This is a genomic window from Lentimicrobiaceae bacterium (genome assembly GCA_020636745.1).
Taxonomy (GTDB): Bacteria; Bacteroidota; Bacteroidia; order Bacteroidales; family Lentimicrobiaceae; genus Lentimicrobium.
Genome location: JACJXH010000002.1, coordinates 115,343 through 173,013 on the forward strand (window position 1 = coordinate 115,343; position 57,671 = coordinate 173,013).

The 57,671-nt window shown below is 41.3% G+C and carries 48 protein-coding genes and 1 tRNA gene (2 of these 49 running past the window's edge); 23 read left to right on the plus strand and 26 right to left on the minus strand.

Annotated features, from left to right (window positions below; genetic code table 11):
- The 4 genes from H6541_03405 to H6541_03420 all read right to left on the minus strand — a co-directional run.
- Window positions 1-247: the start of a YIP1 family protein gene (locus tag H6541_03405; GenBank protein ID MCB9014817.1), read on the minus strand. 539 nt of this gene lie to the left of the window's left edge; only the first 247 of its 786 coding nucleotides appear in the window; it begins with the start codon at window positions 245-247; the stop codon falls past the left edge of the window.
- Window positions 248-452: 205 nt separating this feature from the next.
- Window positions 453-1,217, minus strand: coding sequence for a UDP-2,3-diacylglucosamine diphosphatase (locus H6541_03410; GenBank protein MCB9014818.1), 765 nt, complete (start codon window positions 1,215-1,217; stop codon window positions 453-455).
- Between the two features lie 82 nt (window positions 1,218-1,299).
- A complete protein-coding gene (gene mnmA / locus H6541_03415; protein MCB9014819.1) occupies window positions 1,300-2,370 on the minus strand; it encodes a tRNA 2-thiouridine(34) synthase MnmA in 1,071 nt (356 codons plus the stop codon).
- A 1,062-nt stretch (window positions 2,371-3,432) separates the two neighbouring features.
- Window positions 3,433-4,389: an NAD-dependent epimerase/dehydratase family protein gene (locus tag H6541_03420; protein ID MCB9014820.1), complete on the minus strand. Its 957-nt coding sequence runs from the start codon at window positions 4,387-4,389 to the stop codon at window positions 3,433-3,435.
- Between the two features lie 335 nt (window positions 4,390-4,724).
- On the opposite strand from H6541_03420, the gene kbl reads away from it, so the two are divergent.
- On the plus strand, window positions 4,725-5,954 hold the full coding sequence (kbl, locus tag H6541_03425; protein MCB9014821.1) for a glycine C-acetyltransferase: 1,230 nt from the start codon (window positions 4,725-4,727) through the stop codon (window positions 5,952-5,954).
- A gap of 107 nt (window positions 5,955-6,061) precedes the next feature.
- Here kbl and recQ read toward each other — a convergent pair whose 3' ends face one another.
- Window positions 6,062-8,236, minus strand: a complete 2,175-nt coding sequence (gene recQ / locus H6541_03430; GenBank protein MCB9014822.1) for a DNA helicase RecQ — start codon at window positions 8,234-8,236, stop codon at window positions 6,062-6,064.
- Between the two features lie 186 nt (window positions 8,237-8,422).
- Here recQ and H6541_03435 point away from each other — a divergent pair, with 186 nt between their 5' ends.
- Window positions 8,423-9,826, plus strand: a complete 1,404-nt coding sequence (locus H6541_03435) for an MBL fold metallo-hydrolase (GenBank protein ID MCB9014823.1) — start codon at window positions 8,423-8,425, stop codon at window positions 9,824-9,826.
- Window positions 9,827-9,901: 75 nt separating this feature from the next.
- Here the strand turns inward: H6541_03435 and H6541_03440 are convergent, their stop codons facing one another.
- The 7 genes from H6541_03440 to H6541_03470 form a co-directional block, all read right to left on the minus strand.
- Window positions 9,902-10,375 carry a biopolymer transporter ExbD gene (locus tag H6541_03440; GenBank protein ID MCB9014824.1) on the minus strand — a complete coding sequence of 158 codons (474 nt, stop codon included), beginning with the start codon at window positions 10,373-10,375 and terminating at the stop codon, window positions 9,902-9,904.
- A 1-nt stretch (window position 10,376) separates the two neighbouring features.
- Complete coding sequence (locus H6541_03445) at window positions 10,377-10,949, minus strand: biopolymer transporter ExbD (protein MCB9014825.1); 573 nt, start codon at window positions 10,947-10,949, stop codon at window positions 10,377-10,379.
- A 30-nt stretch (window positions 10,950-10,979) separates the two neighbouring features.
- Window positions 10,980-11,306, minus strand: a complete 327-nt coding sequence (locus H6541_03450) for a hypothetical protein (protein ID MCB9014826.1) — start codon at window positions 11,304-11,306, stop codon at window positions 10,980-10,982.
- A gap of 5 nt (window positions 11,307-11,311) precedes the next feature.
- Window positions 11,312-12,136, minus strand: a complete 825-nt coding sequence (locus H6541_03455; GenBank protein ID MCB9014827.1) for a MotA/TolQ/ExbB proton channel family protein — start codon at window positions 12,134-12,136, stop codon at window positions 11,312-11,314.
- Between the two features lie 87 nt (window positions 12,137-12,223).
- Window positions 12,224-12,311 (minus strand) — tRNA-Ser (locus tag H6541_03460).
- Between the two features lie 226 nt (window positions 12,312-12,537).
- On the minus strand, window positions 12,538-13,563 hold the full coding sequence (locus tag H6541_03465; protein ID MCB9014828.1) for a type I asparaginase: 1,026 nt from the start codon (window positions 13,561-13,563) through the stop codon (window positions 12,538-12,540).
- 30 nt (window positions 13,564-13,593) lie between these two features.
- Window positions 13,594-14,373: a TatD family hydrolase gene (locus H6541_03470; GenBank protein MCB9014829.1), complete on the minus strand. Its 780-nt coding sequence runs from the start codon at window positions 14,371-14,373 to the stop codon at window positions 13,594-13,596.
- A gap of 250 nt (window positions 14,374-14,623) precedes the next feature.
- On the opposite strand from H6541_03470, the gene H6541_03475 reads away from it, so the two are divergent.
- A complete protein-coding gene (locus H6541_03475) occupies window positions 14,624-15,622 on the plus strand; it encodes a glycosyltransferase family 9 protein (GenBank protein MCB9014830.1) in 999 nt (332 codons plus the stop codon).
- 98 nt (window positions 15,623-15,720) lie between these two features.
- Here the strand turns inward: H6541_03475 and H6541_03480 are convergent, their stop codons facing one another.
- Window positions 15,721-16,359: an MBL fold metallo-hydrolase gene (locus H6541_03480; protein ID MCB9014831.1), complete on the minus strand. Its 639-nt coding sequence runs from the start codon at window positions 16,357-16,359 to the stop codon at window positions 15,721-15,723.
- A 292-nt stretch (window positions 16,360-16,651) separates the two neighbouring features.
- Here H6541_03480 and H6541_03485 point away from each other — a divergent pair, with 292 nt between their 5' ends.
- Both H6541_03485 and H6541_03490 read left to right on the plus strand, forming a co-directional pair.
- Window positions 16,652-19,957 carry a hypothetical protein gene (locus H6541_03485; GenBank protein MCB9014832.1) on the plus strand — a complete coding sequence of 1,102 codons (3,306 nt, stop codon included), beginning with the start codon at window positions 16,652-16,654 and terminating at the stop codon, window positions 19,955-19,957.
- A 642-nt stretch (window positions 19,958-20,599) separates the two neighbouring features.
- Window positions 20,600-23,188, plus strand: coding sequence for an adenosylcobalamin-dependent ribonucleoside-diphosphate reductase (locus tag H6541_03490; protein ID MCB9014833.1), 2,589 nt, complete (start codon window positions 20,600-20,602; stop codon window positions 23,186-23,188).
- 36 nt (window positions 23,189-23,224) lie between these two features.
- On the opposite strand, the gene H6541_03495 is transcribed toward H6541_03490, so the two are convergent.
- The 3 genes from H6541_03495 to H6541_03505 form a co-directional block, all read right to left on the minus strand.
- The gene (locus H6541_03495) at window positions 23,225-23,623 is read right to left on the minus strand and encodes a hypothetical protein (GenBank protein MCB9014834.1); all 399 of its coding nucleotides are present in this window, start codon (window positions 23,621-23,623) and stop codon (window positions 23,225-23,227) included.
- Window positions 23,624-23,749: 126 nt separating this feature from the next.
- Window positions 23,750-23,995: a 4a-hydroxytetrahydrobiopterin dehydratase gene (locus tag H6541_03500; protein MCB9014835.1), complete on the minus strand. Its 246-nt coding sequence runs from the start codon at window positions 23,993-23,995 to the stop codon at window positions 23,750-23,752.
- Between the two features lie 56 nt (window positions 23,996-24,051).
- Window positions 24,052-24,831 carry a radical SAM protein gene (locus H6541_03505; protein MCB9014836.1) on the minus strand — a complete coding sequence of 260 codons (780 nt, stop codon included), beginning with the start codon at window positions 24,829-24,831 and terminating at the stop codon, window positions 24,052-24,054.
- Window positions 24,832-24,990: 159 nt separating this feature from the next.
- Between H6541_03505 and H6541_03510 the strand changes: the two genes are divergently transcribed.
- Window positions 24,991-25,965: a polyprenyl synthetase family protein gene (locus H6541_03510; protein MCB9014837.1), complete on the plus strand. Its 975-nt coding sequence runs from the start codon at window positions 24,991-24,993 to the stop codon at window positions 25,963-25,965.
- Window positions 25,966-25,973: 8 nt separating this feature from the next.
- Here H6541_03510 and H6541_03515 read toward each other — a convergent pair whose 3' ends face one another.
- Together H6541_03515 and H6541_03520 are read right to left on the minus strand one after the other, a co-directional pair.
- Window positions 25,974-26,972 carry a sensor histidine kinase gene (locus H6541_03515; protein MCB9014838.1) on the minus strand — a complete coding sequence of 333 codons (999 nt, stop codon included), beginning with the start codon at window positions 26,970-26,972 and terminating at the stop codon, window positions 25,974-25,976.
- A 77-nt stretch (window positions 26,973-27,049) separates the two neighbouring features.
- Entirely contained in the window at window positions 27,050-27,739 is a 690-nt protein-coding gene (locus H6541_03520; GenBank protein MCB9014839.1) for a response regulator transcription factor, read from the minus strand.
- Window positions 27,740-27,943: 204 nt separating this feature from the next.
- Between H6541_03520 and H6541_03525 the strand changes: the two genes are divergently transcribed.
- Both H6541_03525 and H6541_03530 read left to right on the plus strand, forming a co-directional pair.
- The gene (locus H6541_03525) at window positions 27,944-28,561 is read left to right on the plus strand and encodes a CAP domain-containing protein (GenBank protein MCB9014840.1); all 618 of its coding nucleotides are present in this window, start codon (window positions 27,944-27,946) and stop codon (window positions 28,559-28,561) included.
- Window positions 28,562-28,617: 56 nt separating this feature from the next.
- Window positions 28,618-29,226 carry a PorT family protein gene (locus H6541_03530; GenBank protein MCB9014841.1) on the plus strand — a complete coding sequence of 203 codons (609 nt, stop codon included), beginning with the start codon at window positions 28,618-28,620 and terminating at the stop codon, window positions 29,224-29,226.
- A 56-nt stretch (window positions 29,227-29,282) separates the two neighbouring features.
- Here H6541_03530 and H6541_03535 read toward each other — a convergent pair whose 3' ends face one another.
- The 6 genes from H6541_03535 to rbfA all read right to left on the minus strand — a co-directional run bounded on the left by H6541_03535 (window position 29,283) and on the right by rbfA (window position 41,073).
- Window positions 29,283-30,191, minus strand: coding sequence for an NYN domain-containing protein (locus H6541_03535; GenBank protein ID MCB9014842.1), 909 nt, complete (start codon window positions 30,189-30,191; stop codon window positions 29,283-29,285).
- Window positions 30,192-30,462: 271 nt separating this feature from the next.
- The gene (locus tag H6541_03540) at window positions 30,463-34,293 is read right to left on the minus strand and encodes a T9SS type A sorting domain-containing protein (protein ID MCB9014843.1); all 3,831 of its coding nucleotides are present in this window, start codon (window positions 34,291-34,293) and stop codon (window positions 30,463-30,465) included.
- Between the two features lie 19 nt (window positions 34,294-34,312).
- The gene (locus H6541_03545) at window positions 34,313-38,233 is read right to left on the minus strand and encodes a T9SS type A sorting domain-containing protein (protein ID MCB9014844.1); all 3,921 of its coding nucleotides are present in this window, start codon (window positions 38,231-38,233) and stop codon (window positions 34,313-34,315) included.
- A 419-nt stretch (window positions 38,234-38,652) separates the two neighbouring features.
- Window positions 38,653-39,894 (minus strand): ABC transporter permease, encoded by a 1,242-nt coding sequence (locus H6541_03550; GenBank protein ID MCB9014845.1) that lies wholly within the window; start codon window positions 39,892-39,894, stop codon window positions 38,653-38,655.
- A gap of 10 nt (window positions 39,895-39,904) precedes the next feature.
- Window positions 39,905-40,711 carry a class I SAM-dependent methyltransferase gene (locus H6541_03555; protein ID MCB9014846.1) on the minus strand — a complete coding sequence of 269 codons (807 nt, stop codon included), beginning with the start codon at window positions 40,709-40,711 and terminating at the stop codon, window positions 39,905-39,907.
- Window positions 40,712-40,734: 23 nt separating this feature from the next.
- Window positions 40,735-41,073, minus strand: coding sequence for a 30S ribosome-binding factor RbfA (rbfA, locus tag H6541_03560; protein ID MCB9014847.1), 339 nt, complete (start codon window positions 41,071-41,073; stop codon window positions 40,735-40,737).
- A 247-nt stretch (window positions 41,074-41,320) separates the two neighbouring features.
- Here rbfA and H6541_03565 point away from each other — a divergent pair, with 247 nt between their 5' ends.
- From H6541_03565 to ygiD, 6 genes are all read left to right on the plus strand, one after another.
- On the plus strand, window positions 41,321-43,147 hold the full coding sequence (locus H6541_03565) for an ABC transporter ATP-binding protein (GenBank protein MCB9014848.1): 1,827 nt from the start codon (window positions 41,321-41,323) through the stop codon (window positions 43,145-43,147).
- Between the two features lie 80 nt (window positions 43,148-43,227).
- Window positions 43,228-44,424 (plus strand): amidohydrolase, encoded by a 1,197-nt coding sequence (locus tag H6541_03570; GenBank protein ID MCB9014849.1) that lies wholly within the window; start codon window positions 43,228-43,230, stop codon window positions 44,422-44,424.
- A gap of 125 nt (window positions 44,425-44,549) precedes the next feature.
- Window positions 44,550-45,371: a helix-turn-helix domain-containing protein gene (locus H6541_03575; protein ID MCB9014850.1), complete on the plus strand. Its 822-nt coding sequence runs from the start codon at window positions 44,550-44,552 to the stop codon at window positions 45,369-45,371.
- A gap of 92 nt (window positions 45,372-45,463) precedes the next feature.
- Window positions 45,464-46,000 (plus strand): YceI family protein, encoded by a 537-nt coding sequence (locus H6541_03580; GenBank protein MCB9014851.1) that lies wholly within the window; start codon window positions 45,464-45,466, stop codon window positions 45,998-46,000.
- A gap of 177 nt (window positions 46,001-46,177) precedes the next feature.
- Window positions 46,178-46,897 (plus strand): pirin family protein, encoded by a 720-nt coding sequence (locus tag H6541_03585; GenBank protein MCB9014852.1) that lies wholly within the window; start codon window positions 46,178-46,180, stop codon window positions 46,895-46,897.
- 79 nt (window positions 46,898-46,976) lie between these two features.
- Entirely contained in the window at window positions 46,977-47,795 is an 819-nt protein-coding gene (gene ygiD / locus H6541_03590; protein MCB9014853.1) for a 4,5-DOPA dioxygenase extradiol, read from the plus strand.
- Window positions 47,796-47,801: 6 nt separating this feature from the next.
- Here the strand turns inward: ygiD and H6541_03595 are convergent, their stop codons facing one another.
- Complete coding sequence (locus tag H6541_03595; protein MCB9014854.1) at window positions 47,802-48,761, minus strand: tRNA-dihydrouridine synthase family protein; 960 nt, start codon at window positions 48,759-48,761, stop codon at window positions 47,802-47,804.
- 359 nt (window positions 48,762-49,120) lie between these two features.
- Between H6541_03595 and H6541_03600 the strand changes: the two genes are divergently transcribed.
- The 5 genes from H6541_03600 to H6541_03620 all read left to right on the plus strand — a co-directional run bounded on the left by H6541_03600 (window position 49,121) and on the right by H6541_03620 (window position 54,621).
- On the plus strand, window positions 49,121-49,579 hold the full coding sequence (locus H6541_03600; GenBank protein MCB9014855.1) for a cold shock domain-containing protein: 459 nt from the start codon (window positions 49,121-49,123) through the stop codon (window positions 49,577-49,579).
- Between the two features lie 478 nt (window positions 49,580-50,057).
- Entirely contained in the window at window positions 50,058-50,624 is a 567-nt protein-coding gene (locus H6541_03605; protein MCB9014856.1) for an outer membrane beta-barrel protein, read from the plus strand.
- Between the two features lie 134 nt (window positions 50,625-50,758).
- Complete coding sequence (mtnA, locus tag H6541_03610) at window positions 50,759-51,781, plus strand: S-methyl-5-thioribose-1-phosphate isomerase (protein MCB9014857.1); 1,023 nt, start codon at window positions 50,759-50,761, stop codon at window positions 51,779-51,781.
- A 152-nt stretch (window positions 51,782-51,933) separates the two neighbouring features.
- A complete protein-coding gene (locus H6541_03615) occupies window positions 51,934-52,491 on the plus strand; it encodes a DNA-3-methyladenine glycosylase I (protein MCB9014858.1) in 558 nt (185 codons plus the stop codon).
- Window positions 52,492-52,770: 279 nt separating this feature from the next.
- Entirely contained in the window at window positions 52,771-54,621 is a 1,851-nt protein-coding gene (locus tag H6541_03620; GenBank protein MCB9014859.1) for a YgiQ family radical SAM protein, read from the plus strand.
- A gap of 73 nt (window positions 54,622-54,694) precedes the next feature.
- Here H6541_03620 and H6541_03625 read toward each other — a convergent pair whose 3' ends face one another.
- A complete protein-coding gene (locus H6541_03625) occupies window positions 54,695-55,129 on the minus strand; it encodes a universal stress protein (protein MCB9014860.1) in 435 nt (144 codons plus the stop codon).
- 464 nt (window positions 55,130-55,593) lie between these two features.
- On the opposite strand from H6541_03625, the gene H6541_03630 reads away from it, so the two are divergent.
- The 4 genes in view from H6541_03630 to H6541_03645 are tightly spaced (at most 40 nt apart) and all read left to right on the plus strand, a layout consistent with a single transcriptional unit that may run on beyond the window.
- Window positions 55,594-56,241, plus strand: coding sequence for a CoA transferase subunit A (locus tag H6541_03630; GenBank protein ID MCB9014861.1), 648 nt, complete (start codon window positions 55,594-55,596; stop codon window positions 56,239-56,241).
- Between the two features lie 20 nt (window positions 56,242-56,261).
- On the plus strand, window positions 56,262-56,654 hold the full coding sequence (locus H6541_03635) for a 3-aminobutyryl-CoA ammonia lyase (protein ID MCB9014862.1): 393 nt from the start codon (window positions 56,262-56,264) through the stop codon (window positions 56,652-56,654).
- A 10-nt stretch (window positions 56,655-56,664) separates the two neighbouring features.
- Window positions 56,665-57,489, plus strand: a complete 825-nt coding sequence (locus H6541_03640) for a 3-keto-5-aminohexanoate cleavage protein (protein ID MCB9014863.1) — start codon at window positions 56,665-56,667, stop codon at window positions 57,487-57,489.
- A gap of 40 nt (window positions 57,490-57,529) precedes the next feature.
- On the plus strand, window positions 57,530-57,671 hold the beginning of the coding sequence (locus H6541_03645) for an L-erythro-3,5-diaminohexanoate dehydrogenase (protein ID MCB9014864.1). 899 nt of this gene lie beyond the right edge of the window; 142 of the gene's 1,041 nt are visible here — the first part of the coding sequence; its start codon is at window positions 57,530-57,532; the stop codon falls past the right edge of the window.

A 57,671-nucleotide genomic window follows, 5' to 3' on the forward strand; every position in this document is an offset into this window, starting at 1 on the left:
CAATGGCAGCCCATTCCTGTTTAGGTTTGGTCAAAATGTTGATTACCCTCTGAATCAGGTTGGTTTTACCGGTAATGGCTTCCGAAAAAGCATTGCCGGCTTCTCTGGCCTGCTCATACACTGGTTCCTGATAAACAGGTTGTGACTGAGCAGGAGGAGGTGTGGATGCTGCAATAGGGGTTCCACAGGCTGCGCAGAATTTGGCTTCAGGTTTAAGTTCTGCACCACAATTTGGACAAAATTTCATAAGTTATTTGTTAAGGTTATAAAAATCCCAATGTATAATGACTGAATAATACGAGCAGGAAGTGCGTGGAAGTATAGCTGGTAAAGGCAGAAAATAGAGTTATGAAAACAAAAATACCGAATCATGTTGGTGTTGGCAATAGCACCGTCCTATTTATACTTAATCTTAATAGCAGGCAAAAAACAGGCGTTTAAATATCGGCTTTTTATACCGAAACACTGTTTTCTGTAAGCCATTCTGCATACCTTACAATGCTCCAGTTGCCCGCAAAGTCTTCTGTTAAAGCCGTATAGCTTTCAACCCAGTCGCCTGAATTCAGATAATGAATTTCATTCAGGAATTTATTATCGGGTTGATGTATATGTCCACAAATGACTCCATGGCATTTTTTTGTTTCTGCCAGCCTGCATAATGTAGTTTCAAAATCACTGATAAAGGAGACTGCCTGCTTCACTTTATGTTTAATCTGTTGCGAAATGGAAAAATAAGGAAGCCCTTTACGTTGCCGTCGATGGTTTATCCGCCTGTTTAGCCAAAGCAAAAGGGTATAGCCCATATCTCCAAGGTGCGCTATAAACCTGAACTGTGAGGTGATATGGTCGAAAATATCGCCATGGCAAATATAAAATCTCTTGCCGGCTGATTCGTAAATATAGTCACGTGTGATTAAAAAACGGCCAAACTCAAAAGGCAGAAATTCATCAAGAAAATCATCGTGGTTACCCATGATGTATATAATCCTGGTATTTTTTGTGTCAAGTATTTTAATGATGAGTTTCAGGAAACGGCTGTGTTTTTTGCGCCATTTACCCGACTTTTTCAATTGCCAGCCATCAATAATATCCCCATTCAAAATCAGTGTTTCGCAGCTGTTATTCTTTAAGAATCTGACAAGCTGTTTTACACCTGAGTTTTTGGTTCCCAGATGAACGTCGGAGATTACAATGCATTTATGATGTTTTACCTGCAATAGTTCATAAAATTTATTGCAAGTTTACACTGGCACTGTTAAGTGCAAATTATACGAGGGTTAAGAAATTGTAAATCTTCAATTATTGCCAGTCAATTTCACCGCTGCCATAACAGATTTCACTCTGTTCGTCATATACAACTCCAAATTGTCCGGCAGCAATTCCTGAAACAGGAATTTCAGATTCAATCACTATCTGGTTGTTTTTCATCTGAAGTATTCCTTTGGTAAAATCGGGGGTATGCCTGATTTTAAATGTAACAGGCCGGGGTGTGTCCAGATTTTCCCAAGGATTTCCTGAGATAAAGTGAAAGCCGCTCAGGCGGATGGTATTGCTGTATTGGGTGAGTGGATCGTAGCCGTTTGACACATAAATTACGTTTTCCTGTGCGTCTTTTTTTACCACAAACCATGGTCCAAGGCTAAGGCCAAGTCCTTTTCGCTGGCCAATGGTATGGAACCAGTAACCTTTGTGTTTTCCCAAAATTTTGCCCGTTTCCAGTTCAACGATATTTCCTTCTTTTTCGCCAATGTACCGGCGAAGAAAGTCGTTGTAATTGACCTTTCCCAGAAAGCAGATGCCCTGACTGTCTTTGCGGCCGGCACTGGGCATTCTTACCTCATTGGCTATCTGCCTGACTTCCGGTTTTGTGAGATTGCCCACAGGAAACATCAGCTTTTGCAATTGAGCATAGGTTATCTGAGCCAAAAAATCGGTCTGATCCTTAAATTTGTCTTTGGCAGTTGTCAGATATTTGGTTTCGTTTATGAAGCTGGTGGATGCGTAATGACCGGTAGCCAGAAAATCGAAATCCTTGCCGTATTTTTCATTGAAACTACCAAATTTAATCAGCCGGTTGCACATAACATCAGGGTTTGGCGTCAGCCCTTTTTTCACCGAATCAAGTGTATAAGCCACTACGTTGTCCCAATATTCCTCCTGCAGGGTAACTACTTCCATTCTGAGTCCGTACTTTTTCGAGAGCCAGGTGGTAATTTCAATATCTTCTTCCGAAGGGCAGTCAAGGAACCCTTCTTTGTCTTTCATCCCGATAAGGATATAAAAGATTACAGGCTCATACCCTTGCTCTTTCAGCAGGTGGAGCATTACGGAGCTGTCAACTCCGCCGGAAACGAGGGCAGCGATGTTCATATAAGTAAAAAGTCTAAAGCCTGCCTGTATGCATAAGCGTCCAGGTTGACTATTAAAAAACCGGCTTCCAAAATTAGGGTTGCCTTTTCATGAATTAAAAAAAAACTTGCTGCAAAATTACATTTTTATATGCTGATTCATGTAAAAAGAACATTCGTGTGCTCGGCTTTTTAAAAATAATGGTGGGCTTAAATCATATCATGACCTATGATGACCGACAATTACCCAACTTGCAATTAAGAATATTTCCATATAGCTTTAACTGATTTTGTATGAACCAATAATTACTGGTTATTATTCATTCATAAAATATAATGTCTTTAAAATCAAACAAATACCATCCACTTCCTCAAAATTTCAGAATAAGAAATGGAAATTATAAGGGATAGAACTACCTGTATTTTTATCTTCTTGAGTTTAATGATAATTAGAGAAGTTAAAGCTCATTTGCAAATATTAATAAACGATGTTACGCTTGTAATAATTTTTCTCCAGTTTATCAGTCAGTCAAGTGCAGCAGATATAGGATACCTGCTGTGTTCATAAGGTGGTGTATGTTGAAAATCAACAAAGTCAGCAATGTGTGCCAGCAGGATAAAATGGTTATTCAAAAATGATGTATCATCCGGTTCATTCCTAATAATTCTGAATGAACCTTTTTCTTGTTTAGAAAAAGCACACTTAATTTAAATATTTTGTTTCTTATACTTTTTGTTGGTTGAGGCTATACCCGGGATACAAAAATAATATGGAAGGAGTGCCAGGGAGAAGTGAAAGACATCTGTAATTATTCCTCTACCTCTATTCAGGATGGTTATTTGTACCGCTTGCAAAACAGGCAGGGCAGTTCATTTCCGAAATATGTGATTTCACAATAAAAAACAGAGGCTATCTGTTTGGTTAGATAGCCTCCGTATTCTTAAATGTTTGACAATTCTGTACTGAAAAAATTCAAAAGCATACTTTATTTCGCATTCTTCAACCAGTCGAAGTGAGCTCATCGTAGGAAATGTGCAATCCGAAACAGGGAGTATGAAGTCAAATGAGCAGGATTAGGATTTTCTAGATCAACCCCTTCGCAAATTTTTCTCCAATTACTTTCAGCATATCTGCGGTCATTTCCTGCAAGTTCCAGTTTGGCTTCCAGTTCCATTCCTGGCGCGCACAGCTATCATCCATACTATTGGGCCATGAATTGGCAATGCCTTGTTTTACTGGCTCAACTTCATATGAGAGTTGAAATGACGGAATGTGTTTTTTAATTTCAGCTGCAATCATTTCAGGGTCAATACTCATCGCAGAAATATTGAATGAATTCCGGTGTTTGAGTCGTGAAGGATCCGCTTCCATCAGGTTAATAGCTGCATCAATGGCATCGGGCATATACATCATATCAAGGAAAGTGCCGGCCTGAAGAGGCGAAATATAACTACAATGTTTGATGGCTTCATAATAAATTTCAACGGCATAATCCGTAGTCCCGCCTCCGGGTAAGGTGCCATTGGAAATAATGCCGGGGTAGCGAACCGAACGGGTGTCAACACCATACTTTTTAAAGTAATAATCACTCATGAGTTCACCTGTAACTTTTGTTACACCGTACATTGTTCCGGGGCGCTGAACAGTATCCTGGGGCGTTTGGTCGGCAGGTGTTTCAGGACCAAAAGCAGCAATTGAGCTGGGTGTAAACACTGCACAGCCAAGCTCGCGTCCGGCTTCGAGGCAGTTAAGCATACCATTTACCCCAATGTTCCATGCCAGCATCGGATTTTTCTCTCCAACAGCGGAAAGAATAGCGGCCAGATTATAAATGGTGTCAATTTTATATTTCTTCACAATTGAATGAAGTGCTGCACTATCAGTCACATCGAGTTTTTCAACAGGGCCATCTGTTAAGGCGTTTTTTTTAGGGCAAAGGTCTGCTGCTACTACATGGTCGGTGCCATATCGTTTTCTTAGTTCAGGAGTGAGTTCAGAACCAATCTGGCCAAAAGAGCCAATAACCAATATATTCTTCATTTGAAAGCAATTAGTTGTGATACAGTGTATTGTTACGGATTTTACCTGTCCGCTTGTTTGTAATTCCTGTGATTTCAGGCTGCAAATGTAATACTTTAAGATTCCCTTGAAAACTTTTAAAAATGTTTTGTGAACGGATTCACAAAAAAAATGTGAATACCGTTATTCAATTATTGCAATCGATTGCGCTTTAACCCTTTGCAATTTGGCAGTTCATGGTGTTTTCAAGGACATTCATTAATTTCTGACGAACTATTTCACTGTTTTTCAGCTCTCCTCAAGAGATAAACTTCTATATTTGCCGCAGAAATCAACAACAATAAACTCAAAATAATATGTACACCAGATTCCAGGAATTTCTCCAGAAAGAGATATCCGACATCAAAGAAGCCGGATTATACAAGAACGAACGCATTATTATCACTCCCCAGGGAGCTGAAATCAAAGTTAACAGTGGCGCTGAAGTTTTAAACTTTTGCGCGAACAACTATTTAGGTCTTTCAAATAATCCTAAACTGATTGCTGCAGCCAAGCAGGCACTTGATTCACATGGTTATGGTTTGTCATCCGTGCGCTTTATTTGTGGTACTCAGGATTTACATAAAGAACTGGAAGCTAAGATTGCCGAATTTTTCGGCACCGAAGACACTATTCTTTATGCAGCTTGTTTTGATGCCAACGGAGGTGTATTTGAACCTCTGCTTGGAGAAGACGATGCCATTATCTCCGATTCACTGAATCATGCCTCCATTATTGATGGTGTAAGACTTTGTAAAGCGCATCGTTATCGTTATGCCAACAGCGATATGGCTGATTTGGAAGAACAACTTAAACAGGCTCAGGCACAGCGCTTCAGGTTAATTGTTACCGATGGCGTATTTTCAATGGATGGAAATGTTGCTAAAATGGATGAAATTCATGCACTTGCCCAAAAATATGATGCCATGATTATGGTTGATGAGTGTCATTCAGCTGGTGTTGTTGGCAAAACTGGCCGTGGTGTGACAGAACTTCATAACCTTCGCGGACAAGTTGAAATCATAACAGGTACCTTAGGCAAGGCATTTGGTGGCGCAATTGGTGGTTTTACTACTGGTAAAAAGGAAGTGATTGAAATGCTTCGCCAGCGTTCACGCCCTTATCTGTTCTCAAATTCTATTCCTCCTGTTGTAGCAGCCGCCGGTATCAAAATGTTTGATATGATGAGCGAAACCAACGAGCTTCAGGATCGTCTTCATGAGAATACAGCTTATTTCAGTGAAAAAATGATGGAAGCAGGTTTCGACTGCAAACCTACCAAAAGTGCTATTGTTGCCGTTATGCTTTATGATGCCAAGCTATCGCAGGAAATGGCTGCAAAACTGCTCGAAGAGGGTATTTATGTCATCGGGTTCTATTATCCTGTAGTGCCTAAAGGTCAGGCGCGTATCCGCGTTCAGGTGTCTGCAGCGCATACCCGTGAACATCTTGATAAATGTATTGCTGCTTTTACTAAAGTCGGTAAAGAATTAGGGGTTATTAAAAGCAACGAAGGCGGATGCTGCTGCGGCTGCAACTGTAACTAAGTGAGTGCATGGCCCTGCCTGAATAAAGGGTCAATGTGCTGCAAATATTACGCAATTTTTGCAGAAAGGCTTCCCGGAGAGGGGAGCCTTTCTGCTTCATTGGAGGATTATTCTGCGGTTTTGTCTGCTTCTATAACAGCTCTTATTTCGTAAAACTCATAGGCGTCGCCTAATTCATCTTTAAGTGTGCGAAGCGAAAAAGTGCCATGTTGTTTGATGGCCGAGCGGATTACAGGCACTTTTGATGGGGAAACTATTTCATTCAGACCCACCTCCCCGCTTGACAGAAATCCAATCAAGTGAGAATAGATGGTGGAAGTGGCAAACTGACGTTCAATAGCTATTTCTGCAATGGTTTTGCCTTGCCTGAATAATTCAAGAGATTGTTTCCCGGTCTTGGGTGGAGCAGATTGCTTTTTTTTAACTGTGCCAGCCTTCGCAGACCTTCTTCTGCCCTTTCCGGCTTTGTGCATTTTTAAATGCATTCTGCTGGCCAGCCCTTTTTCGGTGCAAAACTCTTTGATTACATCAATAAATTCCGCACCATATTTACCAATTTTAAAATCACCGAAACCAGTTATCTGATTTAAATCAGACAGATTCTGTGGCATATATTCTGAAAGCTCAATCAGGGTGGTGTCGCCCAGTACCATATAGGCAGGAACTCCTTCTGAATCGGCAATGAGTTTGCGCACATACTTCAGATTCCGAAGCAATTCATGGTTGCCAACAACCGTGTCTTGAGCAAATTCTTTTTGTTTTTCTGTAACAGTTGATTTCAGAAATTCAACTTTTGTTATTCCCCTGAGCACTTCCCGACTTTTATCATTCAGTTTTAAAACGGGGTATTGTCCTTCGGTCAAATCGATTAATTTTTGACTGAGAAGTTGTGAAAAAACATCCTGCCACGCAGCTTCTGTAGTATCTTTTCCTATTCCCCAGGTTTTAGCCTGTTTTTGCAAACTTGTAAACTTAGGCAAATTAGTACCAAGCAAGTATTCAATGGTTGTTTTTATTCCATATTTTTCACTTAGCCGGGCAACCGCTGACAGCGCTTTCTGGGCTTCAATGGTTCCATCATAAACTACATATTTATCCAGACAAATATCGCAGGAGTGACACATTCCATGATGCGTTTCATTAAAATAATTCATCAGTTGCTGTCTGCGGCATTTTTTCGATTCGGCAAACGCAGCCATTTTTTCCAGTTTCCGGTACATGATACCTGCATGCGCTGGATCGGCGCTTTGCTCAATAAAATAACTCAGTTTGGCCACATCGCCACGACTATAAAACAGGATGGCATCAGCTCTTAATCCGTCGCGACCGGCTCTGCCTGTTTCCTGATAATAACTTTCAATGTTTTTAGGCAAATCTGCATGAATCACATATCGCACATCAGGTTTGTCTATTCCCATTCCAAATGCGATGGTTGCAACCATAATTTTGATCCGGTCATGAATAAAATCATCCTGTACTTTTTGTCGTTCTTCGCGCTGCATACCTGCATGGTAGCATGCAGCACTGTATCCCATTGCCTTCAGATCTGCAGCCATTTGCTCGGTCGACTTTCGCGATAGACAATAAATGATTCCCGAATTTTCCTTTTGTTTATTCAAATACTGGGGTAAAAAGTCATCAAGCTTATATTTATCTTCAACAAAGTACCAGATATTAGCTCTGTTGAATGAAGATATAAAACGATGGTCTCCCTGCAGATGGAGTTGTTTAACGATATCATCCCGGGTAAGTTTATCTGCACTGGCGGTGAGGGCCATTACCGGCACATCTGGAAATTGTTCCTTTAATTTGCCCAGAGCAAGGTAATCTGGTCTGAAATCATGCCCCCAGTGTGAAATGCAGTGCGCTTCATCAATGGCAAAAAGTGCAACTTTTGTATCTCCAAGCAGAGACTTGATTGCATTTTCGGCCGAAATCCTTTCCGGTGCAACATAGCACAACCTGAGATTGCCCTGACGCAGTTCGCTCATTACTTTCTGCTGTTGGACAGATGATTGTGACGAGTTTAAAAACTCAGCAGCCACTCCATTGTTTTTCAATGCATCTACCTGGTCTTTCATCAAGGCAATGAGCGGTGAAACAACAATAGTTACTCCCTCAAGCATTAGTGCCGGTATTTGATAGCACAGCGATTTACCCCCACCTGTTGGCATAATTACCAGGCAGTCTTCTCCGTTCATGATGGAGTCAATTACAATTTTCTGGTGTAGCCTGAAGTTGTCGTAACCAAAATACTTTTTTAATACTGTTTCTGCTGTCATAGATGATAATGAAGGTAAAATATAGTGCGGAATAAATCGATATATCAGAAATAATTACCTGATCGGATTAAATATGTAGTAAAATTACCATTTTCTTTTCAATTTTAAGTATGACGTCAGAAAAGCCTTACCTTTGAAATAATGCACTATTAGACGAAATAATTGAAATAAACATTCTAAAGAGCTATGAAAATTAAATTTCTTGGTGCGGCTCGTGAAGTTACGGGAAGCAAACATCTGATAACTACTTCAGGTGGGAAAAAAATTCTGCTCGACTGCGGAATTTATCAGGGCAAGGGTCTTGAAACTGATTCACTGAATCGTAATATCGGCGTTGAGCCTTATGAGGTTGATCACATTGTACTCACCCATGGTCATATAGACCATTCGGGATTGATTCCCTATTTTTATCGCTTGGGATTCAGGGGGTCGGTTATTTGCACCCACGCAACCCGCGATTTATGTTCCATAATGTTGCCTGACAGCGGGCATATACAGGAAGGTGATACTGAGCGTTTTAACAAGAAGAGAAGTTTCCAGGGATTACCTCCGGTTGAGCCCCTTTATACACGAGCTGATGCAGAGAAATGTATGGAGCTTTTTATCAGCGTTCCCTATAACAGGAAATTCTACATTGATGCTGAGACTAAAGTTAAATTTACCAATACCGGCCATATGTTGGGTAGCAGTGTGGCCAATTTTGAAATTTCGGAAAATGGGAAAACCATTCGGATTGCATACACCGGTGATATCGGACGACCCGAAAACCGCATTTTGCGTTCGCCTGATCCTTTTCCCCAGTGTGACTATCTGATAACAGAGGCAACATATGGCGACAGGCTTCATCCAGCGATGCAGAGTGCCGAAGGTGAACTTTTAAGAATTGTGCAGGAAACCTGTGTTGAACGAAAGGGAAAACTTATTATTCCATCATTCGCTATTGGTCGTACACAGGAGTTGGTGCATGTACTGAATAATTATTATAACGATGGATTACTTCCACGTATTAATATTTATGTGGATAGTCCATTAGCGGTGAATGCAACCGAAATTTTCAGGATGCATCCGGAATGCTTTAATCCTGATGTACTTGCTGTAATGGAAAACGATCCTGACCCGTTTGGATTTAGCACTTTGCATTACATTAAAAAAGCGGAAGACTCAAAAAAGCTGAATGAAATCAACGAACCGGCAATTATCATATCTGCATCGGGCATGATGGAAGCCGGGCGTATCAAGCATCATATTGCTAATAATATCAGCAACGAAAGAAATACTATTCTGGCCGTTGGGTATTGTGCACCTACTACATTGGGAGCCCGAATCATCAGAGGAGATAAGGAAATCTCTATATTTGGTGTTTTGCATACAGTCAGGGCTAAAATTGAGCGAATTGAAGCTTTTAGTGGTCATGGCGATTACAAGGAGATGATGGATTTTCTGGGTTGCCAGCAAAAGGAGCAAATCAGAAAAGTATTTCTCGTTCATGGCGAAATTGGTCCGCAAACAGCTTACCGCAAGCGGCTTGAAGAAGCCGGTTACCCTTCTGTTGAAATACCTGAGGTTGGTCAGGAGTATAATATTTCGTAAAAAAGGGATAATTGATAAAAGAAAAAGAGGCTGTTCAAATAAATGAGCAGCCTCTTTTAAATTAACTATGAAATATTAATCTTGCGATTTCACCACTTTTTTGCGGGTTGAATAGTTGATTTTGAAAGCACCAACTTTACGCAATTCTTGTTTAACATCAGTAACAATACCCATTCTAACTTCACCATCAACTTTCATTGAAGTGGTAAGTAAAGGTCTGTCGGCTTCGTTGCGGGCTTCACGTTCAGCATAAATAAACTCTGCGATGTCTCCGGCAGTTCTGAAACTGTCGTTCAGCTGAATACGCGATTCGGTTCCATAAAGTTTAGACTGCATGGGAGGGCCAATGTAGATAAAACTAACAAGAGCCTTTTTTTCAAGCTTCTGGACTTCAGTGGCTTCGGGGGCTTTAATGCGCACTTTCAGGGTAACTTCACGCATGGTGGTTGTTACCATAAAGAAGAAGAGCAGCATAAAGATAATATCCGGCATCGAAGCAGTGCTGATAGCAGGTAATTCACCTGACTTTTCTTTTTTAAATCGTGCCATATTATTTACCTCCTATATCTTCGGGCTCAGCTTCTGAAATTGACATAGGAACGGCTTTCTGAATAGCATCAGTAGACTCCTGGTCGGTCAATTCTGAGAATTTCACACCGAATTTTTGTTTTGAAAGTTCATCCCTGAGTTCATTAACAGCAGCTGTCAACTCGTTTTGAACCTGAATATACATGTCATAAGATGTACCCCTGTCGTTTTTAAGAGAAATAATCCCTTTAGAAACGGGGAATTCACCCAAACCCGGAATCATTTCCATTCTTTTTTCAGGCAAATCTTCACGATTTGTAGGATTGGAAAGGAATTCCTTTGCGTCAGCACGCAGGGTTCTGATATCACCCCATTTGCCTTCCACAAACAAGCGGTCACTTTTATTTACAAGTATATTAAAGACATTACGTTCTTTAACTTCAGGAATGTCGGCATTTTTCTCCGGGGGAGGTGGCAGTCGCCTTACAATACCGGAATCCACATCCATGGTAGTTGTTACCAGGAAGAAGATAAGCAGCAGGAAGGAGATGTCGGCCATCGACCCGGCATTTATTTCGGGAACTTTTCTAGGCATAGCTCATCCTTTGTTTTTAAGGCGTTTTTATTATTTAAACCATTTTGCTATTTCACTGTAAAGGATACTGACAACCACACCCACGAAAACGATGAATGTTGCTACCAGTCCACCTCCAATGATTTTAGACAATGCCGGGCTTACGCTGTGTTTGTCGTAAAACGCACCAGTTTCAGCAGGAGATATTGCATAAGAAATCAAGAGTACGGCCACAAGTACTGCAAAACCGATAAGTCCATTCTTGGCAGCTTTAAAATCGGTAATCATGTGCGCAAGAGGAAATACCACTGCTCCAAGAACAGTTACGGCTAAAAGTGCATAAGTGACGTAGAGGCCTATGTTTATGAGACTGTCCATGTTACTTATTTTTTAGCGTTTTTGTGTTTTACCAGAATATCCATGAATGAAATGGTTGCGTCTTCCATTGAGTTAACGATACCATCAATTTTTGAAACCAGATAATTGTAGAAGATTTGAAGGATAATAGCTACGATAAGACCGAATACAGTTGTCAAAAGAGCAACCTTCATACCACCGGCAACAACGGTTGGTGAAATATCACCAGCTGCTTCGATAGCGTCAAAAGCCTGTACCATCCCTACTACTGTTCCAAGGAATCCGAGCATAGGTGCGAGTGCGATAAACAAACCAATCCATGAAAGGTTGTTTTCGAGGCGACCCATTAAAACTCCACCATAAGAAACGATTGATTTTTCAACAATTTCCAAACCTTCATCGTGACGGTCAAGACCCTGGAAGAAAATGCTGGCAACCGGACCGCGGGTGTTTTTGCAAATTTCCTTAGCTGCAGCTACGCCTTCCATTTCAAGAGCTGTCTCAACTTTGTTCAGCAGTTTCTGTGTGTTGGTTGTAGAAAGGTTAAGATAAATAATCCTTTCAATACATAATCCAAGACCAAGAATGAGAACAAGCAATACAGGGAACATCCATCCTGGTGAACCTTCGATAAATTTCTGTTTCAGAATCTGATGAAATGATACAGGGGCTTCCTGTTCAGCAACCAAAGTTTCCTGTGGAGCTGCTGCTGTATCCGCAACTGCCATAGTTGCAGAATCTGTAGCTACCTGTTCAGTCTGCGCTGCAGCCTGATCCTGAGCCATAACTACGCTGGTTACTCCAAAAGTGAGCATTCCTGCTACCGTCAAAAACGCAATTAATTTTTTCATAGTTAATTGTTATTGATTTTTGATTTTAAAATGAACTTGTGTTTGTTTCAGTTTATTGTGTGAATTATTAATTTTTCTTGTTCATTGCGGAGAGAATGGGATTCGAACCCATGATACGCTTTTGGCATATACACACTTTCCAGGCGTGCGCCTTCGACCACTCGGCCATCTCTCCATAACAGGCTCAACTTTACGCCCTTTTTATCGTTTTTTCAGGCCGCTAAAATACAAAAAAAAGTGTACAATAAAATTTCACAAAATATTTTTAATCGAAGTGAACAATTTTGCAATCTTGTAAAGTGCACAAAAACAGTCTTGTAGGTGTTTTATGCCTTGAAAATTCCTCTTTTTTTATTTGTTTTACCGCCGCTTATGGTTTTATTGAACCCTTTTGAGGTGGTTTATTCGATTGTTTGCTCTCCTCTTAAAGGTGTTTGCAATCGCTTGGTCAGGTCTGCTCCACTATAACCTTCACCCAAAAGGTACATGGTTTTTGCAATAGCCGATTCAGTGGTGATGTCGTAGCCTCCTACAACGCCAATGCTTCCCAGCTGCATGCTGGTTTCATATTTACCCATTTCAACCGAGCCTCCTTTACATTGGGTTACATTATATATGGTTATGCCTTCGGAAATGGCTTTCTTTAATGACTCAATAAACCAGTCATCTGTCGGGGCGTTGCCAGCGCCGTAGGTTTCCAGTATTACAGCCTTTAACCCGGTGATGCCTAAAATGCTGTTTACTACATTTTCTGTAATTCCGGGAAATAGTTTTAAGATGGCTACATTGGCGTCCAATTTCTTATGAACCTTCAGATTTTTAAAGTTGGGCTTTAAAATATGCTGATGATTATATCTGATATGTACTCCTACCTGAGCAAGCAAGGGATAATTACCACTCAGAAAGGCATTGAAATTTTCAGCATTGAATTTATTTGTTCTGTTTCCGCGCATCAACCGGTTTTCAAAACATATGCTGACCTCCGGAACAATGGGCGTATCATCGTCATGGGCTGATGCAATTTCAATTGCATTGATGAAATTTTCGCGACCATCGGTTCTTAACACACCCATAGGCAATTGTGAACCGGTAAATACAACAGGTTTGTTCAGGTTTTCAAGCATAAAACTTAGAACCGAAGCCGTGTAGGCCATCGTGTCGGTCCCATGTAAGACTACAAAGCCATCATACTTTTCATAATTGCGCTCAATGACTTCTGCCAGTTTTATCCAGAAGGCAGGCTTCATATTGGATGAATCAATCAGGGGATCGAAACAATAGGAGTCAATACGGCAGTTGAAGTTTTCCAGAACGGGAATGTGCTTGTACAATGCATCAAAATTGAATGGCGCGAGTGCTCCGGTTTTAGGGTCTTTTATCATACCGATGGTACCTCCGGTATAGATGACAAGGATATTTTTATCCATATATTGATTCTGAAAGCAGATGGTGATTGATTATTTTGTTTGATTTAAGCCAAAGATTCTCAAGGCATTTGAGGTTGTTGCTTCTGCAACTTCTTCAAGGGGTATTCCTTTTATTTCAGCTACTTTTTGCGCGATAAGCGGAATGTAGGCAGGCTCATTGCGTTTGCCACGATGGGGTACCGGCGCCAGGAACGGTGCATCAGTTTCCAGTATAAGGTGTTTTAAGTCAATATGTTGCAGCGTTTCCTGCATTTTATTGTTTTTAAAAGTAATCACTCCTCCTAATCCAAGACTGAATCCAAGACCGATAGCCTGCTTTGCCTGTTCCACACTTCCTGAGAAACAATGGAATATGCCGATTAATTCAGGTTTGTTCACATCTTTCAGAATCTTTATAACTTCATTGAAAGATTCACGGATATGAACAATAAGAGGGAGCTTATATGCACAGGCCAAATCAATGTGATGTCGAAATACATACTCTTGTTCACGGATAAATGTCTTATCCCAGTAAAAATCCATTCCGCACTCGCCAATTCCGTAAAATTTACGGTCGTTGAGCCAGCATTCGGCAGCGGCAAGCTCGTTCATGTAATCTTCCTTCACTGATGTAGGATGTAATCCTATCATTGGGAAACAGTTTTCAGGAAATTCATCGCAAAGAGAAAGCATTGAATGGACAGAACTGCTGTCAATATTTGGCAGCATCATTCGGGTAACTCCTGATGCGATGGCGTTTTCAACTGTCTGGTGACGGTCAGTGTTAAATTCTTCGAGATAAATATGGGTATGGGTGTCTGCAAAAATCATGGGGGCAAAGGTAATGATTTTCAGTATTTCAGTTTTTTTTGCTTGTAATAGTTAATGTATGGAATAACAATCAATTAGACCTGTTCAGCCTGTTATGGGCAATGATAAATCACGTGTTTTCCGGCTATACTGTTTTAGTGTCCTGTTTTTTATAATGTGCTATTTGAAAGGATTGTTGGATTGATTCCCCGAAAAGAAACCACAATGCCGTAATTCATTTACCTTTGCGTTTCCTATTAAATAATTGATGATGATCCGAAAAATTCTGGTTATTCGTTTCAGCTCCATCGGCGATATAGTGTTAACATCGCCTGTTATTCGTTGCCTGAAAAAGCAGATACCGGAAACTGAAATACATTTTATCACGAAAAAGGCATTTGCTGCGATTGCTGAAAACAACCCTTACATTGATAAAGTTTTTCAGATTGAACATAATGTAGAAGAGGTACTTCCGGCTTTAAAAGCTGAAAAATATGACTTCATCATCGATCTACATAAAAACCTCAGGTCGTTCAGGGTCATTATTGCATTAAAGCGCCCGTATAGCACTTTTAATAAGCTGAATTTCAGAAAATGGCTGCTGGTGAGGTTCAGGTTTGCCGTTATGCCTTCCATGCATATTGTTGACAGATACCTGAAGACTGCAGAAAAACTGGGAATTTCAAATGATAACCAGGGCCTTGATTTTTTCATTCATTCGCAAAATGAGATAGACCTTAACAATTTTCCGGCTCCTTTCAATAAAGGTTTTGTAGGTGTTGTAATTGGTGGAAAGCACAAAACAAAAATACTTCCGGTTGAGAAAGTGGTTGAGATTTGTCAAAAACTGAATTTTCCGGTGATGATACTCGGAGGAGTGGATGATATGGCCAATGGCGAAAAAATAGTGGCTCAATCGACTGTTCCTGTGTATAATGCCTGTGGAAAATTTAACCTGATGCAATCGGCATCTCTTATCAGGCAATCGATGGCGGTGGTTACCAATGACACTGGTTTGATGCATATTGCGGCTGCATTCCGAAAAACAATCGTATCGGTTTGGGGCAACACTGTGCCTGAACTGGGCATGTATCCTTATTTGCCTGAAGGAACTCCGCAATTGATTTCAGAAGTCAAAGGGTTAGCGTGTCGTCCGTGCAGTAAAATAGGATTTGAGCAATGTCCGAAAGGCCATTTTAATTGTATGATGCAACAAGATACCGAAAAAATTTCTTCTTTTATTAATGCACAATTAAAAATGGAGGCCTGATTAGAATTCTTGCCAATAGCCTGAATATCTGGAAAAGCTTCATAAATGGATACAATTACCTCAGAATTACACCCATCAGGTTGATTTTGAAAGGGTTGTTATTGTATAAAAGGATTGCTGCGTTTTTCAAATCCGATGGTAGTTGATGGCCCATGTCCGGGATAAACGGTATAGTTATCATCAAGTGTAAAAAGCTTTTCTTCAATGCTTTTCATAAGCATGTCAAAATCTCCCGAAGGCAAATCTGTACGGCCGATAGAGCCGTAAAACAACACATCGCCAGCAATGACAAACTTTTGTGCATGATTGACCAAACAAATGCTGCCATCGGCGTGGCCGGGTGTATAGCGGACTTCGAGCGCTGAATGACCGAATCTGATGATATCACCATCCTCCACAAAAATTCCTGTTTTTTCAACTTCATCCACCGCCAGGTTAAAAATGCTGCCATATTCTTTAGCAGTTTCCCAGAAAATGCTGCTCTTGACATGACCGGTGGGCTTCAGTCCATATCGATTGCTAACAAAATGATTTCCTAATATATGGTCGATATGAAAATGAGTGTTGATAAGAGCAACCGGCTTAAGTTTTTGACTTTCAATAAAAGTCGCAAGTTTTTCCTTTTCAGTTTCGGAATGGCATCCGGGATCAATAATAACACATTCGTTGCTATCATCTGATAAAATGAAGCAGTTTACCGAGAAACTATTGAATACTAGTATTTTGATGTTAATCATAGCTGTGAGAAAAGGTTAATTTAGTGCAAAGATAATTTTTAAACTTCTGTTCTTATTTTGATTTCCTGGTTCGGGATGCATTTTTTACCTTTTATCGGTATCAAAACATTCTGAGGGTGTCAAAAAAATAAATCAAACAGCAACTAATTGACTTCGATCAGGAAGAAAATTTAAGTATAATGCAATTACGCTTCATTCCGGTATAAGATTTGCGGCAAATAGCTTCCTTTACAAGCTCAAACAACAAGATTTGAAAATTTATGTTTAATTTAGCGTACTCAACCCGATAGCAGTGCAAAATCAATCAAAAATATTCCTGTTATTTTCTGGCAAACCCAAACTCTTTTGGGTTGTGCTTGTATTGGGTCTTATTTTTATTCAGCCTTCGCTTAAAGCACAGTTTTATAATGGTTCCCAGATGCCTTTTGGCAAGAGCAGGGTTCAGTATGGCGATTTTTTATGGACATATTACCGTTTTAATGACTTTGACACTTATTTCTATCTGAATGGGAAAGAATTAGCGGTATACACAGCCAGATATGCCAAACAAGTGCTGCCTGAGCTTGAAACCATGCTTGAAACCCGCATGACTGATAAAATTCAGTTTATTATATTTAATTCTCTTACCGATTTAAAGCAGAGTAACATTGGCCTGGTGAGTGAGCAGGAATATAATATTGGAGGTATTACGCACATTGTGGCCAATAAGGTTTTTATTTATTTCGACGGGAATTATAAAAATTTTGAAAGGCAAATCAAAGCCGGAATGGCCAGAGCCTTGATTGACCAGACAATTTATGGCGGATCGGTAGGAAGGCAGATAACCAATGCTACACTTATGAATATGCCTTCGTGGTATATTGACGGGCTGGTTTCATACCTTTCTGAAGAGTGGAGCACCGAAATTGATAATGTGGTCAGGGATGGAATCCTCACAGGACGATACAGAAAATTTAATCATCTGAATGGAGAGGATGCCATATATGCTGGACACGCCATTTGGAAATATATTGTTGATAAACATGGCAAGCAGGCCATACCCAATATTCTTTACCTGTCGCGGGTCAGTCGTAATGTCGAAACCGGTTTTCTTTATGTGCTTAACATCTCATTCAGAAACCTGGTAAAAGAATGGTATGCGGCGTATCAGGAACAATACAGGCGCAGCGACGATGGCCGCATGGAAATCGCCGGAAAAACGGTTCAGAAAAAAGTAAAAAAGGATGTTAATTATGATAGGGTTAGACTGAGCCATAACGGGCAATATGTTGCATGGATTAGTAATCAGGCAGGTTTGGCCCGTGTGTGGATTTATGACACCCGGACCGGGAAAACACAAAGTCTTTACAGGCAGGGATTTCGGCTCGACGATAAAACGGATTTCTCATATCCGCTTATTGAATTTCATCCAAAACTCCCCATTGTTGCCATGATAACTGAAAAAAAGGGGGAAATCAGGTTTTACCAATTCAATCTTGAAACCGGGAAGAAAACATGGCAGTTTATTTATGGTTTTCAAAAGATTATTGACTTTTCGTATGCTGATGATGGCCGTGATTTTGTGATGTCAGCTATCAGGCGGGGGCAATCTGATATTTATGTTTTTAATATTGCATCTTCGGCTTCTGAACAAATAACCAAAGACGCTTTCAACGATTTGAACCCTGTTTTTATCAACAACAGCAAACAAATTGTATTTAGCTCGAACCGAACAGATGACACCCTCAGGGATCAACCCAAAGTATTACAACCCGGGTTTCCTTCGTTTCATGATTTGTTTTTATACGACTACGCTAAAAAGGCAAAAGTTGTAAGGCGACTAACCAATACGCCGTATGTTGATGAATATCAGGCAAAAGAGTATAAACCCGGCTACTTGTCCTATTTGAGTGACAATAATGGAATCAGTAACAGATATATTGCTGAATTTGACAGTGTGATTACTCATGTTGACACATCGGCACATTACCGTTATTATACACGTGATTTCCCGGTAACAGACTACAGCAGGAGTGTTGTTTCTCATGATGTTTCATATAATTCAGGGCAAATAGCTGAAATTATACACGCAGGTCAGCGGATGACCATTTATTTAGAAAATCAGCCGGAACAATCACCGGAGCCTCCTGTAAAACCGGAGAAGACTGCATATATGGAGCAAAAATTGCTGCAGATGAGCACGCTTGAATCAGCACAGGTAAAGGAAGAGCTGGAGCAAAAGCAGCGGATTGCCCGTAAAAGATTTGTTAATGTATATAGTGATGAAATTGAAAACGAGGGAAATGGGTCTCCAACTGAGCAGTTGCAGGATGGCAAAAAAGCAGGGGCTGTTGTCATTGGCGATTCGCAGAGGAAAGAACTTTCAGAAACTCCGAAAGATGAATTTTCAATGCCCAAACAGCGCAATTATAATGTTGAGTATTCTATCAACGAATTGGTAAGTCAGCTTGATTTTACCTTTTTAAGCTCATCATATCAGCCATTTTCAGGAGGAGGTGGCCCAATTTTCCTTACCCCCGGATTAAATGCATTTTTCAAGGTTGGACTGTCCGATTTGCTTGAAGATTACCGGATTGTAGCTGGTGTTAGGCTCGATTTTAACCTGGTTAATAACGAGTATGTGATAAGCATTGCTAATCTGAAGCACAGATTGGACAGGGAGATTTATTTTCACCGGCAATCTATTGAGCAAACCGATTTGTATTCTATTGTGCGCTATCGTATACATGAGTTGCATTATATTTTAAAGTATCCGTTTACTCCTTTGCTCAGTTTAAAAGGAACTTTTTCATTGCGCAAAGACAGGGCTGTATTCATGTCAACAGACCAATATAATTTAAGGCAACCCGATGTGAACAGGTATTGGGTTTCAGGCAAAGGTGAACTCACGTTTGATGCCACCCGACAACTTGGATTAAATCTGCTTGATGGAACCCGATTTAAACTTTTTGGAGAATACTACCATCAGCTTGAAGGTGATAATAAAAACACCAACATGGTGGTGCTGGGATTTGACATCAGGCATTACCTGCCCATTCACCGTACTTTCATCTGGGCCAACAGATTTGCTACCAGCACATCATTTGGCAAAAGCCGGCTGATTTATTATATGGGAGGTGTTGATACATGGCTTACGCCGAAATTTACACGCGAAGCGCCTATTGACTATACTCAGAATTATGCTTACCAGACACTTGCCACCAATATGCGCGGCTTTTATCAAAATGTGCGCAATGGCAATAGTTTTGCCGTTTTAAACTCTGAGCTGCGTTTCCCGGTTTTCCGTTATCTGGCCAATCGTCCGTTACGTAGTGATTTTCTCAATAATTTTCAGGTAGTCGCTTTTGGCGATTTGGGCACAGCCTGGACCGGCGCTACACCATATTCTGATGAGAATGCCCTTTTTACCCGGATTATTCAGCGTGGGCCACTGTTAATTACAGTTCGTGAACAGCGTCAGCCACTGGTTGGTGGAGTCGGATTCGGGGCGCGCACAAGGCTTTTGGGCTACTTTTTACGTGCCGACTACGCCTGGGGTATAGAGGATATGGTGGTTAACAAACCTGTATTTTATATCTCCCTCAGCCTCGACTTTTAATAGACCTTTTAGCTGTTGATAATCAGGCTGTAAAGAACCTGCAAACATTCTTAAATATCACATTTACAGCGACATATGAGTAAACACTTATAAGCAGCCAAATTGTTAATAACTCAAGCCCTTTTGTGGAAATTTTTAATAGCGTCTCCTCCCAAACAATACCGACCTTTGCATTCCGGCAACACTCGCGCGGCTTTCAGCTTGAAATCTGATAATCAGTTTATTGATATACTAGTAAGAATCTGCCATCAATTTCAGCATTTTAATGCATCCGAAAAATAATTATCAAGATTATTACAATTTCGGTTTCAGGCATTTACAACATAAAAGGGGCTTATTGTTAATAAGTCAATTTTGAGACCAATCATCGGCTGTTGTATCTTAGTCAATCTACTCCAAAGCGGAGAAATGACTTTTTAAAGTGCTGTAAAACAGTTAAATAGAATAGAGTCTGAACATATAACGCAAAACACTATTTAATCGGTAGCTATGGATATCAACCTGTTTGCCAATCTGGAAGAAATCAATGAAACGACTGAGAAAGAAAATTCAGCCAATCATTACAATCAAATGCTTGAACAACGCGTGCGACCTGTTGCTCCGGAAATAAAAGATGTTAAACCGGCACTCACCGAAAAAAAAATGGAAGAACAGTTATTTGCTGCTACTGAAGAAGTAGAGATAAAAAAAGAGAAGGAAACCCCCAGGTCATATTCACATGAAGAAATTATGGAGAAAGCCACCGCTTATTTCAGCGGAGATACCCTGGCGGCTAATGTGTGGATGAATAAATATGCCCTGAAAGACAGCGATGGAATGGTGTATGAACTTACACCGGATGATATGCACCGCAGACTGGCATCAGAAGTTGCACGAATCGAAAGATCTTATCCGAATCCAATCAGCGAGGAGGAGCTATATGAATTGTTTAAAGATTTCAGATACATCATTCCGCAAGGAAGCCCCATGGCTGGTATAGGCAACAATTTTCAGGTATCATCACTTTCCAATTGCTTTGTTATTGGGGGCGACGGAAACTATGATTCCTATGGTGGAATTATGAAAATTGATCAGGAGCAGGTTCAATTAATGAAACGCAGGGGAGGTGTTGGTCACGATCTTTCACATATCAGGCCAACTGGTAGCCCCGTAAAGAACAGTGCACTGACCTCTACCGGCATTGTTCCTTTTATGGAGCGGTATTCCAACTCCACCCGCGAAGTGGCACAGGATGGCCGCAGAGGAGCCCTGATGCTTACTATCTCAGTGAAGCATCCTGATGCCGAGCATTTTATTGATGCCAAACTGGAACAGGGCAAAGTTACTGGTGCCAATGTATCTGTTAAACTTGACGATGATTTTATGCGTTCAGTCATTTCAAGTACACCTTATCGCCAGCAATATCCCATTTATTCTGATAACCCACTAAAAGAGCAGGAAATTGATGCCCTTGGGCTCTGGAATAAAATCATACACAATGCATGGAAATCAGCAGAGCCGGGCGTGTTGTTCTGGGATACTGTTATACGTGAGTCGGTACCGGATTGTTATGCAGATTTAGGTTTTAAAACACTCAGCACCAATCCTTGCGGTGAAATTCCATTATGTCCGTACGATAGTTGCAGATTGCTGGCTATCAACTTGTTCAGCTATGTGGAAAACCCCTTTACGCCACAGGCTACTTTTAACTTCGATCTTTTTAGAATTCATGCTGCGAAAGCCTTGAGAATTATGGACGATATTATCGATCTTGAAACAGAGAAGATTGATGCCATTATCGGAAAAGTAAATGCTGATCCGGAAGATGACGAAGTAAAAAGAATTGAACGCAGGATGTGGGAAAACATCAAGGAAAAAACCTTGCTGGGCCGCCGCACGGGTATCGGAATTACGGCAGAAGGCGATATGCTTGCTGCTCTTGGCCTGCGCTATGGTTCTGACGAAGCAACAAATTTCTCGGTTGAAGTGCACAAAATTCTGGCAACAGAGGTTTATAATTCCTCTGCTGATTTGGCCGGCGAACGCGGACCTTTTCCAATTTACGACTTCGAACGTGAAAAAAATAACCCATTTATTCAACGTATCAGAGAATCTTCACCCGAAGTATATGAAAAAATGGCTGTTCAGGGTCGCCGCAATATTGCAATGCTCACCATTGCCCCAACCGGAAGTGTAAGTATTTGCACGCAAACCACTTCAGGTATCGAACCAGTATTTATGGTTAGCTACAAACGTCGCCGCAAAGTCAATCCTAACGACAAAAACGCAAATATTACTTTCGTGGATGAAATGGGCGATTCATGGGAAGAGTACAATGTTTTTCATCCAAAATTTGTCGATTGGCTGAAAATCAATGGGTATGATCCTGAAAAAGTAAAGCTGTTTGATGAAAAAAGATTAAACACACTTATTGAAAAGTCACCCTACTACAAAGCGACTTCCAATGACATTGATTGGGTTAAGAAAGTAAAAATGCAGGGTCAAATCCAGAAATGGGTTGATCACTCCATCAGTGTAACGGTAAATTTACCCAAAGAAGCTACTGAAGAGCTGGTAAGTAAAGTTTATCAAACAGCCTGGGAAAGTGGCTGCAAAGGAATGACCATTTACCGCGATGGTTCAAGGTCGGGGGTTCTCGTTAGTAATGAAAAGAAAGAAGAGAACACAAAATTCCGTGAAACAAAGGCACCAGTTCGTCCCCAGAAAATTGAAGCTGATGTTGTGAGATTTCAGAATGATTATGAAAAATGGATTGCAGTGATTGGCCTTTTGGATGGTAAGCCTTACGAGGTTTTTACGGGTAAAGCTGATGGTTTTTACCTTCCGCCCTGGGTTCAGAAGGGTTGGGTTATCCGCAACAAAAAAGAAGACGACGAAAGAGCAAGATATGATTTTCAGTTTCTGGATAAGGAAGGATATAAAGTAACAATTGAAGGCCTTTCCCGATCATTTAACAAGGAGTTTTGGAATTATGCTAAACTGATTTCAGGCATTTTGCGTCATGGTATGCCATTACCTTTCCTGGTTAACCTGATTGAAAATCTGAATTTTGACAACGATAGCATTACCACATGGAAAAATGGCGTTATCCGTTCACTAAAACGCTATATTCCTGATGGAACTACTGCCAATACCAAACAGGAGTGCCCCCAATGTAAAGAAAAGGACGGCCTGATTTATAAGGAAGGTTGTCTTACATGCAAACACTGCGGATATTCAAAATGCGGATAAGAAAAAGAAAGCCACCTTTTTAAGGTGGCTTTCTTTTTAAAAGTGTATCTTGTGGTAATCAAACTCCTGATTTTCGCGGAAATACCGGATTTTAGCGGCCAACATCAAAAACACTTTTAAGTCGTGCCGGGTTAACCATTCGATTGCTTCTGCTTGTTGATGACAGGCGTCAGAAAATACCGCCAAAAAATAATGTTTATTGGCATTTAACCACGCATAAGCTTTTTTATCCTCATCAATGGCACTGTCAAGGGCTGCATAATGAGGAAATCCATGTGTCATCAGCCAATGAAAGGCCTGTTCACTCCCTCTTATCGCACTGGAGAGGGCAGCCAGTTCAGGATAGCCATTTTTTAGCAGCCAGTTAAGAATCTCTTCATTGCCGGTAAAGGTTTCGCCAAAAGCTATCAGTATTTTAACAGGATAATCCAGCATATATATAAAGCGAAGGTTAAAACTATTGAGAATAGGGCAACACGTATTCAGCCGTTAGAGTTAAATTGACAAATTACTTCAATTGTTGTGTGTTTTTTCGAATTCCTTCAGGCATAAACCAGGGCATTATATCTGGTCAATAAAGGCCGCCATTTGACGATCCTTTTCAGTTATCACATCTCCGGCGTCATGTGTTGAAAGTTTGACAGTAACCTTGTTGTAAATATTTGACCATTCGGGATGGTGGTTCAATTTTTCTGCAATAAATGCAACCTGGGTCATAAAGGCAAATGCCTCGGAGAAATTACGGAACTGAAAGTTGCGTACCAATGAGCTTTTCCCTGTTTTGTTATCTGTAATTTCCTGCCACATTTTATTAAAGTTAAGGGTTTATACTGAAACAGGCAGCCTGAAATGAATGTTCATTCTCAGGCAAAAACCTCTGAGGCAATGCCGTAGCCCGAAAGTTTTAAAGCGATGGCATTTAGTTCATCTGCACTTATTTTTTCAAGCCCTTTTTCAGGTGTGCCTCTTTCGATGGGATATAGCATCACCAGTTTAGGCTTGATGTTGAGCAGATGACCAATCCACAGGTTGATTTCTTCTTCAGTTGTATTATCGATTTTAGCGCCGTTAACAACTCCTCTTACAAACAATGTTTGTATAACAAGGTTGCCCTTAAATGAGGCGAGTTGTTCCACAATTGATTCAATTTTTACAGGAGAAGCTGGCCGGTTTATCAGGTCAAACATTTCCTGGCTTCCTGCATCCAGTTTAAGTACATTATTATCCAATTTAAGCAAAGCTTCTTTCACTTTTGGTATATGCAGCCTCGTTGAATTGGAAAGTACTGTAATTAAAGCTTCAGGGAAATATTTATCTCTCAGAATGATGGTTTGGGCAATAATTTCAGGGAAGCCCGGGTGTATTGTAGGTTCACCATTTCCGGCAAATGTTATATTATCGGGTTGCAGGCCACCCTGGCTAAGCTCTTCAAAACGTAAAGCAAGTGCTTCTATAATTTTGGAAGCAGATGGAATTTGCACTTTTTTATCCTGCTCTGCGTCAGTAAGGCCGCACTCGCAGTAAATACAATTAAATGTGCAGTATTTCATGGTTTCGGGGAGTAAGTTAACCCCGAGTGAAACACCAAAACGGCGGCTTTTAACCGGTCCGAAAACAATATCATTAAACAAAAAACCAGACATAGAATAATTTTCTGCAAAACTACAAATTTAAACAAGTCAAACTGTGTGGCAAAAGTGAGCATGTTCACCGGATATAAAGCAATAATTTTCAAATACGTACTCATTAGCCTCTTGTTTTAGAATATATTTGCAATCTGTTAAAATGAATAACTGCAAAACATGACTTCTCTGAATGAAATAAAATTACCGGTTGAGAAACATATCGCAGAATTTGAAAAGAAATTCAGGGAATCGATGAAAAGCTCTGTTCCGCTGCTTGATCGCATTACCGCTTATTTATTAAAGCGCAAAGGCAAGCAAATCAGACCTCTATTCGTGTTTCTTACAGCTGAAGTTTGTGGCGGGGTAAATGAAACAACTTACAGGGCTGCTTCGCTTATCGAGCTTTTGCATACTGCTACACTTGTGCATGACGATGTGGTGGATGATTCCAATGAAAGGCGTGGCTTTTTCTCGTTGAATGCTTTATGGAAAAATAAAGTTTCGGTGCTGATTGGAGATTTTTTATTGTCGAAGGGATTGCTGCTGGCACTTCAAAATAATGATTTTGAATTACTCCGGATAGTTTCAGATGCTACCCGTGAAATGAGTGAGGGAGAACTGCTCCAGATTGAAAAAGCAAGGAGACTGGATATAGAAGAGGATGTTTATTTTGAGATAATCAGAAAGAAAACAGCATCACTTATTGCTTCTTGTTGTGCCTGCGGGGCTGCATCGTCAGGTGCTGATAATGACACCATCATGAAACTTCACCGTTTCGGAGAACTTACTGGTATAGCATTTCAGATAAAGGACGATCTGTTTGATTATAGTAAAAGTCTTGAAACAGGGAAGCCTAATGGTATTGATATTAAAGAGAAAAAGATGACATTGCCCTTGATTTACCTGTTGAGCAATTCAGGCTGGGCCGAAAAGAGGAGAATTATTAATGTTGTTAAAAACAATAATGACAATCCCCAAAAGGTATCGGCACTGATTCAGCAGGTGAAGGATTGTGGCGGAATAGCATATGCCGAAAAACGAATGATGCAATACCGGGATGAGGCGTTGCAAATGCTCTCAGAGTTTAATCCGGGGCCAGCCCGTGATTCTCTCGAAAAATTGGTGGTTTTTACTACTGAAAGAAAACACTAAGCATTTGATTATATGCCTTTACTTAAGGTAAAGGCAAAGGTGGTGCCTACTCCGGGCGTGCTGCGAACGTTTATTGTTTGTTCATGCGCTTCAATTATGTGTTTCACAATTGCGAGTCCGAGACCAGAGCCGCCCTGTTCGCGCGAACGCCCTTTGTCAGTTCTGTAAAATCTTTCAAAAATACGCGGCAGATCAGCTGCTTCAATTCCATTACCGTTGTCTGTAACTTCAATCAGTACGGTTTCATCCATATCAAAGAAACTGATCTTGGTTTTACCTTTGTCAGGATTTCCGTATTTTATTGAATTATCCACCAGATTGATCAGTACCTGACGAATGCGTTCCTTGTCAGCAACAACATAAACAGGTTTTTCATAATTTTCGCCAAAAACAATTGTTTTATCCCGTTTTTTTGATTTAATTTCAAGAAATTCAACAACTTCCCTGGCTAAAGAGATAATGTCGAAACGTGAGGTATGCAGATGAAGCTGGTTTGATTCAAGTTGGGAAATAGTTTCAAGATCTTCAACAATGGCAATCATGCGGTTGATGCTTTTTTCAGTGCGCATCAGATATTCTTTGTTAATGCTTGGGTCTTCCAGTCCGCCATCTAACAAGGTGAGTACATATCCCTGGATGTTAAAAATCGGTGTTTTTAGTTCATGTGAAACATTGCCAAGAAATTCGCGGCGGTATTTGGCCATACTTTTGAGTTCTTCAATCTCTTTTTTCTTGTTTTCGCCCCATTCCAGAACTTCCTGATTTACCTTGTCAATGGCTCCTTCTTTAATAATAATATTTCTGTCAGACTCTTTTGAGAGTTTGAGATTGCGAATGGTTTTATAAATGATTTTTATTTTCTCATAAATAAATTTCTCGAGGGTGTATTTAAAAAGGAGATAGGAAGCGATAAAAACCAGGCAGTTTATCAGCACAAAAACCCACCATAATGCCGGATCAGAAATAAGGACAAATGCTACGGTGTTGATAATGGTGGCAAATGCCATAATGATGGCAGCATTGTTTATTGCAAGTTTGTTGGGATCTGAGAAGTTTATTTTCATGTTAGCAATATTAATACTTTTCAGGGCTCATATTTATACCCTACGCCTTTGATGGTTTTAATGTTTTCGATTCCAATTTTTTCCCTGATTTTTCGCACATGAACATCGATGGTGCGGTCGCCAACAATAACATCAGGTCCCCAAACTCTTGCAAAAATTTCATCACGGGTAAATACCTTGTTTGGCCTGGACGTGAGTAAAACAAGAAGCTCAAATTCTTTACGGGGTAATACGATATTCTGGCCGTCTTTGATAACCAGATACTTTTCCTGGTCAATGATAATATCCGGCAAGTCTGCGGGTTCAGATTCCTGCTCATCGGCTTTATATCTGCGAAGCAGTGCTTTTACCCGGCTTGTTAAGATTTTAGGTTTGATGGGTTTGGCAATATAATCATCTGCCCCTGCTTCAAAACCTGCAATTTGCGAATAATCTTCATTGCGGGCTGTAAGGAAAACAATAATGCTGTTCTGCATTTCTGCTAAATTTCTTATTTCACGGCAGGCTTCCATTCCATCCATTTCAGGCATCATCACATCCAGGATAACCAACTGTGGAATTTCTTTACGCGCAATTTCAAGCGCATCGCGGCCATTTTTTGCTTTAAGTATCTGATAGCCTTCCTTTTTAAGATTATAGCTTAAAAATTCGAGTACATCAGGTTCATCATCAGCCAATAGAATTTTGTATCTGGCATTATCTGATTCCATCTGGTTTGGTTTAAATAACGATTAAATTCTGAATGTCAGGTTTTCAAACTTTACCAAAAGTACTGAATTATCTTAAATAATGTAAGTGATTACTTTTGTTATGGCATGGTTAATGATTTATTAATAAAGAAACGGAGTTGTAAAGAAAGCTATGCCACAATCCGGATTGTTTTTTTGCGTTATATTATCCTAAACCAAACTCATATGCATCCCCGTAAACTCATTTTACTGATGTTGATTTTTCCGGTAGCTGCTTTTGCTCAAATGGCAAATTTTAATACTGAGAAAGCTTTTTTTGAAGCTGATACGTTGTGCCTTACCCGCGCTGAAGCTGAGCTGGCGCGGCAACTTAATCAATACCGGGTTAGTATGCATCTTCCTGAAATTGAAATTTCGGCCTCACTATCAGTGGTTGCCCGCTTGCATGTGTATGATTTATCGAAACATTATCGTGCAGGCGAGAGTTGTAATCTTCACAGCTGGTCAAAAAGCCCTTACTGGAGTTCGTGCTGTTATACAGACGATCATAGGAAGGCCTCCTGTATGTGGGATAAACCACGTGAACTAACTTCATACAAAGGCGACGGGTATGAAATTGCGTTTTATTCAAATTATGGCTACCAGAGTCCTGCTGATATTGCGGCCGAGGCGCTTAAAGGCTGGAAATCGAGCCGGGGGCATCACGAGCTAATAGTAAACCGTGGGAAATGGAAAACGGCTGCCTGGAAAGCTATGGGTGTTGGCGTTTATGGTGGTTTTGCAGTTGTTTGGTTCGGCGAATTGCCCGATAATAGCAGCAAACCTTCCCTTTGTGTGCAGTAATATTTGTTTGTATCTTTAGATCGGCTTAAGCCTCATTGTATTCTAAAGGATAAAACATGACAAAACTGCGACACATACTGCTATTTTTTTTCTTGTTTGTTAACGGCTGCCTTTGGGCGCAGCAGTTTAAAGGAGGCCTTCAGTTAGGTTTGGTAGGAAGTCAGGTGGCCGGCGATCTTTATAGTGGTTATAATAAGGCGGGGATTAGTGCAGGAGGCTGGGCAAGGCTCGATATCAGTACAAAATCTGCCATACAGATGGAGTTGGCTTACCTTCAGAAAGGCAGCCGTGAAAATCCCGATCAGGAAAAGGGGCGATTTGATACGTACGTCATGCGTCTGGGATATATTGAAATGCCTTTTCTTTACAGATTCAGTTACAGTGAGCGGTTTGTGTTTGAAGCTGGAACCGGTCTTAATTTCCTGATTCATAGCCGCGAAACATTTAATGGGGAGGAGATTTCCGACAATCCGTTTAAAGGGCAAAACCTGTGTTTTCTTGCTGGTTTATCAGTTAATATTAATGAACATCTCAGTATAAATATACGCACCAACAACTCTTTGTTTTCAATCAGAAAAAACAGGGTTACAGGCGATGTATGGCGATTCTGGAATTATGGACAGTTCAGCGATGCGCTGATTTTATCGGCATATTATAAACTTTAATAAAAAAAACGCCGGAAACCTGAAGTAACCGGCGAATTAATATTTGTCAAGAAGGGTTATTGAAGTCCAATTTCAATTTTACGGACATCAAAAGCTACTTCTTCTCCACGTTCATTTCTGCGAATCTGAAATTCTACAGCATCACCATCCATAATATCATTGAAGTTTCCATCCACAACATCTTCGTAATGGAAGAAAAGATTATTGGGTGGGAATGAGATAAAGCCATAACCGCTTTTCATATTGAGGGTGCGGCTGCGCTGAATTCCTTCAGGTACTGGTTTGGCAATGTATTTAGCCCGGTTTTCATCCTGTTTGTCGAACAGGTTAGCAATTACTGAATCATTTTTGTTCAGTCTATTGTCGATCAATTCATGCATTGCAACCGGATAGGTAACTTCTTCAAGTAATTCCTGTGAAGTACGGGTAACGCTTTCGCGGCCATTCATATCCTGATATCTGAAATCCCAGCTTAGTAACATGACCCTGGTCCCCAGCGTATTAAGCTTTCTGACAAGAGGTACATAATCACCATCAGATGCAATCAGGACAAGCACATCAAATTTCTTAAAAACACTCAGTTCATAAGCTTCCAATGCCAGCCAAACGTCAATTCCCTTTTCTTCTCTTTTTCCACCACGCATGCGCAATGGCAAATAGTGTGTAATTACCTTTTCACCCATCAGAATATCGTCAAATATCCTTTCTGCGTAAAGTTTGTTTTCACTGCTCTGTGCTTCAAATGCACTAAGCCTTCCCCGGAAATAATGTGAATCTACAATATGGCATAATTTAACGTCAACCCCTTCTTCTTTTGAAACACGGCTGCGAACGAAGTTGTGTAAACCTTCGATGCTGATTCTGGCATTGCGCTCATGTTCATAGTAATAATAATTGCTTACATGAAGAAAATAATTGCCATCATAGAAAACGCCAATTTTGATCATTTTATTCGTGTCGTTCATCTTGATATAAAATAATTGTTAATAATATATGAATTGATAGTTATCCTTATCTCGTTAATTTTTTGACAATACAAAAGTAATACTAAATTTAAATGCCTGGAATAAAATAATTTAAAATTTGTTAAAATCGTCAAAATACCTCACGGTGATAGCTTCACCCAACCTGTTTTAGAAGGTAAATAACAGTAAACACAAGCAAAAGCTAATTGCTGGTTATAAAAAAAAGGAGCGGCTCAGCCGCTCCCTTTTTAGGATATTTTCTGGGGTGATGTTATTCAACCACCAGTTTTACCACTTTATGATAATTCATATTTTCAACAGAAAGCATGTAAATGCCGGCTGCAAGTCCAGCAACATTGATTTCGGTTAATCCTTCAGCGCTAATTACGCCAGAATACACTTCAACACCTGTGGCATTGAACAGTCTGACGTTAGAGTTTCCGTTAAATCCATTGGCTGAGATTACGAAACTTTCGCGGGCAGGATTCGGATATATCAGAAGTGAATTTCTGTTTTCAGGATTGTTAATTCCTTCGCAAATATCAACTACAATATATCCTTCTTTGACAACAGTGCTGTTGTTGGTTCCATCACTTACGGTGAGGGAAACGGTGTATGTTCCGTCTTCAGGATAAGTAACCACAGGATTTTGCTCGTTTGAAGTGTCAGGAATACCTCCCGGGAAGCTCCATGCCCATGAAGTTACACTTCCGGCAGAGAAATCAGAGAAAGTAACAGATTCATTAGGGCAAAGAAGTGTTTCACTGGCAACGAAGTTGGCAAGAAGAGGAGCTGCGCTGTTAATTCCAAAGAACTGAAGGTATTGCATCATCAGCGAGTCTTTAACAGAACGGTTGGATGCGTCCTGAAGTCCGCTGAACTCAAATGAAGAACCAATAGTTTTATAGGTTCCGCCATCGTAGGCAATAGCACTATAGTAGGAAGGTGATGAGTTCTGGAAAATAGGTGTAGCTGTTTGCAAGGGCAATAATCTATCGATATAGCTATTGTCACCTGTATAAGCAAATGACATTCCTTCTGTCAGTGTGCCTTCCATTCCGTTGAGTGTGTTTAAATCGCTGGCGCCATCTGTGTCGCCATCAATCATAAACATGGGGTGAGCCGGAGTTGCTGTATTGTAAGCCCAGGTATCGCCACCTTCCATATAAACACTGCCGTTTGCATTCATAAAATCGGCAAGCATCTGTCCTTGTTCATTTGTAAGTACTGCATTGTTGGAATAAACACCCAGACATACAAATACTGATTGATATGTGCTCAATGCAGCAGGCCATGCCGTTACATAATCAGAAGAAACTGATAAGTTTGAAAGGCAGGTTTTAATGGCCGGACCTGAATTGTGATTACCGTCAAGGTCAATAATTAATACAGGAATCTGACCAATTACAATGGTAATCGTTGCAGTGGCTTCAAAACCTCCGTCAGCTGAAAGATTAAGGGTGAATTCAGCAATGTGCCCGGTAGGAGTAGTTGGTAAAGCTGTAACTTCAAAAGCTCCCGTCAGGATTTCATCGGCATTGATAGTGCCAAAATTCAGGCTGTCAACATTCAGCATTACATATTCATCATCTGAAGCAAGCACTCCTGTAACATTGTAAGCTGTTGAGGAGCCTTCGTTTTTCACTGAAACATTCAGATTAAAGGTTTCACCCGGATCAGCTTTTCCGTTGTTGTTACCTTGTTCGTCAGTGATTTCTGTGCCGGCATAGTTTAGAATAACAGAGTGGGCGATGATGGCAAAACTTCCTGTCCACTCATCGTCACCTGAAACGGCACTATACTGAAATCTAACCACATGGCCTTCAGGAACATTACTGCCAATGCTAAAACTGAAACCATCAGTAATAACCACAGTCTCTTCTGATCCGATAAGAGGATAGAGTTCTGTTGAATCGCCAAGAACAACATATTCGTCGGTGCTTGAAATTGTAACCATCACGTCAGCAACTTCAACAGTACCAACATTTTTAAGTCCGACTGACAATGCGACTGTTTCGTTATAGTCAAGTAACTGGTTGTTATTACCTTCAGCATCGTTAATTTCAACGCTGTTAAATACTACATAGGCGCCTTCGAGCGGAAGAATGGTAATATCAGTAATATAAGGCAGGTGATTGAAAGCAGTAACTGCAAGTTTCATGGTTCCAACATTGTTGAGTGTTGGGATTTCAATGGTTGCCACACCACCAACAACTGGAGCTGTTCCCAGAATTTCGCCATCCATGGTAAGACAAGCAAAGGCATTTTCTACGTCGCAGTTAACTACAAACTGGCTGGAGCCTATAAATGCAACATCTTCATGAGTTACATTAAGTGCTACAGGTAATGCAGTGCGAACCATCAGAGAAGGGTCGCCGAAAATGAGCCATGTATCGGTCATTTCATTACCACCAGAGCCATAGGTGTCATTCATTTTCATACAACCATTCATTGAAATACCACCAAAAGTACGTTTGATGTTTTCGGCATAACTTTCAACAAGAATGTCGTTCATTTCATCCTGACCTTCCATCGGAGGGTTCCAGCTTTGGTTGATGGTTGACATAAGGGTAGCAACAGCGCCGGTTGGACCGTTGGCGTTAGAGGCTCTCAGCCAGGCTTCAGCAAAGCAGGTGCTATTCTGGAAATCGCCGTTTACACAAGCAACAGACCAGATAAAAGGCCACATATTGTTATTGGTAAGTGCATTTACACCACTATTGGAGAAACCAGTAGTTCCCCATGAAGTCTGACTTCCGTGACCGGTATAATTAATAATTGAGCTGCCGGGATTTACGGCATTGGCTACAGTTGTTGAGTTGGGGTTACCCGGGAGGTCTTCACCACCCTGGCTGCCATCATAAAGTTCGCTAACAGCGGTATAAGTGAATCCTAATAAATCTGTACGGATGTTGCGCTGATGCTGATAATCGTATTCTCCGTCATCACCAGGTCCCTGATCTGAGCCAATGGCAACGCCTTTTGAGAACCAGTCATTGGTTACGTCAGGATTTTGCTCGTAAGTAATTGTACGATTTACCATAGTTTGAACCTGAGCGGCAGTTTCAGCGGAGAAACGGCCAACAAAGATGTCCGGATAATGGTCATTTCCAACCAGATATCCGTAAGCATGATCAGACGGGCCTCCGATGCTGCCAGTAGTTACAGTAGGAATCTGGGCATTATCGCCAACAAGAAGTAAATAGGTGAGCCCGTTGTTTGCATAATAGTCAGCAACAAAGGTTTTAATCGCTGCAGCATTGGCTCCAATAGAAGCTACATCAACCATTTCGGTAGGAATACCGATGGTGCGTTTCCAGTTTACAAAGTCCTGCATATCGGGCATAAAGGCACCGTAGCAGATAATCAGCATATTCCCCTGCTCTTCGAGTGGAGTATAACGGCTGCCATCCTGCATATTCAGAAAATGTCTTTTGTAGATTTTGGCATATTCTGTTTCTGTTTTTTCAGGAATGCTGGTACGAACAAGTACGTTGTCAGTAGAATTTCCATCGCTTACAACTTCAACGGTAAGGTGATGATATACACGCAGGATTCTGGTAACAGGATTATAGGCAAATGGGCTTACAACCACAGTTTGACCGCGATAATCGCGAAGAATATATGGCTCGCGAAGAGAAGCCTGTGTACTGGGATAAAACTCATTGCGAGAATAAGCTCTGCTGTATTCATAAGCAACGTCGGCAGGGTTTATGTCGCGGGTGAAGTTTCCTTTCGAAGGTGCTACATCCATGAAAGGATAGTCGATATATTCAGAGCTTATTACCCTGACTTTCATATTGGCCTGATCCGGAATAACAAGAGAAGCGGTAAGTTTGGGTAAATCAGGCATGCCTTTTTCCAAAAGGGGAGTTGCTCCGGGAACCGAAACCACAAAAGCATCTCCGCGGGGAGTACTTACTGTGTTCAGGTTGAATCCTTCAAGGGTAAAGGAAACAACAGATCCGGAGGCAGATGAAGAAACCAACGTGGTTTCAGCAGCAGTCGGCTGGTCGGAATGAATTCCAACCCAGTTCTGGGCATTTAAACTGCCCAGAACGGCGACAACTAAAAATGTAAGAATCAGATTTTTTATTTTCATGTTGTGATTTTATGGGTTGTTATTCAGACAAAACGACTTTACGTACAGCAGAAAAATCGCCTGAAACCAGTTTGATAAAATAAATTCCGGGTTTCAGATTTTCAGCAGAAACGGTTAAAGAATGTGAACCTGACTGAAGTTGAGTATAATTGCCCAGTTGCATAATTTCTTGTCCGAGGAGATTTACAACACTGATTTTTGCCGAATTGGCCTGTTTCAGGTTGAAATTGATGTGAAGCTGATTGCGGAATGGGTTTGGATATAAAACAAGTGCATTTTCAGCATCCACTGTTTCAACGCCCACAACAGTCATGTATATTTCATTTGAAGCTTCTGATTCGCAACCAGCAGCTGAAGAAACAACCACATGGTAATAATCAGAAACAACTGGTTCAAATATCTGATCAACAGCTCCTTCAATTGGACCTTCACGGTTATACCATTGATTGCCTTCTGCAGCACTAGAAATTAACTGGTTCTGGTTTTGCTCAATTACCGGGGTTTCCGGAACAGGTATAACTTCAAGAGCCAGTTCAGTATTGGCAGTGGCTAAACCATCAGCAATGGTTAACTGGAATGTTGTTGATTCGGTGAGAGTGGCAATTGGGTTAAACAAAGTGGCATCGTTTAAGAGTTCAGCAGGAGTCCAGCTGTAAGTAACGTCTCCGTCAGCATTTTTTACAAAAGCGAAAAGCTGACCTGAGCCTCCCATACAAAGTTGGGCCGGATAAGCAAAAGCTGTAGCAGTAAGCTCAGTTGAACTTCCACCTGCATTTCCTGACGGGAATAAGATATCATCAATAAATGCGGCATCCTGACCATTGCTTACGCTGTTGTCTTTTGAATAAGTCCATTTGAAAGTATGTGTACCTGCTGTTACAGGAACTGAAACAACACTCCAGGCTACATCGCCCGACCATGAACCTTTTTCAGTGCCATCAATGTAAAATTTAAGATAATCGTAACCACTTTCGCTTGAAACCATTCTTGAGAAAGAAATATTATCAGCAGCAGCCACTTCCATGGTAATTTGAAGGGTGGTACTTCCATTGTGAGAGATTGCGCCTGATTTGGCTGCAAATGTTCCACTGTTAACGGATGAATTCGTAATGGTCCAAGGGATTGTGCTGGAATTTACCCAATCGAAGGCTGTAAAATCACCAGTTTCAAAATCTTCAATAATCAGACCTACTGATGGAGTGTAAGATTTTGATACATTGTATAATCCGGCTGATGCTGTGAAGTAAAGGTTGATGCTGGTGCCGATTTCAATATCAGGACTAATTGAAACGTTATAAACAGCATTCATGCTTTCGCTTCCCGGGATATTTCCAATCTGATATTCAATGAAATCAATTGCGATGCCATCGCTGTCGGTAAATAAATGTGAAACAGTTTCAAGGGCTTCGCAATGACCGATATTGTTAACAGGAACAGAGATAATTACATTTTCACCCGGATCGAGACGACCGTTGTTATTACCGGAGGCATCATCAATCAGAAGGTTTGAAGCTTCAAGTTCAGGTGCGTTTAATTTTACTGTATAACTGGAGTTCCAGGTTTCAGTTCCGTCGGTAATTTCCAGGTTAAATACAACCGGGGTCTGGTCAGGTAACCATTCTGAGGCTGTTACTTCAAAAGCGTTTTCCATTTCAACTATTGCACCAGGGGCAATGTTTGGCCATGTTTCAACATTCTGATCAATGGTAACGTAAGGTGAAGTAGTTGATAAAGTTACGGTAATATTGGCACCTTCGGAGTTACCAACATTTTTCAAAGCCATGTTGAAACCAAAAGATTCGGCATATTCAGGCAATTGGTTATTGTTGGCGCCAGCATCATTTACCGATTGTGATTGCAACATTACGTATGGGCCTTCAGGTGAAGCTACTATAACAGAACCGATAAATGGTTGTTTGTTCTGAGCGGTAACAATAACTTCAGCATCGCCGGGAACACTGATAGGATTAAGTGTAACAACAGCCACTCCAAATTCATCAGCCAAAGCACTTCCGTAAAGGACGCCGTCCTTAGAGATAGCAACGTAAGCATAAGGCTCGGCAGTAACGGTAAATTCGGTGGTTTGCAGCGGCATAAGTGGCTCATACGAAACAGTCATTTCGTCGGGGACACCCATGTAAATGGTAAGTGAAGGATCGCCCATGAGGCAATAAATTTCCCAGTAATAGGTTGTTCTTGATGATCCTGATTCGGTAACAGCAAGGTTTCCTGCAAATAACATCTGACCCTGTGAAGTATACCATTCGCTGAAAGGCTCGCCATGATCATGGAAAGCACGGTCATAATTACCAAGAGTAGTGGCTTCATAAGTGGGGTTAACCATAATGGCACCAACACCAACTCCAAAGTAGTAATCTTCGTCCCAATATGAACTGTTTGATGCTCCGATATAACCAACTGCTCCTTTGTGTGAAGCTCTGAGTAATTCTTCGCCGAAGCAATTGGTGTTATATGTGCTGGTGAGACAGCAGTTACCAACGAGCAAAGGATATTTACCATCGTTTTGCAGACCAGGGATGTCGGAAATTTCAAAACCCGGATCAGCCCAACCGCTTGAACTTCCGTGAGCGGTGTAGTTGCCATAGGCCACGCCATTGCTTACATTTTGAATGATAGCGGATGCTGAGCTGCCTGATTCAGGATAAAGGTAAGTGTGACTTAATAAACCATGAGCCTCATTAAAATAGTAAGTAGTTCCGTAGTTGATTTGTCCGTTACCGTATGTGGGTGCGTTTCCTGCATCAACACCTGAAATCATCACACATTCACCCAGGAATGAAGGATCGGGGAACTGGTATTGTTCATACATCAAAGTTTTATCAATTTGAGGTTGTAGCTGAGCAATATTGGTGGCTGAAAAGCGTCCATAATACATTTCAGGAAGATCGTCGTTGGTGTATTCGCAGTAATAAAGGTCAGATACGTGTCCGCCCTGACTGAATGCCGGAATCTGAGCTACGTCACCTACAAAAAGAACAAAGGTTGGAGCGGGGTCTTCTGGTGTGCCGGCATTGTAAACACCCTGGAGGTAATTTTTAATGGAAGTAGTGGTTGTTCCAACTTCAGGCTGGTTGGTATAAGCTTCAACAACATTAAATCCTTTGCGGGTTTTCCATTGAATAAATGGTTGTAAGGTTTCCTGGAACATAGGATCGGAAACGATGAGATATTTGATAGGGTAGCGGGTGAAATTTTCGCGTGAACTGTTTCCAACTTTAATATCGTTAAGCAGGGTTGCATTTAATCCGCCAAAATATGGAGAGCGGGTTTTTTCTTTTAAAAGTTGGGTTTCAGCGTAATTGCCATTCAAAAATCTGACATTCACTACCAGGTTGTCGTAAACCCTGATTACACCACTTACCGGATTGTATTCTACAGGAGAAATGTCAAGACGAGCCATGCGTGTTCCACGCATAAAACCAAGGATTTCGGCTGAAGCTAATTCCTTGCCGTAAAAACTGTTGCTTCCATAAACTTTATTGTTGATGAGCAGGGGAATTTCTTCCGTTTGATTTTTTGCAACCGGAGCCTGGGCAGGAATAATGCGGCTGTTAATTCCAAGATCGTTCAGATTATACTCTCTGACATCGTAGCTAACAACATCAATTTCGATGCTCGCACCTACCGGTACTTCAATTAGCTTGCGCATTACCGGAAGTTTTGGATAACCTTCTTCCACGGCATAACTGTATCCGTTGGCTGAAATCTCTGTAAACAAGCCTTTGTCGGTGTTTACTTCCAGATTGTTGAGAGAAGAAAGAGTGCTTTTAACCCTCATTCCGGCAAAGTCAGTTTGCTCGACCGAAATTCCGGTTTTCCCGTTTTGTTTTAGTACTACCTGTGCGGTAGATACATTTCCAGTAAGCAACAAAGCTACTGTAGCAAAACTAATTGCGATAAAAAGTAAAGCTTTTTTCATTGGAATTATCCCTTGGTTTTTAATTAAATTTTTGCCTCTCGGCTTTTTTGCAACTCACAAAACTATATAATTAATGAACTGGTACAAGCTTTTTTATAAAAAAAACAGTGATTTAATCATTTGAAATGCTACATGTTACAAACATAATTCAAGATTGTTCCCTATAATCAACCATTTACAGAGATGTAATTCATAACATATAAAAAGTACAGACACTTAATTTGCTGGCAGGTTGCCTGGTTTTTTGATTAATTACAGGTCATTTATCTGCCTGCTTTGACTGTAACCGGCTATGGTTAGTATGTATAAATGAGTTTTTATGTACCTAAAGATAGCTGTAATGAGCGTTAACATTGGTTTTTAATTCGATAATTCAATCAAATTTCATGGATCATCCTGTATACGAATTCAAGAATTTTTTAGCGGGAATTTCTGGTAATCGACCGTGTATCTATTTTTCCGAGATTTCTTACCGGAATCCATGCTGCCGCTGTACCAATCAATACGACAGTTATAAAAATGTAAACAAAGTCTTTCCATTGCATCAGCACAGGATATGCATTGATAAGAAATGAGCCACCTTCGGCATTGATTTTGACCAGGCCGAACTTTTGTTGTATCATACAGATGATTGCACCCAGTAATAGTCCGGCAACGGCTCCGCTGAGTGAAACCATGATTCCTTCACTCATAAATATCCGGTGAATCAGCCTGTTGTCGGCACCCAGGCTGTGTAAAACAGAGATGTCGCGGCGTTTGTCAATAATAAGCATTGACAATGAGCCGATTACGTTGAAAGTTGCTATTAAAAGAATAAAAGAAAGGATAAGAAAGATGGCCCATTTCTCGGAGCGCATGATACGATAAAGGGTTTCCTGTTGCTCAAACCTGTTCTTTATCTTATATTGTTGTCCTAATGTCTTGCTTATCTGTTTCTGAACACTTTCGTAACCCGTGTTTGAATTAAGCGCAATTTCGACAGAAGTAAGTTCTTTATTGTATGAAAGTAATTCGCGCATAAACGATAACGGAACCAAAACATATTTGGTGTCAAAATCCTGTTGGATGGAGAAAATACCTGAGGGCCTGATATCTATTCGGTTAAATGCCTGATTGATATTGGCTCCGGGGGCCGAAGTCCGGCTGGGAGCATAAACTTCTATTTGCTGCTCATAATCATCCAGGTTGATTCCCAGGTAATAGGCAACTCCCTGTCCCACCACGGCAAGGGGTTGATCTTTAAAAGTAAGCATGAGGCTGCCGGCTGTAATCATGCTGTCCAGTCCCGTCCAGGTTGAATAAGATGAATCAACTCCTTTAAGAGTGGCCAGAAACTGATTGGTTCCGTAGCGAAGCAGAGCTTTCTCTTCAATAACGGCAGTTTGGGCTTTAACACCCTGAATGCCGGCTATTTTGTCCCACGGATAGGCCTCACTGTCAAAAGTTTTGCCGGAGGCCGGACTAACCTTCAGGGGAGGATCAAACGAATTGAAAAGAGAAGTAACCAAACTTTCAAAACCGTTAAACACCGAAAGAACCACAACCAGAGCCATTGTACCAATGGTAACACCAGCCACGGAAATTCCTGAAATGATGTTGATCACGTTGTGTGATTTTTTCGATTTCAGGTATCGCCAGGCAATGTATAACGGTAATCTCACGGGTTATGGTTTATTTCATAGCTCTGACAATAAGGCCAGTACCTTCGCTGTGCTGAATGCGGGTATCGGCATAATTCAATATCAGGCAGAATGGCATGACAAGCAAGTAATAAAACGGCAAAATGACAAAAAGGAGTTTTGAAAAGCCCAGCATCAGAATCGGATATTTCATTGAAAGACGCCAGGCTATTTTGCCCGGGCAGCCATACTGGTATCGGGCTTCTGTTGCCGAGAAGCCTGCTTTCCGGAGTTTTTCCTGAATTTCATCAATGTTGTAACCGTCTCGCACATGCTCTTCGATAAAAGAACCTTCTCCATGGTCATGCACATCCGATCCTCCTTTGTCAGAAGGTGTGGATATCAAAACCATTCCACCCGGCTTGAGCGAAGCATAGAAATTTTCAAAAACCTTTACATCTTCCTCAATATGCTCCATCACATCAACCGATAGAATAAGATCATAATGGTTGGGTTCTGTAAATGTTGTAAGATCGGCTGGTTCAAAACGGGCATTGGTGCGACCGGCACGTGCAAAAAATCCATTGCAGTCATCAATTTGCTCTTGTTTTACATCAACACCTTTTATTTTCCATTGGCGATCATATCCCGAGAGAAAATAACTGTATTGGCCAAACCCTGATCCGGCATCCAGAATTTCACGAGGTCCGGCATTGTTGGAAGCCCATTTTCTGATTTCGCGATGAATATGCCAGGTTCTGAGTAAAAGGGTGTCGAGCAGATGGTAAAACAACTTGCGCAACACGGGTGTGCTGTTAAATACTTTGCCTAAGGATTTTTTAATCGGGTCGTATTGCATAAATCAGATTGATTGGCCAAAGCCTATGCTTTCAGCAGTTTGTCAATATTTTCGATGTAATCAAGTGAGTCATCAATAATAAACTCAAGGTCAGGAATAATTCTGAGCTGACCTTTCACCCTTACACCCAGTTGAAACCTGATTTCTTTTTTCTGATGGTTGATGGCTTTAAAAATCTCATCTTTTTCACCAGGACCGAAGAGGCTGAGGAAAACCCTGGCCAGCGACATGTCTGGTGTAATATTCACTTTTGTTACCGTGATAAGGTATCCACGCAACTGGTCGTGGGCCATTATACGAAAAATTTCTCCCAGGTCTTTTTGCAAAAGCCTGGCTATCTTTTGCTGACGTTTTGATTCCATGGCGACAAAGGTACGGATTAACCAGCTTAAAGTAAAAAGTAAAAAATGAAGAATTCAGGTCTGCTAAATCCAAATACTATTCAGCTGCCAGCCTCGTTTTTATGCTGATGTTTTTAAATAAACAGGCAGGTCTAAATATACTTTCTGAAAATACGGGCGAATAACTTAACAGAGATTCGAAATTATTATAGTCTTTAACCTCTTATCTTTGCCAGTTCTTTCGAGATTCAAATATAAACACTTAAAAATGAAAAATCTTGTAAAAGTTTTGCGTTATGCTATTCCTTATTGGGGTTTTGCATTGCTGAACATTCTGTTTAATATCATCAGTGTTGCTTTTTCCCTGGTCTCGTTTGCAGCGATTATTCCGGTGTTAAATATTCTTTTTAAGCTGGAAAAGCCTGTACTGGCGCCTGCTGCATTTGAGTGGAAATTTGATGTGCTGAAGCAAAATCTTTATTACCAGATTGGGCGTTTGATTGATCAATATGGTGAACTTACCACGCTGGCATACATATGCGGGGTAATTATTGTGGTGTTTTTTCTGAAAAACCTTTTCCGGTATCTGGCCATGTATTACATTGCCGAGGTGCGCAATGGTGTGGTAAGAGATATTAGAAATGCCCTTTATCATAAAATCCTGATTTTGCCGCTTTCCTATTATTCTGAAAAAAAGAAGGGCGATATTATTTCACGCATGACCACCGATGTGCAGGAGGTTGAATGGTCGGTGCTCAGCTCTCTTGAAATGTTGTTTCGCGATCCGGTTACTATTATTGCCTATCTCATTTCTCTTTTTATGATGAACTATGAGCTTACGCTTATGGTGTTGATACTTCTCCCTGTTAGTGGAGGTCTTATTGGCCGGATTGGCCGGAGCCTGAAACGGACATCTGCAAAAGGACAAATCAAAATGGGGGAGTTACTTTCCAATATTGAAGAAACCATCAGTGGCTTGCGCAATATCAAAGCATTTAATTCAATTGACTGGGCAAATAACAACTTTAAGGAAACCAATTACAAGTACAACAGGCTTATGGTCAGGTTGTTCCGAAAACGCGATCTGGCTTCTCCTCTCAGCGAATTTTTGGGAATTGTAGTATCGGTCATTGTAATCTGGTTTGGAGGAAAAATAATCCTTTCTCCTGATTCGTCTATGGATGCTTCTATTTTTATCGTTTATATTACGGTGTTTTCACAGATTATTAATCCAATCAAAGCTTTGTCTACTGCCGTATATAATGTGCAGAAAGGTGCTGCTTCGGTTGAAAGGATTGAGCAGGTTTTAGCCGCCGAAGAGGTGATTACAGAGAAGGAAAATGCCATTCCGGTTAAGGAATTCGAAAAACAGATTGAATACCGAAACGTTTGGTTTCGCTATGAGCAGGAAGATGTGCTCAAAAATATTAACCTGATAATCCCTAAAGGAAAATCAATTGCGCTGGTGGGAGCTTCTGGTTCAGGAAAATCAACCATGGCTGATTTGCTCCCCCGGTTTTATGATGTTACTCAAGGTGAAATTTTAATCGATGGAAAACCCATACGCGATTTTGTTATCAGCGATGTAAGGGGATTAATGGGTATTGTGTCACAGGAAACCATTCTGTTTAATGCTACGGTTCTTGATAACATAACATTTGGTATGCAAGGGGTTAGCAAAGAGGAGGTTATTGCTGCAGCAAAAGTTGCCAATGCGCATGAATTTATCATGCAGATGCCTGAAGGGTACGAAACCAATATTGGGGATCGGGGCATTAAAATGTCGGGTGGTCAGCGGCAGCGGTTAAGCATTGCCAGGGCTGTACTGCGCAATCCGCCGGTGATGATACTTGATGAAGCAACTTCAGCGCTTGACACAGAATCAGAACGTTTGGTGCAGGATGCATTGCTGAACCTGATGCAGAACCGTACCTCGCTGGTAATTGCTCACCGGTTGTCAACCGTTCAGCATGCCGATGAAATTATTGTAATGCAGAAAGGCGAAATTGTTGAAAGAGGCACTCACACTGAACTTATGGCCAGGCATGGAGTATATAAAAGATTAAGCGATTTGCAAACAGTTGATCAGGCATAATGTGCTGGTTGTTAATGCTTATAAGCCTTTTTATCCCTTTTTGCAATGAATTTATTTAAACTTTTTAACCGGATTTTATCATGGATGTCCTCAACAAAATAAAGCAAAGAGCAGCATCGTTATTGCCTGAACTAACGGCAGTCCGAAGGCATTTACATATGCATCCCGAACTTTCAATGCAGGAGAAGGAGACTTCGGTTTATATTCAATCCAAACTTAGTAGTTATGGCATTCCGTTTAAAGCCGGCATTGCTCAGCATGGAATTGTTGGTCTGATTGAAGGAAGAAATCCTGGTGCACGAACAATTGCTTTGCGTGCCGATATGGATGCCCTTCCTATTGTTGAGCAAAATGAAGCAGCCTATTGCTCACAAAACCAGGGCGTAATGCATGCCTGTGGACACGATGTGCACATGACCAGTTTGATTGGTGCAGCCATTATTCTGAATGAATTAAAAGACGAATTTGAAGGAACCATTAAACTGATATTTCAGCCTTCAGAAGAGCGGTTTCCGGGAGGTGCCTCCATGATGATTAAGGAAGGTGTTATGGAAAACCCTGCTCCGCTCAGGATGTTTGGTCAGCATGTGCTTCCCACACTTGATGCCGGAAAGGTTGGAATGAAGCCCGGAAAATATATGGCTTCAACCGATGAAATTTATCTGACGGTGAAAGGGAAGGGTGGACATGGTGCGACACCCGAACTGAATGTTGACCCGGTGTTGATTGCCGCTCATATACTCATTGCCCTGCAACAGATTGTTAGCCGAAATGCACCTCCTGCCTTGCCTGCTGTTCTTTCTTTCGGGCGATTTATGGCCGAAGGCAGAACCAATATTATTCCTGACGAGGTGAAGCTGGATGGTACACTGCGAACTTTTGACGAAAACTGGCGCGCTGATGCTCATCATAAAATTACCCGCATGGCAACCTCTATTGCCGAAGGAATGGGCGGATCCTGTGATGTTTTTATTGATAAAGGTTATCCATACCTGGTCAACGACGATGAAGTTACAGCGCAGGCAAAGGAATTTGCCATAGAATATCTTGGAGCCGATAATGTTGTAGATCTGGATATGCGAATGACTGCCGAGGATTTTGCCTATTTTTCGCAGCTGGTTCCTTCCTGTTTCTACAGGCTTGGCATCAGGAATGAAAGCAAGGGCATTGTTCATAATCTGCATACTTCAAAATTTGATGTGGATGAATCAAGTCTTGAAACCGGAGCCGGATTAATGGCCTGGATGGCACTGAAAAACCTGAATTTAATGCCATAAGGGGGCCGTTTTATTTATTCCCATCCCTAATTCGCTTTAACCGGAAAAGAACAAATTCATCCTCTCAGGGTTTATGCTGCTATACCAGTTTAAATTTGTTTTTCTAAAGTCTGACAAATTCTGAGATGAACAGTCCGATTTCCATTATACCCCTGACCTGCGAAATACTTGAGCCTTTATCATTAAATCCGCATAAACCTCATCGTCATGACCACGAGGAGCTCTGGATAATTACACATGGAAGTCCATCGCACGCGGTTGATTTTATGGCCGAAAAGCTTCAATCACCGGTTGTTGTTTATATTGCCCAGGGGAAAGTACATTCTTTTATTCCGGATACTGAAACACAAGGATGGCTTATACGCTATAAAACTGATTTTGTCCCACAAAGCAGATTCAATTTTTATTCGGCATTTGCTGATAAAGTATATTATCAGCTCAGTGAAGATTATTGCAGTACAACCCTGCATTCACTTTGCACCATCATGCTCAAGGAGAGCGCTGAACTTATCCCCGACTATACTGTAATGCAACATCTGCTGAGTGCAGTTTTGGCCAAACTTGAAACCGATAGCAAGCGCGATTATCTGGATAATAAAGCTTCCGGTACACCCAGACTGATTACGTTCAATAATTTTCTGCGTATTCTCGATAATAATTTCAGGCGTGCCGAAGGCGTGGAGTTTTATGCTGAGAAATTAAATATGACTGCCAGAAACCTGAACCTTATTACCCGATCGGTTTTCGGAAAAAGTGCAACAGAAATTATAGAAACACGTAAACTAAGAGAAGCCCGGCGATTGTTGCTTACCACCGAAAAGTCTGTTTCAGAAATTGGATTTGAGCTTGGCTATAACGAAAAATCCTACTTTTCAAGAGTGTTCAGAAAGAAAACCGGCGCTACACCTACTGCTTTTCGCACACAAGCTTTAGACTTAATTTCCTGATAGTACCACTACTCTTCCTGAATGTATAACCACCTGCCTGCACCGTTCAACTAATTTTGTGCCATTCAATAACCTATAAAAAAAATTGAAAAATGGCAACAAAAACAAAATGGACAATTGATCCATCGCACACTGAAATAGCATTTCAAGTAAAGCACCTGATGATTTCAAATGTAAAAGGTGTATTCAGTCAATTTAACGGTGAAGTATTAACAGATGATGTCGACTTTTCAACTGCTGAAATTAATTTCAACCTGAATCCTGCCACCATCAATACCGGAAACAGTGACCGTGACACTCACCTGAAAAGCCCCGATTTTTTTGATGTTGAGCAGTTCGACCAGATTTCTTTTCATTCGCAGTCAATGAAAAAAGTGGCTGATGATGTTTATCTTTTATCCGGTGATTTGCAAATAAAGGGAATTGCCAGGAGCGTTGAACTGAAGGTTGAATTTGGAGGGTTAATGACTGATCCATGGGGGAACACAAAGGCTGGTTTCAGCCTGTCGGGAAAAATTAATCGAAAAGATTGGGGATTAAACTGGAATGCTGCCCTTGAAACGGGAGGAGTATTGGTAAGTGAAGAGGTTAAGATAGTTTCGGAAGTTCAATTGATGAAAGTAAGCTGAAGCTAAAATTGCTGTTACAAAGCTAACTTTACCCAATTATAAAGTTTAAGGCGGGGATTGTTGCGCAAAAAGTGGTGAATGTACTTTGTGGTTTTTTCGGTTCAACCTGCACCGTCTGATCAATCATAGTATTGACACTTAAACGGCAATAGCATCTTTTCAAATAAAGACAAAACCATGAAAAATACAATTATACACAAAGCTGCCACGCGTGGTAATGCAAATCACGGATGGCTGCGCAGCAGTCACACCTTCAGCTTTGCACAATATTACAACCCTGACCGCATGCACTTCGGGGCCCTGAGGGTTTTAAATGATGACTATGTTGAGGCTGGTCAGGGCTTTGGAACTCATCCGCATGACAATATGGAAATTATTTCTATTCCACTCGAAGGTGATTTGGAACACCGCGACAGCATGGGAAATCTTGCTGTTATCAAAAAAGGTGATATCCAGGTAATGAGTGCCGGAAAAGGAATTACACATAGTGAATATAACAGAAACAAGGACAAGCCAGTAAAATTTCTTCAAATTTGGGTGATTCCAAATCAACGAAATGTTGAGCCCAGGTATGATCAGATTTCATTAAACCCGGAAGACAGGCATAACCGGCTTCAGCAAATTCTATCTCCTGATAAAGAGGATGAGGGTGTCTGGATTTATCAGGATGCATGGTTTCATCTTGGGAAATTCGACAAAGATTTCTTAATCAGATATCAGTTAAAAAAGCCCGGAAATGGCGTTTATGCTTTCATTATTAATGGAGATGTAAGCATTGACGGGACTGAACTTAAAGAACGCGACGGATTGGGAATGACAGATATACATGAATTTCTCATCAGGGCCAATACGCAGGATGCTGAAATCTTACTGATGGAGTTGCCTTTAAAGTTTTGAAAGATAAATTTCAATGAAAGGTGAAGCCGGGTTTATGCCCTTTACTTTATCACCATTTATAACTTGAAAAGCCTTCGCTATGGAATTGAAAGCACTATATAAAGCCGCCGGAACTTACAAAGATTCAGAAAGATTGCCGGTATTATTCCTGGGACACGGGAGTCCTTTGAACGCCATTGAAATAAATGAATTTTCTTCAGGTTGGAGGGCTATGGCCGAAACCATGCCTTTGCCTGTAGCAATTCTTTGTATTTCAGCACACTGGGAAACTCACGGAACGTATGTTACTGCCATGGAAAAGCCTCGTACCATTCATGATTTTGGTGGTTTTAAGCAGGATTTATATGAAGTACAATATCCGGCTGATGGCAGTCCTGATTTGGCTAAGGAAATCAAGGCTTTAGTATCGGCAACTGCAATAGAGCTTGACAATTCATGGGGGCTTGACCATGGCTCCTGGAGTGTCCTCAGACATTTATTCCCTCTCGCAGGTATTCCGGTTGTTCAACTCAGTCTTGACTATCGTAAAACACCTTTGCAGCATTATAATCTGGCAAAAGAATTAGCAATGCTTCGCCAAAAAGGTGTGCTGATTATTGGCAGTGGCAACATTGTGCATAATCTGCGTTTGATAGATTGGAACCGGTCTGATGAAGGTTATGACTGGGCCATTGAGACTGATAGCAGGGTCAGGCAATTGATTTTGGCACATGATCATCACTCGTTGATAAATTATAGCAAAGCCGGCAGTGCTTTTAATATGGCGGTTCCTACTCCGGAACATTACCTGCCATTGCTATATGCCATCGGGCTTAAAGGCGAAAAGGAAGAAGCTTCTTTCTTCAACACCAAAACCATCATGGGGTCAATCTCAATGACCTCTGTAAGAATTGGTTAATCTGATTTATCGTTTCAGCTCATGCTGATCAAACACCCGGTTTACTGCATCTTCATAATCATTAAAATGCCTGGCTTTTCTTATTTTTCTGAAAACTTTAACCGGTTCATCAAAAGATTCGGCCAGGTATGCCCAATATTCTTTCATGGCATTTAAGACAGATGGGTTGTCGTCTCTTTCTTTGCGATAAGTAAAATAAAGATCGTCAATAAACCGGCGGATAAGCTCGCGGTGATCATTTGGCAATAATATTCCTTTTATCCGGGCAGGGAGCAGGGGGTCGGAGAGGAGCCCCCGTCCAAGCATTATCAGCTGTATTTCTGAAAATCGTTCGTGAAAAAGATTGAAATCATCAGCACTGAAAATATCGCCATTATAAACCAGGGGTGCCTTTATCAGGGAGGCTGCAGCTGAAAAGGAATCCCAATCAGGATGTCCGGTGTACAACTGTTTGCCAATGCGGGCATGAATAGTAAGTTCACGAATGGGATAACGGTTAAAAACCGGAATCAGATGATCCATCTCTGAAGCGGAAAGATACCCTAAACGGCATTTTATCGAAAATGCAATTTTCACTTCCTGCATAACCTTTTGCAGAATTTCATCAACCATTTCGGGGTAAGGAAGTATGCCCGAACCTCTTTTTTTATTTGCTACCTGAGGGTAAGGGCATCCGATATTCCAGTTAAGTTCCCTGAAACCCATCTCTTCGCAGCATTGAGCCAGCCATACAATTTCATCAGCACTTTTGCTGAGCACCTGAGGAATGACTTCAATTCCGTTTTCAAACTGTTGCTTCAGCGCCTTTAATTTTGCCGGCGACAAACTGCATCCAGCGGCAAAGTTGGCAAAATACGGCGTGTAAAGCTTGTCAACACCCTGAAAATGACGGGCATAAACACCTCGAAAAACGTGAGTAGTAATGCCCTGAAAAGGGGCAAAGTAAATTTTTGTTTGATCATTCATCAGGATGGCGAAGATAAGGAAGTTTCAAACACAACATTTTATTGGCCTGCCGGAACATTCTGACCAACAGGAACGCAAACCAGTTAATTGAAAATACAGCATGACAGTTAAATGGGAAGTTGAATGGAATGGCTTTCATGCTATAAAATTCCGGCTTAGTTGTTTGAATGCCTGTCAACAGGCTCCTAAGATAATAAGCCTGAAAATTAAGCTTTTTCAAAAATGGCTCAACACCAACTATTTATCGTATCTTTGCAGATTCAAAGTTTTGTTGGATACATTGGCACTCTTTTCAGCGGATTCTTTCAGAACTATTTTATTCACCCTCTCAAAAAAGGATAATCCCGAAAAGGTAAATTATGGCAAGATCACAGCAAACGTGGAATAAGCAGGAAAACGAAAAGAAAAAGCAGAAGAAGAAAAAGGAAAAAGCAGCAAAAAAAGTTGAAAGAGCTTCCAATTCAAAAGACGGCAACAGTCTTGATGATATGATAGCTTATGTAGATGAATACGGGCGCATCACTTCTACACCTCCCGATCCAACAGTAAAAAAGGAAGTCATTAAGGCCGAAGACATTGAGATTGGCGTAAGAAAACAGGATCCTGCCGACCAGGTTGAGGAGTTCAGAACAGGAATTGTCAGTTTCTTCAACGAATCAAAAGGATATGGTTTTATTAAAGACCTGAACACTCAGGAAAGTATATTTGTACATATCAACGGGCTTACCGAAAGCATCAAGGAAAATAACAAGGTTACTTTTAAGGTGGAAAGAAGCCCTAAAGGGCTCAGCGCCTTTGAGGTTAAATTAGTCAGATAAATGCCGGTTTTTGTGTAAAACCGAACATATATAGGTTTAAAAGCCTGATATAGAGCTGTTAATCATTTTTTTATACTACAATACAGCTTCCTGAAAAGCAATAGTTTGTTGCCTGCAGGAAGCTGCTTATGTTTTTATAAATGTCCATGTTGTTGGTCAAATTGCGACTATTTTGGTTATTTAATTCAGTAATAGGCCTGTATGTCAGCAAAATGCAAGTAAGTTGCAACAGCGAAATAGTATTTCACAAAAGCAATTTCAAAAGAAAAGAGATAACCGTTTTAAAATACCGATAAATACGCATTCATTCTTTACATAATTGAATTATATTTGCGTCTGAAATTACTAACCTATACTAAGCGCATAGCTACCCCTGCTCTATTTTTTTTTACTGCGATATTTTAATCATCGAATAAATATTAAAATCAGATTTTCATTTTAATAAATCAAACCCATTATTAACCAAAACCAATTAAACATGAAAAAAATCGCAATTACTCTTTTTGCAGCCTTCCTGGCATTTAATTTATCTGCGCAGGACAATCTTCTTACTAAAGGTGAAAAAGTACTGAATCTGGGGATAGGCCTGGGTAGCACTTTATACACCGGATCTGGCTACACTAGTACAATTCCACCTATTTCAGCTTCTTTTGAAATTGGAGTAAAAGACGATGTTCTTGACATTGGATCTATTGGTGTTGGAGGATATTTAGGCTATGCAGCCAACAAATGGGAGTATTCCTATTTCGGAGGCACCTGGGGATATAAATACACTAACCTTATTATTGGTGCAAGAGGTTCGTTTCACTATCCTTTGATTGACAAACTGGATACTTATACCGGACTTATGATTGGTATGAACATTGTTTCTGCCAAAGAAACCGGCGACATTGATCCATTATACAATTACAGTGCTTCAAGCAGTGGAGTTATCTGGTCATGGTATGCTGGTGGCCGTTACTATTTCAGCGATAAATTTGCTGCTATGGCAGAGATTGGTTATGGCATCGCATGGCTCAATCTTGGCGTTGCGCTGAAACTGTAATAAATAAATGTTTTAAACTAAGCCACTCTCCGGGGTGGCTTTTTTTATTTCTGCTTTGAATGCTCCTTTTTCAACTGCAGATTTTCCTGTGCAGTTGAAATGATTATCTTTGTTTGATTCTTTAATTGTTGCGAATGAGAGTAGCCGGGAAAAATTATCAGACTATATGGTTTGAAGGAGAATCGGTTTTTATGATCGATCAGAATTTACTGCCATTTAAGTTTTCAATAGCAGAGTGTAAAACATGGGAAGAAACCTGCGAGGCCATTAAAATGATGACGGTAAGAGGTGCCGGAGCCATTGGTGCTGCTGCCGGATTTGCTATGGCTCAGGCTGTTATCTCAAATGAAAGTCCCGAAATGGCCCGGCAGCGGATTAAAGCAACGCGGCCTACTGCCCGCGACCTGTTTTATGCTGTGGATCGCGTGTATGAAGCAGCTGCAGGCTCCGTTCAGGCTGCCGTGGATGAAGCCATCAGGCTTGCCCGGTTAAATACCGAAGCTGCAAAAAATATCGGAAAATATGGTGAGTCATTGATTGCTGACGGGGCAAGAGTTCTCACACATTGCAATGCCGGTTGGCTTGGCTTTGTTGATTACGGCAGTGCATTGTCGCCTGTTTATCACGCTCACCGTGGCGGGAAATCTGTTTTCGTTTATGCCGATGAAACCCGGCCCAGAAGTCAGGGTGCGCGCCTTACGGCATGGGAGCTGACGAATGAAGGCATTGAACACCAAATAGTTCCTGATAATGCCGGAGCTTACCTGATGTCGAAAGGCCTGGTTGATTTGGTGATTGTGGGTGCCGACCGAATTGCGGCTAACGGTGATACTGCCAATAAAATCGGAACCTTTGAAAAAGCCATCATTGCAAAACAATTTGGGATTCCTTTTTTTGTTGCTGCCCCTGTGTCAACGTTCGACGCTGCAACTCTAAACGGCGAAGGGATTGAAATTGAGGAACGAAGTGCTGATGAAGTGCACTTTCAAACCGGCCCTGATCAGAATGGCCAGATGCATACCATACGGGTAACCAATCCTGGCTCTGATGCTATAAATCCGGCTTTTGATGTTACTCCGGCAGAGTTTATTACCGGTATTATTACCGAAAAAGGAATTATAAAGGCATCAGGGGATGAGATAAAGGCACTTTTTTAGAGGGACGAGGGACGCAGAAAAGGGACGTGGGACGAGGGGCGTGGGACGAACGGAGAACGACGAACGACGAACCCAGAACGACAAACCCAGAACGAAGAACTTTTTCCTTTAACTGTTAGTTGTTAGTTGTTAGTTGTTTTTGAGCTTTAATTATGGAAAAAACCTGTAACTGGCCGGGCAACGACCCGTTGATGATAGAATACCACGATAAGGAGTGGGGTGTACCGGTTCATGATGACCGCAAACTGTTTGAGTTTCTTGTGCTCGATGCCTTTCAGGCAGGCCTGAGCTGGAAAACCATCCTGCATCGCCGCGAAGGTTTTCGGCGGGCTTTCGACAATTTTGACGCTACAAAAATTGCAGCCTACACCGATGATGATTTTAACCGCCTGATGGCCGATTCCGGAATTATCCGCAACAGGGCGAAAATAAGGGGAACCATTAAAAATGCCAGGCTGTTTCTTGAAATTCAGCGTGAGTTTGGTAGTTTCGATGCCTACATCTGGCAGTTTACCGGTGGCAAAACCATCGTAAACCACTGGACCAATCTTAAACAACTGCCGGCCACCAGCCCTGAGTCAGATGCCATGGCTAAGGACATGAAAAAGCGGGGTTTCACCTTCTGTGGCAGCACCATCTGCTATGCCTTTATGCAGGCCGCCGGATTGGTGGATGATCACCTGGAAGATTGTTTCAGAAAATGCTCTTGATGCGGAAGGGATAACTTCCTGTGAAAAGGCTGATTAAAATCCAATGTTTATCTGACATTAGTGTTTTAAAATCTTATTTTTTGGATAATCGAAAGTCTTCAATTTCATTTCGTACAAAATGTGAAATTGAGTTGATAAGGATCGACTATTTACCAATTTTTTGCCTGATATTTACAGGAAAATTTATTGTAATTTCCGGAAATAATCTGACACAGCGCAAAAACAAGCGCTAAATATTTGGTTTTCCCGCTACAATAGATAAACACTTACCTTTGCAGGATGAACATTCCTGAAAAACGACCCATAACCGATTGGTTGCCCGTTAGCCGCGAGGAACTCGACCGTCGAGGCTGGGACGAAGTTGACGTCATCATCGTTTCAGGCGATGCTTATGTTGATCATCCTTCATTTGGCCATGCTGTAATGGGTCGTTTAATAGAAAAAGAAGGTTTCAGGGTGGCTGTTTTACCTCAGCCCAACTGGCGTGACGACCTGCGCGACTTCAAAAAACTTGGCAAGCCACGCCTTTTCTTTGGTGTAACTGCCGGTTGCATGGATTCCATGGTGAATCATTATACAGCCAACAAACGCCTGCGCTCTGACGATGCTTATACACCCGGTGGAATTGCAGGCTTCAGGCCGGATTATGCAAGTGTTGTTTATACTGGAATTTTAAAGAAACTATTTCCTGATGTGCCCGTAATTCTGGGTGGAATTGAAGCCTCCATGCGCCGTCTTACGCACTATGACTACTGGAGCGATAGTCTGAAACCTGACATCCTCACATGGAGTGGAGCTGATATGCTGGTGTTTGGAATGGGAGAAAAGGCTATTGTAGCACTTTTGCAGCGACTTGCAGCTGGCGAGCCCATTCACCAGATTCGTGACCTGGAGCAAACCGCCTTCAAAGTGCCGGCAGACGAGTTGTTACCTGAAATGCCAGGTGTTAATACCCTTGAACTTCCCTCGCATGTGCAGTGTAAGGCCGATAAAAAAGCCTTTGCCCGTCATTTCAGAATTTTTGAAGAGGAGTCGAACCGCTGGCAGGGAGCTCGCCTTATTGAGCCCAACGGCGATACGGTTACGGTGATAAATCCGGCCAATCCCCCGATGGAGGAAAAGGAAATTGATGCTGCATTCGATTTGCCTTACACCCGGCAACCCCATCCTCGTTACAATAAACGGGGTCAGATTCCGGCTTTTGAGATGATCCGCAATTCTATCAATTTGCACCGCGGTTGCTTTGGTGGCTGTGCTTTTTGTGCTATTTCTGCCCATCAGGGCAAATTTGTGGTAAGCCGTTCTGAGAAATCAATTATGAACGAAGTGAAACTGGTAGCATCAGAACCGGATTTCAAAGGCCACATTACCGATATGGGCGGCCCTTCGGCCAATATGTATCTGATGAAAGGGATTGATACTGATAAATGTAAGAAATGCAAACGGGCTTCCTGTATCTTTCCGACCATCTGCCGGAACCTGAATACCGACCACCGGCCAATGACTGCCCTTTATAAAAAAGCAATGCTGGTACAGGGGGTGAAAAGAATCACCATTGGCAGCGGAATCCGTTACGATATGCTGGTGGGTCGCACTGAAGCTGAAAACAAAGCCAATGGTCTGGATGAATATCTGAAGCAGGTAATTACAAAGCATGTTTCGGGCAGGTTAAAGGTGGCTCCTGAACACAGTGCACAGAATGTACTTCAGATTATGCGGAAACCTCACTATCGTACTTTTATCGATTTCCAGAAACGTTTTGAGGAGATCAATCGTCAAAATGGGCTGAAGCAGCAACTGATTCCTTATTTTATTTCAAGTCATCCGGGCAGCCGCCCCGAAGATATGGCCGAACTTGCCTGCGAAACCATGCAACAGGGTTTCCGCCTGGAGCAGGTGCAGGATTTTACGCCTACGCCCATGACCCTGGCCACAGCCATTTATTATACGGGTATTGATCCATACACGCAAAAACCTGTGTATGTGGCCAAAACAAAAGAAGACAAAGTTAATCAGCAGCGTTTCTTTTTCTGGTATAAAGCAGAGAATAAAAGATGGTTGTCAGATACCCTCCGAAAAATGGGCAGAAAAGATTTGCTGGATAAGTTTGGGAAAACGAAACGTTATTGATCTGTTTTAGGGGCTTAAAATTGTCCAAAAGCCTTAATGGGAGGTCTGAAAAAGCGGCTGCAACGGAGATAAATCAACTTTGCGGAATAACCAAAACAGGGCAGGAGCTCTGGCGCATGATGCCACTGCTTACACTTCCTATCAGTGTTCGGTAAACCAGTCCATGACTCTGCGAGCCCACAACAATGAGCTCGGCGTCAAACATTTTGGCCTCATGCAGAATGGTGCTTACTATCGGACCATGAATAATGGCAGAACGGGCATTTACCCCTTTGTTTTTCAGGTAGTGCACCATGGCCTTCAGGTCACGGTTTTCGCTTATCATTTCGTCGAGACACGGATTACCTGCCGGTGGCTGCATCGGTGCATTTTCACTCAAAAATACTACGGGATAACATATATGCAATATATAAACTTCGCTGTTAAATGCGCTGGCAATTTCGCCGGCCTTTTCAATAACATCTGTTGATAAATCAGAAAAATCTACCGGAACCAGAATTCGTTTCATGGGGTTATTGTTTTCATATTCACAAATATACAATAATTAAAGGATGAATTCAAGGGGAAAAAAATACAATGTTTCAGGCTTTAAGTTGGCTGGTTTGTCAAGCTATGTATAGCCAAAATCATCAGGCAGGAAGCCCTGTTGACTAAATTTATGGATGAAATTTCGGGAGGTATTCTTTAAACAACTGGGAAACAAACACCCATAGACCTCGGCAGACAATAACACATGGTCATATTGTATATACTACATGTGAAATGATTTTAAGATTATTATTTACTATCGGGCTTCCGATTTGAGGTTATTTATGGCCGGTTTATCAGATTAATGTCTGTCATTTTGAGCAGTTTAAGTTAGTGTAATCAGCATCTGTCAAGGGATTGACGATTTCTTTTGAAAACTGTTGGAGCTCTCAAATTATTTGTACTTTCGCAACGTTTAATTCCCTACAAAAACTGTGTTTTAAGATGAATAAGTTAATTGCTCTGGAAGAAGTTGTAGCCAAAATTAAAGATGGTTCAGTCATAATGGTTGGAGGCTTTATGGCCAGTGGAACTCCGCCACGGCTTATTGATGCACTGGTGAAGTCAAATGTAAAAGATCTGACAATTATTTGTAATGATACAGCATTCCCCGATCAGGGTGTGGGCCGCTTAATTGTTAACCGTCAGGTAAAGAAGGTGATAACCTCACACATAGGAACCAATCCTGCCACGCAGGCACAAATGAATGAAGGCACGCTGGAAGTGGAATTTGTACCTCAGGGTACGCTGGCCGAGCGGGTAAGGGCCGGTGGCGCCGGGCTGGGAGGTTTTCTTACACCAACTGGTTTAGGTACCATGGTGGCCGAAGGCAAGCAGGTACTCACTGTTGATGGCAAAGACTTTCTTCTTGAGAAGCCTTTGCGTGCAGATATAGCATTGATAGGCGCCAGCAAAGGCGACCACGAAGGAAACCTTATTTATAATGGAAACTCGCAAAACTTCAATCCGCTGATGGCAACTGCCACCGATTTGGTTATTGCTGAAGTTGAGAAACTTGTTGAAACCGGTAAAATCTGCATGGAGCATGTTCATACTCCCGGGATTTTTGTAGATTTTATTATCAATAATTAATAACGATATTCTAATTCATGATGAAAGAACAGTCAATTATCAGAGTGCGCATGAGTTCGCACGATGCCCATTACGGAGGAAACCTGGTTGACGGAGCCAAGATGCTTCAATTATTTGGCGATGTAGCTACTGAATTACTTATACGAAACGATGGAGACGAAGGCCTTTTTAAGGCTTACGATAATGTTGAATTTATGGCTCCGGTTTTTGCGGGCGATTATATTGAGGCCGTTGGTGAAATTACCCATATTGGCAATACTTCGCGCAAAATGAATTTTGAAGCCCGCAAAGTCATAGTCCCCCGTCCCGAAATTTCTGATTCGGCAGCCGATGTTCTTACAGAATATATTGTGGTTTGCAAAGCCAGCGGAACCTGTGTTGTTCCATTGAAAAATCAGCGCAAAAACCAATAACCATTGTCCTATGGAAAAACTGATAATTACTGCCGCCATTTGTGGCGCTGAAGTGCTTAAAGAGCATAATCCTGCAGTCCCCTATACTGTTGAAGAAATTGTACGTGAGGCCAAATCAGCCTATGAAGCAGGTGCAAGCATTATTCACCTGCATGTCCGCTGGGACGATGGAACACCAACCCAGGATAAAGGTCGTTTTAAAGAAATGATTGATGCGATTAAAGCTGAAATTCCTGATGTGATTATCCAGCCTTCAACCGGTGGAGCTGTTGGTATGAGCAATGATGAACGCCTGCAACCAACAGAATTAAAGCCCGAAATGGCCACACTCGACTGCGGAACGCTCAATTTTGGCGGCGATGAGGTATTTATGAATACTGAAAACACCATTAAATATTTTGGCGAGCGCATGATTCAGCTGGGTATAAAACCTGAACTTGAGGTTTTCGACAAAAGCATGATCGACATGGCTTTACGTCTTCATAAAAAAGGGTTTATTCAAAAACCCATGCACTTCGATTTTGTAATGGGAGTAAATGGCGGAATATCAGGCGAACTACGTGACTTTGTTTTTTTGAGAGGCAGTATTCCTGATGATGCTACTTATACGGTGGCAGGTGTCGGACGCTTCGAATTTCCGCTGGCAATGGCTGCTATTATTGATGGCGGGCATGTGCGCGTCGGGTTCGAAGATAATGTGTACTTGTCGAAAGGAGTTCTCGCAAAATCAAATGGCGAACTGGTGGCTAAAGTAGTCAGAATGGCCACAGAAATGGGCCGCGAAATCGCCACTCCGGCCGATGCCCGCCGGATACTGGGTCTTGAGGCAAAATAATCAAAAATATACCAAACCAAAAACCAATAACCTACTACGCATGAAAAAAGGAAGTAAATACGGTATTCACCGTGTAATTGAACCAAAAGGAGTTCTACCTCAGCCAGCCAATAAGATTGATAACAACATGGATGAGATCTACGACAATGAGATCCTGATCGATGTCCTTACATTAAATGTTG

Bases quoted from the DNA above. Each gene is read 5' to 3' on its own strand.
- rbfA (MCB9014847.1), bottom strand. From the start codon at position 41,073: ATGGAATCAAAACGTCAGCAAAAGATAGCCAGGCTTTTGCAAAAAGAC.
- H6541_03475 (MCB9014830.1), top strand. From the start codon at position 14,624: ATGATCCGAAAAATTCTGGTTATTCGTTTCAGCTCCATCGGCGATATA.
- H6541_03575 (MCB9014850.1), top strand. From the start codon at position 44,550: ATGAACAGTCCGATTTCCATTATACCCCTGACCTGCGAAATACTTGAG.
- H6541_03495 (MCB9014834.1), bottom strand. From the start codon at position 23,623: ATGCTGGATTATCCTGTTAAAATACTGATAGCTTTTGGCGAAACCTTT.
- recQ (MCB9014822.1), bottom strand. From the start codon at position 8,236: ATGACAGCAGAAACAGTATTAAAAAAGTATTTTGGTTACGACAACTTC.
- H6541_03640 (MCB9014863.1), top strand. From the start codon at position 56,665: ATGGAAAAACTGATAATTACTGCCGCCATTTGTGGCGCTGAAGTGCTT.
- H6541_03435 (MCB9014823.1), top strand. From the start codon at position 8,423: ATGAAAATTAAATTTCTTGGTGCGGCTCGTGAAGTTACGGGAAGCAAA.
- H6541_03515 (MCB9014838.1), bottom strand. From the start codon at position 26,972: ATGGCATTTGCCACCATTATCAACACCGTAGCATTTGTCCTTATTTCT.
- mnmA (MCB9014819.1), bottom strand. From the start codon at position 2,370: ATGAACATCGCTGCCCTCGTTTCCGGCGGAGTTGACAGCTCCGTAATG.
- H6541_03580 (MCB9014851.1), top strand. From the start codon at position 45,464: ATGGCAACAAAAACAAAATGGACAATTGATCCATCGCACACTGAAATA.
- mtnA (MCB9014857.1), top strand. From the start codon at position 50,759: ATGAGAGTAGCCGGGAAAAATTATCAGACTATATGGTTTGAAGGAGAA.
- H6541_03595 (MCB9014854.1), bottom strand. From the start codon at position 48,761: ATGAATGATCAAACAAAAATTTACTTTGCCCCTTTTCAGGGCATTACT.
- H6541_03450 (MCB9014826.1), bottom strand. From the start codon at position 11,306: ATGGACAGTCTCATAAACATAGGCCTCTACGTCACTTATGCACTTTTA.
- H6541_03490 (MCB9014833.1), top strand. From the start codon at position 20,600: ATGGAAGAACAGTTATTTGCTGCTACTGAAGAAGTAGAGATAAAAAAA.
- H6541_03630 (MCB9014861.1), top strand. From the start codon at position 55,594: ATGAATAAGTTAATTGCTCTGGAAGAAGTTGTAGCCAAAATTAAAGAT.
- H6541_03585 (MCB9014852.1), top strand. From the start codon at position 46,178: ATGAAAAATACAATTATACACAAAGCTGCCACGCGTGGTAATGCAAAT.
- H6541_03480 (MCB9014831.1), bottom strand. From the start codon at position 16,359: ATGATTAACATCAAAATACTAGTATTCAATAGTTTCTCGGTAAACTGC.
- H6541_03620 (MCB9014859.1), top strand. From the start codon at position 52,771: ATGAACATTCCTGAAAAACGACCCATAACCGATTGGTTGCCCGTTAGC.
- H6541_03625 (MCB9014860.1), bottom strand. From the start codon at position 55,129: ATGAAACGAATTCTGGTTCCGGTAGATTTTTCTGATTTATCAACAGAT.
- H6541_03455 (MCB9014827.1), bottom strand. From the start codon at position 12,136: ATGAAAAAATTAATTGCGTTTTTGACGGTAGCAGGAATGCTCACTTTT.
- H6541_03440 (MCB9014824.1), bottom strand. From the start codon at position 10,375: ATGGCACGATTTAAAAAAGAAAAGTCAGGTGAATTACCTGCTATCAGC.
- H6541_03555 (MCB9014846.1), bottom strand. From the start codon at position 40,711: ATGCAATACGACCCGATTAAAAAATCCTTAGGCAAAGTATTTAACAGC.
- H6541_03600 (MCB9014855.1), top strand. From the start codon at position 49,121: ATGGCAAGATCACAGCAAACGTGGAATAAGCAGGAAAACGAAAAGAAA.
- H6541_03535 (MCB9014842.1), bottom strand. From the start codon at position 30,191: ATGAACGACACGAATAAAATGATCAAAATTGGCGTTTTCTATGATGGC.
- H6541_03525 (MCB9014840.1), top strand. From the start codon at position 27,944: ATGCATCCCCGTAAACTCATTTTACTGATGTTGATTTTTCCGGTAGCT.
- H6541_03540 (MCB9014843.1), bottom strand. From the start codon at position 34,293: ATGAAAATAAAAAATCTGATTCTTACATTTTTAGTTGTCGCCGTTCTG.
- H6541_03570 (MCB9014849.1), top strand. From the start codon at position 43,228: ATGGATGTCCTCAACAAAATAAAGCAAAGAGCAGCATCGTTATTGCCT.
- H6541_03465 (MCB9014828.1), bottom strand. From the start codon at position 13,563: ATGGATAAAAATATCCTTGTCATCTATACCGGAGGTACCATCGGTATG.
- H6541_03500 (MCB9014835.1), bottom strand. From the start codon at position 23,995: ATGTGGCAGGAAATTACAGATAACAAAACAGGGAAAAGCTCATTGGTA.
- H6541_03420 (MCB9014820.1), bottom strand. From the start codon at position 4,389: ATGAAGAATATATTGGTTATTGGCTCTTTTGGCCAGATTGGTTCTGAA.
- H6541_03520 (MCB9014839.1), bottom strand. From the start codon at position 27,739: ATGGAATCAGATAATGCCAGATACAAAATTCTATTGGCTGATGATGAA.
- H6541_03615 (MCB9014858.1), top strand. From the start codon at position 51,934: ATGGAAAAAACCTGTAACTGGCCGGGCAACGACCCGTTGATGATAGAA.
- H6541_03530 (MCB9014841.1), top strand. From the start codon at position 28,618: ATGACAAAACTGCGACACATACTGCTATTTTTTTTCTTGTTTGTTAAC.
- kbl (MCB9014821.1), top strand. From the start codon at position 4,725: ATGTACACCAGATTCCAGGAATTTCTCCAGAAAGAGATATCCGACATC.
- H6541_03510 (MCB9014837.1), top strand. From the start codon at position 24,991: ATGACTTCTCTGAATGAAATAAAATTACCGGTTGAGAAACATATCGCA.
- H6541_03565 (MCB9014848.1), top strand. From the start codon at position 41,321: ATGAAAAATCTTGTAAAAGTTTTGCGTTATGCTATTCCTTATTGGGGT.
- H6541_03445 (MCB9014825.1), bottom strand. From the start codon at position 10,949: ATGCCTAGAAAAGTTCCCGAAATAAATGCCGGGTCGATGGCCGACATC.
- H6541_03635 (MCB9014862.1), top strand. From the start codon at position 56,262: ATGAAAGAACAGTCAATTATCAGAGTGCGCATGAGTTCGCACGATGCC.
- H6541_03605 (MCB9014856.1), top strand. From the start codon at position 50,058: ATGAAAAAAATCGCAATTACTCTTTTTGCAGCCTTCCTGGCATTTAAT.
- ygiD (MCB9014853.1), top strand. From the start codon at position 46,977: ATGGAATTGAAAGCACTATATAAAGCCGCCGGAACTTACAAAGATTCA.
- H6541_03505 (MCB9014836.1), bottom strand. From the start codon at position 24,831: ATGTCTGGTTTTTTGTTTAATGATATTGTTTTCGGACCGGTTAAAAGC.
- H6541_03545 (MCB9014844.1), bottom strand. From the start codon at position 38,233: ATGAAAAAAGCTTTACTTTTTATCGCAATTAGTTTTGCTACAGTAGCT.
- H6541_03470 (MCB9014829.1), bottom strand. From the start codon at position 14,373: ATGATTTTTGCAGACACCCATACCCATATTTATCTCGAAGAATTTAAC.